The organism is Aphanizomenon flos-aquae FACHB-1287, from assembly GCF_014698755.1.
Taxonomy (GTDB): domain Bacteria; phylum Cyanobacteriota; class Cyanobacteriia; order Cyanobacteriales; family Nostocaceae; genus Dolichospermum; species Dolichospermum flosaquae.
The window spans coordinates 1-57,671 of record NZ_JACJTO010000004.1 but is presented as its reverse complement, the minus strand read 5'-3'; the positions used below and the strand labels follow the sequence as shown (position 1 = coordinate 57,671).

Genomic DNA, 57,671 nt, shown 5'->3' with positions numbered 1-57,671 from the left:
AAGCAAATGAAACTGTATCAGTATGTGTTTTCATAGAAGTTTTCCAAAAAATCAGAAAACCCTATCTAAGTCAAAAATACAAACTGGTACTTTTGATATATTAACAGTGACTGAGACATATTTGCCCATACCCTACATAAAAGTATGAAAAGAAATATAAGACAATTTGTCGAACTCATCACCCCTAAATAAAAAAGTGCTTTTTAGCATATATTCTAATAATTGTCCTGGGAATCAACTATATAACTAAAGACATATTTTTAGGTACATTTTTGCGGATACTTTCAAGCATGATTCGGTGATCATGAATATGATCTTCCCTCTGTGCTGATCCAAAAAAATGAAGGATGAAATGATTATACAACCCTTCACCCTTCCTGATTCAGCCTGACAAAAAGCATCCAGCCTCCAAAAATAGGACAAATAAGCAACAGAGAGACGGAAGTGTATATTTTCCTGGACTCACACCCTAAGCATTAGTACCAACTATCCGTACCCTAGATAAAGTCCATAACCGAAAGCTGAATGCTCTCAACTAACCAAGACGAACTTTTACTGATCTATGTTTCTGAGATTCGGCTTTAGGAATAGTTAAACGGAGAATTCCATCTTTATATTCTGCTGCTACTTTTTCATTGTCAACAACCGCAGGTAAGGCAATTACTCTTTGAAACTTGCCATAACGGAACTCTGAACGAGTTATACCTCCCTCCTCTTTGGTAATTTCTGATTTCCGCTCACCGCTGATAGAAACTGACTCAGGAGTGACTTCGACATTAAGATCCTTCGCTTCTAAACCTGGTAGTTCTATTTTTAACTTCAAATCGGTATCGGTTTCTGCAATCTCAGCGGGAGGAACAAATGTTAAACCCACTGCTTCACTGGCATCAGGTGGTAACAATTGTTCAAACAAACGGTCCATTTGCTGACGGATAATACTCATTTCTGGGAATGGTTCCCAACGTTCCATTTCCCGCAACGGATTCCAACGTACAAGTGTCATAACTATGTCCTCAAAAATTCACTATTGGACTTTTTGATTTGGTAAGACTGAATTTTAAGCTTCTGATTTGGTAAACAATAATACTACTGGTAAGGTTCTTACCTTCTAACTTCCTGAAGCTTAATCTTTAGCTTCCCAATTAAATAATAGCGCTAGAAAATTAATTGATGACAATTCGGTTTTATAGATATAACCGTCGTAATAACCGTACTATTTAGTAAATAAGTAGACTGGAGTCAAAAATTGTATAGCAAGGGAAGAATAAAAGGTAAATAAGGTGCAAGAAAAATGTGATCATAGCATCAAAAATTGTTCAATTTTCCAGACTTGATATTACTTCTAAATCCTCCTGATAGCAAAGCGTGGCGTTAGCCATAATCCTGAACTCCTTTCCAAAAGATTCAGTATATACTAATATGGCTTCTACAGAGGTAGCTAAAATATCTAGATAGTGGGGTCAGACGGTGGGTACAACTAGCACCTTATCAACCCGATTTCCGTCCATATCCATCACTTCAAAGCGCATACCATCCCATTCAAAATGATCCGCTGCTGTGGGAATCCTTCCTAAATGGGTGATCACAAACCCACCTAATGTTTGATAATTTCCTCTCTCTTCATGTCCCAACTTGTCAAGACTAAATAGTTCTAAAAACTCTTCTATTCCTAACATTCCATCTACCAACCAAGAACCATCCTCCCGTTGTACAGCTTGAGGTTCTTCTTGTCCTGGTTCTGCGGGGACATCACCAACTATTTCACTCATTATATCATTCAACGTGACTAATCCCTGAATGACACCGTATTCATCTACGACTAAGGCCATGTGAGTCACAGTTTGCTTGAATAATTCCAAAACCTTTAAACCCCGCGTGCTTTCTGGGACAAACACAGGTTGACGTAATCCCAGAGTCAAGTCTAAGGCCTCATTGCGTAAACTTCTGGCTAATAAATCAGTTACAGGAATAATCCCCAGAACGTTATCTAATCCTTCCTGACAAATAGGATAGCGAGAATAGCTACTTTCGGCCATTTTCTGGCGGTTTTCTTCTGGAGGATCTTCCAAGTCTAACCACACTATATCAGGTCGCGGTGTCATAAAAGAAGTAACTGGGCGATCGCCTAACCGGAAAACTCTCTCAACCATATCCTGTTCAGCTTCCTCGAATGTCCCCGCTTCCGTCCCTTGTTCTATAAGAATTTTAATCTCTTCTTCCGTAACTTGGGGTTCAGCAGAGGGGGTAATTCCTAAAATTCGCAATACCACATCCGTGGAAGCACTTAAAAGATACACTATCGGTGAAGCTATTCTTGCTAAAGCCCGCATAGGAACAGCCACCAAAGCAGCAATTTTTTCAGGGTTATTTAAGGCCAGACGCTTGGGTACAAGTTCACCCACAATCAAGGAAAAATAGGTAATTAGTAATACTACAATCCCAAAAGCGATCGCATTACTATAACTAGCCAAAAATGGAACTAGTTTGATATAATCTTCCAGTCTTTTGGCAATTGTAGCACCACCAAAGACACCATTGAGAATATTAATCAGTGTAATTCCTACCTGAACAATAGACAAAAAATGGTTAGGAGATTCTGCAAGTTTTAATGCAGCTTTAGCGTTAATATCTCCTTGATTAGCTAACTGTTGTAGTCTGACTTTCCGGGACGAAACTACAGCCATTTCCGACATAGAAAACACACCGTTGGCAAAAATTAGCGCCAAAATTGTTAAAATTTCAAACGTTAAGGAAGGCATTTTAAAAATTGCTGTTATAAAGAATAAAGGCTCTTGAGTACATCATAAGCAAAATCTGAACAAAAAAATATCATAAAGTTTGCTACATATAATAAATAAGCCTTATATTTGAACATAATGGCAAAATATTCAATATTTCCCTGTTCTCTTTCAATGATCGATCATTTAGCATAACAAGTAACATTCATTACTAAGCCGCCAAAATCCTCCACTTTTGTTAACTACATCAACTTGATTTAATCATAGATTATTTCAGGGGTTCAGCGCTGCTAAACCCTAAACCAATCAAGTTTTCTAATTTAGCTTAAGACTGAATTGGATTATCTCTAGGATTCACCAATCTCAATAATTTTTGTTTGATTTGTGCATCAAAAACATCCCATTTTATCTTAGCATAAGATGAATTTTCATTACCACCAGACAAGAAACCCATTGGAATTTCAAACCCCCCCGCACCTGTTCTTCCACCACCAAAAAACCGCCCAGCGCTATCTTGTCCAAAGGCTTCTTTAATAAATTCATCAGGATCTAGAGTCAGTTTTGTAGTTCTTAAAGAACCTATTACTACTTCTAGTTCATCATCTTCATCATGAACAATTCCATAAACTACCGCAGTATGTACATTTTCCTCCGTCACCAGAAAATCAGCAGCCTGGGGAATTGCATCTCGGTCATCATACCGCAAATAACCAACACCAGCTATGGAAAAGTTATTTTGAACAATGCGGTTTTTAAGTGACCTCTCGATCACATCCATCACCCGTTTAGAACGATTTGCTTGTAAAATAGCATTTAGTAACTGAGCATCATAAAATTTGCTCAAATACCCAGCAGCCATAAAATCTTCTTCCTGGGCTTGCATTAATCGATTTGTATCCGATCTTAACCCGTGCATTAAAGCTGTAGCACATTTAACGTGCTGGCTAATGCTATTATCTAAACTTAATAACCCCACTTGTAAGTATTGAGTAAAAATTGTGGCTGTAGCTCGTACATAAGGACGAACATCAACAAATTCTGACTTCAGTTCCCCCTGCAAACTATGATGATCTACTAATACAATTAGCGGAACTCCAGCTTGTTGGATTGCTGGTAACAATTGAGATGTAGTTCCCTGGTTGTCAATTAACACAAATCCTTGATAGCATGACAAATCCTTATTTTTTAAGGTTTGCATCGTCCAGCGTTGAGCCGGTAAATTTGTTAACTTCACCAAAGCAATATTTTCTTGGTGGCTTAAAGTTCCCGCATAAACAATATCACACTTGATATCATACTGTTGAGCAATTAACTGATAAGACCAAGCACACGAAAGAGCGTCTGGATCAGGAAAATCCTGGAGAATAACTAACTGACGTTCATGACGATGTGCACGCAGGGTCTTCTGTAACTCTTCTGATTTTTGAGTCGCTAAAGAACTACTACGCTGGACTAAATACATACCTCCATCACCATTTGATGACGGTAAGGAAGTTCGAGGTGGAAGTTCAATTAGCTCTTTCTCTTTCTGTTTCTCTATTTCCTCCGGATTAGGTTCCGTGGTCAATGATAAACTCTCAAGTTGAGAAGGCGGATAATTTACGTACATAAGTAACCGTATTTCTAAGCGTGGAAAGACTGTATTTCTAAGTGTAGCCTGTGGGGTTCCTCATTCAGATATAATCCAACCGATAACTAGCTTCCAAAGCTACATAAGACTTGGCAAAAATCTAAAATTAATCATTTTGGCACTTTTTAGGCTGGCCTATTTTTTCGTCAGTTACACCCGCTATAAGTGCTACAGAAATACTGAAATTAAGTAAGGTTTAGTTCTTCGAGTATAAACAACCTCATTATTTATGGCTTTGTCTAAATACGCAGATTTTCATGAAAAAAATTTGATAATTATCTTGAATATTTACTCGACTTGTGTTATGCTGATTATTCTGTGTGCAAATTGATATTTCAATTTCTTAGTGGCAGGTCGTCTACTCCTAATTGTAACAAATTATGAGTTAACAACAAAAAATATCTATATATAGTAGTTTCCATGCTGGTGAGGTACAAAGTTTTTTTGTGTAAAGGAGCGATGTGTACTTGATTAGATTGGAAAACCATATATCTTTGGTAAGAAAATACCCACTCGGAAAAGTAAGGTTATGAGTCGCTTTGGACATGAAAACATCAGCCTAGTGGAATCCTCCCATAAGCTGTAGTCATCACTACCCAACACAAGCCACAACCCCATTTGCGGCTACTGCTATTGACTTTAATTAGTCAAACAGCCATATCCACAGGTTAACTTTGTCCTGAGTTTTTGTAGTTAATTACTAGTAATATCAAAGACCTATCACATACTTTTGCCACTCCTGATGAAGTCCACTTTTCAAATGTTTTGTTACCTCAAAGTAGAGACTGCTGTAAGGTTGGCGTGGCAAATGACGCAAAGGCATTCGCGCCTCCAAAGGAGTACGACAACCTTTTTTGACATTGCAGCGTACACAAGCAGTAACAATATTCTCCCAAGTATCCTCCCCACCTCGTGATTTTGGCATCACATGATCTAGGGTTAACCCTTCTCCTGTGGCACCACAATATTGACAAGTATGACTATCACGATGCAGAATATTCCTCCGAGTTAGAGGAATTTCCATATAAGGAACGCGGACATAGTGGCGCAACCGGATGACGGTCGGCATCGGAAAATCCGAGTAAAGGAATTTACCGTTGTATTCTAAGCGTTCAGCCTTGCCTTTAATCAACAACACGGTGGCACGTCGCCAACTGGTGATATTGAGCGGTTCGTAAGAGGCGTTCAGGACTAAAACCTTCCTCATGAATCTGCGCTTAAGGTATTAGTTTTACCCATAATAACACAAATCGACTCCGCTGGGGATATGAGAATAATTTATACTTTTTTGGTTTTTGATCCAGACCCGATACTTTTCCCGCAAGTCTGGGTAGTTGAAAATTCACGATAGTCTGGGGGAAGTTCCATATATACAATTATTTCAGTTCTAGGAGTATTGAATCCCGCAACATAATTTGATCTATTTGTTGTAACAGCGATTCTAAACTGGCAGAATTATCTAAGACTACATCAGCACGAGCAATTTTTTCAGTAATAGATAATTGACTATTAATTCTGGCTACTGCTTGTTCTGTGGTGAAATTATTTCTTTCTATTAATCGCTGTTGTTGCTGTTGTGGGGAACAAGATACAACCCAAATTTGATTAACTAGATTTTCTAAATTAGCTTCAAATAATAGAGGAATTACTAAAATTAAAGTATGTGCAGATGATTCATTAATAGCTTGGGAAAACCGATTTCTCACATAAGGATGAATTACACTTTCTACCCATTGACGTTCTTCTGGTTGATTAAAAATGATTTCTCCTAATTTAGCTCTATTTAAATTACCATCACTTAAAATGATTTCTGTGCCATATTTTTCGGTAATTTGTGACAAAACAGGAGAACCTATAAATACGGCATCTCTTGCATAAATATCTGCATCTAAAATCGGTAAATTGTAAGTTTTAGCTAAATAATTTGCAACTGTACTTTTACCGGTTGCAATTCCACCTGTTAAACCAATTAAGTTTTTATTCATTGGTGATTAGAAAATTTAATTATGGCATTTTTTAACCCTTCTAAAGTATATTCTTCTGCTTCAATATCTACTCTTCCAAAGACAGTTTGACAGGTTTTTGAAGTTTGGGGACCAATGGAAGCTATACAAATTCTGGCAAAATTTTCCGGGTTGTATTTAAATATACGCGCTGTTAATTGGGAGAAAAATAGAACCGTTTTAGAACTAGCAAAGGTAATAATATCTACCGTATTATTAACTAAAGCATATTCAGCCGCAGCCGGGATACTTTGAGGACAGCAAGATTCATAAGCAGGAACTTCAATTACTTCTGCACCTTTGGCTGTTAATTCCTTAACTAATACTTCCCTTCCTCCACTTTCAACTCTGGGAAATAATATCTTTTTACCTGTTAGTGATTCGGGAAAGTTTTCCACTAAAGAATCAGCAATAAAGTTAGGAGGAATAAAATCAGCTTGAATATTTTGTTTTTGTAAAATTTGGGCTGTTTTTTCGCCAACAACGGCAATTTTCACACCTGATAAAGCATTTTTATCTTGACCGGATTTTTCTAATCTTTGGAAAAAGTATTCTACACCATTACTAGAAGTAAGAACTAACCAATTAAAGGTTGATAACTGCGAAATTTCCTGATCTAAAGCTGACCAACTGCTAGGAGGTCCAATTTCTAAAGTTGGCATTTCTATAACATTAGCACCTGCGGAGGTTAAGCGATCGCTAAATTGATTTGATTGTCCCACAGAACGGGTAACTAAAATGGTTTTTCCCAGCAGGGGAGAAAGATTATAATTCACGGTTGACCCTCAATTTATATTAACAATTTTTGGTTTTGATGGCTATTTTGTATATTATATATAATCTCGTAGTCGCACAACTTCACCAATAACTATAACTGCGGGAGATAGAGATAAATCAGCGGTTTGTGCGAGGATATTTCCCAATTCTCCTATCCAGACTTCTTGACTAGATGTTCCAGCCCAACGGATAATAGCAATGGGAGTAGAAGGAGATTTTTTATATTTTATCAGTTGATGGATGATTTCTGGTAAATTTTTTCCCCCCATCAAAATTACTAAGGTTTCCAAGCTTGCTAATGCTTGCCAGTTTAAACTTTCTGGTTCATGGGCAGTACAGACCGCAAAACAACGACTAAGAACGTTATCAGTGAGGGGAATTCCTGCTAATAATGGTGCAGCTAATGCCGAAGAAATTCCGGGAATGATTTCAAATTGACAACCTGCTTTTTTTAAAGCTTCAATCTCTAAAATACAACGACCAAATATTAAAGGATCTCCTGATTTTAGTCTAATAACTTGTTTTTTATCTAAACAATATTTGACGAGTAAATTGTTAATTTCATTTTGGGAAGTGCTGATTTTACCACCACGTTTACCAACATCTATTTTTAAACAATCTATAGGGACATAATCTAATAATTGACTATCAACTAAAGCATCATAGACCAGTACCTGGGCAGATGTTAACAGACGATAGGCTTTGACAGTTAAATATTCTACATCTCCTGGCCCTGCACCAACGAGGTAAACTTTACCTATTTCTCCAATCATATTTATTACTTACTATTAATGATTTGTAATTAAGTTTTGCCATATAATTTTATATTTAAATTCTTTAATTGTTGGACTTGATCATGTAAGAATTTAGCCCAGCTTGGCCCTGATAATATTTTATTCAGGAAATTACAAAGTTTTTCCCCGCCCTAGTAGTCAATACCCACAAATTTCGCTATGTTAGATAAATGTACACCTATAGGAATTTTCAATGTCAGCACAACTGTTACTGGTAGATGACGAACCGGGGTTACGGGAAGCCGTGAAAGAATACTTACAAGAAAGCGGTTTTAGGGTTCAAACTGCCAGTAACGCCCGCGAAGGTTGGGACTGGATGCAGCATAGTACACCTGATTTAGTGATTTCTGATATCATGATGCCTCAGGTGGATGGCTATCAGTTCCTCAAACAAATGCGAGATGATCCCCGCTTTCAAGCCTTACCAGTGGTATTCTTAACCGCTAAAGGTATGACTTGCGATCGCATTCAAGGCTATCATGCAGGTGTTGACGCTTATCTTCCTAAGCCCTTCGATCCTGACGAATTAGTTGCCATAGTCGAAAATCTACTAGCGCGTCGCAGTGCCCAAAGCCCCACAACCAAAGAAGACAGCGAAACCCCAAATCTTGCCGATTTGGCTAATCAAATCGCTCAAATTAGAATACTATTGACTCATCGAAGTTCTATATCTCAATCTCCAGCCCCTTTTAAAATAGATTTAACGCCTAGAGAGCAAAGTGTTTTAAACCTGGTAGCAGAAGGATTAATGAACAAAGAAATTGCCCGGCGCTTGGAAACCAGCGTCCGCAATGTCGAAAAATATGTCAGTCGTCTATTTAGTAAAACTGGTACTAATAGTCGTACAGAGTTAGTTCGTTTTGCCCTAGAACATGGTTTAGCCAATTGACACTCCCCACGATCAGTCGACGGGGCTATAAACTCGACTTTTCGTAGCTAACACGATAAAAGCAAACTGTGTCAGGAAATATAAAATCGCCTTTTGCCTTTTCCCTCTTCCCTCTTGCCTTACTATAACGACAATTTTTAACGCCAACCTACTTACATCTACTAGCGATCAAAGTTGCCCGGTAAAAAAATAAAAACTGGTAAAATACACCTGTATGAATTTGCTGCCGAAACAGCACTAAGACGAGAATATTGTAGACGTAATTTTACGTTTACGGGCAGACTCCTTATGAAGTAAAACAAGTAGAAGCAGACTTTTAAGACTTAATCTTGATAACCTTACATGAACTGGAAATTATGAAAATAACACAAATACTATTGAATAGTATCCGCCGAATTGCGTAACCGCATCATTTGGCGACGCATTTGTGGAGAGGCTTTAAACTCGGAAATCTCCTGAGCTTTAACAGATGCCTGTAAAGTTTCTAAAAAATCATCAGATCCTTCAGTTAAAGCCTCTAGTAATACTTGTAACAGTTGCTCACGATCACTCAAAAGACTCTTTTCCTCAATTAGGCGGAATTTAAGGTGAATTTCACACTCATAAACACCTACTTCGGAGTTATTTATTGGACGTGGTAATACTTTAGAGTTCATAGTTTTCAAGATTCTTTTACTTAGTGGTCATGCGGGTGAGGAACTAATATCTCCAGAAAAATTCCTTATATTTTTTTATACTTCTGTGAATACAAAGTTTTTCAAGATCGGAATTTTTTCCCATCTATAAAACTGCATTCTATTCTACCCCCTGATCTTGTTTCAGTTAAATTTTGCTATGTTTTTGATGTTTCTTTACTAGTTATGGCATACCTTAGCCATAAACTATTATTTAGTTTTTGATATCTCATGCCATGAAGTTTCCATAAACAACTAATTAGACCCTGTTAAAGGTTTTTACATCAACTTGTGGAAAACGTCAAGAAATATTATTTTTTACATTTTTTCACGAGAATACTTAAGCATTTGTACTGAAGATGCTCCCTTAATTAATGCAATTTATGACTGTAAAAAATTTACTAATTGGCAGAAAATCCTATTAAGTCACGACAATATGAGTACATTTACATCAGAAAAAATCAGAATCAGCAAGAAAATCAGAAAATCTTTCGCAAATAGCCACCTCAAGTAAAGATCAAGTGAGAGCGCTATAAATGACACAAAATCAACTTAAAGAATTATAACGAATTACGGATAAGTGAAATACAATGTTAAAATTAGAACTAATATACAACTGATATTGTTTTGGCTTCTGACTGGGTAAATTAATCCCGGTATTTTAGACTTTAGATTCATTTCTGCTGTAAGCTCGAACATAGCAGTTAAAATAATTGCAGTGTAATTCAGCCAAATTCTTACACCTAAATTCATGGATAACCTGATGCTGCTCAAGTCCACAACCCGTCATATTCGCATTTTTGCAGCGGAAATGGACAAAGATGAACTGATTCCAAGTAATCATGTCTTAACATTGGATATAGATCCAGATAACGAGTTTAACTGGAATGATGATGCTTTACAACAAGTTTATCGTCAGTTTGATCAACTGGTAGAAGCGTTTAGTGGTGAAGATCTCACAGATTATAACTTGCGCCGTATTGGTTCAGACTTAGAGCATTATTTACGATCGCTTCTACAAAAAGGCGAAATTAGCTATAATCTCTCTAGTCGGGTTACTAACTACAGTATGGGATTACCCCAAGTAGCAGATAGCAACAATCAATAAATGTAGTATTTACCTAGTCCTGGCGAATATAATTCGCCGGCTATGTTAATTTTTAGTGGTAAATCCAGAATTAGTTCTGCTATGGCTACATATTATCACCACAATCAAGGTTATGATAAATTTGTGTCTTACCAAAAATATCGGTGGTGGTAACTACTGCCACCAAATACTGTTAAAGAAAATGCCAATTGCAGAATAGGTGAGGAAACTATGGAAAATGATGTGGTAACGCTGTGCTGCCCCAAAGAATATTGTCAATTTGCTAATCCCCTCACCAATAAATTTTGCGAGAAGTGTTCCACACCCTTACCTAAGCGTTATCTCTGGGCTGTGGATAGTGATTTCAGCCATTGTCAGCCTGGATCTATTTTAGATGATGGCAGCGATCGCTATTTAGTTATTAATAAATCCATACTTTTAGATATCAAACCTGGTTTATTGCCCCAAATGCCTGAATTAGACGATTTAGAGCAAATTAGACCTTACTTAAAACTAATTCCCTATCGTTGTCATGTACCTCAAGTGTATGGAGTCCTCAATGGTCAGTCCAAGCAAGAAATATTACTATTAGAAAAACCACCATTAATAATTGATACAGATATCACTCAAGTAAGTTTATGCAGTAGTTTAGATACAGCTTGGTCTGATGCTTCATCAATCCGTCAAATTCATTGGCTGTGGCAATTAGCTAATTTGTGGCAGCCTCTAACGCTTGCTGGAGTATCATCTACCCTCCTAGATCCTTATGTATTAAGAGTGGAAGGAGTATTAATTCGCTTCTTAGAATTGCGTTTTGATGGAGAAAAACCAGGGAAATTATCCCAATTAGGAGAATTTTGGCGGAAACTACTCAAAGATGCCAAACCAAATATCGCGCCATTTATTCAACAAGTTTGTGAGTTTCTGATTCAGGGGGAAATTAACTCCTCCAGCGAATTAATTCAAGTTTTAGACCAAGGATTGAGGCAATTAGGAAAATTCCAAACTACTACTATTAAAATCTGTACCAAAACAGACCCCGGACCTAGCCGTCCTCGGAATGAAGATGCCTGTTATCCCCCCAGCGATGGTTTAATAACTAAAATGTCGCAAGATAGGGATTTAGCAATTGTTTGTGATGGTATTGGTGGACATGACGGGGGCAGTGTGGCTTCTAATTTGGCAATTAAAACCATGGAACAGGAAGTCGAAGAACTGACTTTAAATGGGCATGACGGGATAATACATCCTTTCATGGTACTTTCTGGTTTAGAACGAGCCGTAGCAACCGCTAATGATGAAATCAGTGAGCGTAACGATAAGGAAAATCGGCAAGGACGACAAAGGATGGGAACAACCATTGTTATGTCCTTATCTATTGATCATGAAATATATATTGCCCATGTTGGTGATAGTCGTGCCTATTGGATTACTGCTTATAGTTGTTATCAAGTTACTTTAGATGATGATGTTGCGTCCCGTGAGGTTCGATTAGGATATTCTCTTTACCGAGAAGCATTACAACACAGGGGATCTGGTTCCTTAGTTCAGGCTTTGGGAATGAGCAAAAGTACGTCACTACATCCCACATCTCAACGCTTTATTATTGATGAAGATGCTGTTTTTTTACTGACATCTGATGGTTTAAGTGATTTTGACCGAGTGGAAGAATCTTGGGATACGGAAATATTACCTCTGTTGTCTGGGAAAACAAGTATAGAAAATGTTGCCCAAAGATTAATAGAAATTGCTAATACTAAAAATGGACATGATAATGTTACTATTGCTTTAATACATTATCATGTTGAATATTCTGAACCAGATATAACAATTGCAGTAGATCTTTCTGGACTTTTACCCAGTACAGAATTAGATATTGGTGACAATAATGATGGTTTTATTAATAATCAAAAAACTAAAGTTATGGTGGAAAATAAAACCACCAAAGTTTACCCAATACCATTACAATTGTTTGTGATTTTGGGATTAAGTTTATTAGCTGGTTTATTAGGATATTGGTTTAAACTCCAACTTAAATCACCAACAATATCCCCTCCAACTAATGTTTCTGGTCCATTTCCACCTGCACCTACGCAGATCAATTTAGATAATCTTTCTCCTAATGCGGTGATTGAAGCGAATAGTTCTATTATTATAAATAACAAAACTTTTTCGCCTAAAAGTCTTTTTGAAGTTCAAGTTATAGAGAGAAAAGCAAGTACTAATGCTGAGGATGATCGAGAAGTAGTTTTGCGCGTTTGTGAAAAATCCAAACCAGCTTCAAAAATAATTAAGGTTAGCTTTTCTGAATTGCGAAATTTGGATGTCTCTGTTATACAGTCAAATCAGGATTCATGTAAAAAATGAATTGGATAGTAAATGTACCTAAAATCACTTGTTAGTTGTCGTTTGTCAGTTACAGCACTTCCCGGTGTTATGAGGTATATATCTAGCGGGCAAGATGCCCGCACCACAAGAGTTTAAGGATTCAATTGTGTACCTCATCAGTGCGGAAAACGCTGTATTTGTTTGTAGCTTCTTCTTGACCCATTATTTATTAACACCTGTAAAAGTAATACCTTGAATCAAGTAGCGGTTAAAGAAAGTATAAATAGCTAAACCGGGGAGAGTAAAGACCATAGAAGCTGCCATAATGTAGTTCCAATAACTGACGTATTGACCTTTAAAGCTATTTAGTCCTAAAGGTAAAGTAAACATTTCTGGGTCAAAAAGAATGACTACAGGAAGCAAAAAATTATTCCAACTACCCATAAATACAAAAATCGCTTGTGCTGCTAATGCTGGTTTAGCCAAAGGTAAGACTATATACCAAAAAACTCCCCAGGTATTTAAACCATCTAGTTGGCCAGCTTCTTCTAATTCTCTGGGAAAATTTACAAAAAATTGCCGCATCATAAAAATGAAAGTAGCATTAACCATGGTAGGAACAATCATCCCTGGGTATGAATTGAGCCAACCGATGGTTTTTAAAATTAAAAATGTAGGAATGAGGGTAATTTGTGCTGGGACTACTAAAACTGCCAAAATCAGGAAAAACCAGAACTGTTTACCCTGAAAATGCAATCTTCCTAGAGCATAACCTGCCATTGAGTTAAATAGCAAATTAAAAATTGTGACACTAATACCAATAATTAGACTATTAAATAACCAGCGCCAAAATAGAGGTTCTTGGATAAATATTTGTTTGTAATTATCGAGAGTGAAATGCTTGGGGATAAAATTAAATTCACCATTAATAATCTCAGATAGGGGTTTAAATGATGCAGAAAATGCCCATAAAAAAGGAATTACGGTAATAATTCCATAAACTATGAGGAAGAGATATAAAAGAACTTTGAACCAGAAAAAGCCCAAGATTTTAGTCAAATTTTATAACCTCCGAAAAATTGCCTCTGAATTAATGTGAGGATAATAATTACAGATGCTAGTAAAAAAGCGATCGCTGCTCCATATCCCATTTGTAAATTACGAAATACGGTTTGATAAATTAGCAAGACTAAAGTGAGAGTAGCATTATTTGGTCCACCAGTTCCTCCAGAAAATATATAAGATTGATCAAATAATTGAAAAGTCCCAATTATCCCCATAGCTATTACAAAGAAAGTTACAGGTTGTAATAAAGGTAAAGTAATATAAATAAACCGTTCCCAACTATTAGCCCCATCAAGTTCTGCTGCTTCATAAAGAGTTTGGGGAATATCCTGTAAAGCCGCTAAATAAATCACCATAAAAAATGGTGCTGTTGACCAAATATTCATGATCATAATTCCTTTGAGGGCAACAGATGGATCTCCCAACCAGTTATAAATAGGCAGTTTTAGAAAAGCCAAAAAATTATTTAGTAGTCCATTAGTATTGTAAATCCACATAAAAATTAGTGTCAATACTGCTGAAGATGTAACTGTTGGTAAAAAGTAAAGAATCCGCCACAAATTTTTACCGTGAATGCCAGAATTGAGAGTTACAGCTAAAGTTAAAGCTAAAATAGTTTGAGTGGGAACGACAAAAACCACATATTCTGCGGTATTTTTTAGAGCAATTTTTACTCTTTCATCTGTTAGCAATCTTTGAAAATTACCCAAACCAAAAAAACGGTAATTAATTCCTCCTAGCATTTGTACTTTGTGTAAGGAAAGAAATACAGCATAGAGAATAGGCAAAATTATAAATGTGCCTAAAATTAAAAGACTGGGAATTATGAATAAATAAGCTGTAAAATTTTCTCTGGTTTGCCTATTTCTCAACATTACATATCAGCCTTAATTTGCTGGTTTGCTGCATTTTGTGCCTTTAACATTGCCTGTTTTAATGATTGTTGTCCTAGCAAAACACTAATAAACTGGTTATCAAAATTGTTGATAATTGCGGTGGGATACTTACCTAATTGCCAGGGTGTAGCATAATCAATTCCTGCTACTAATGGTGATCTTAGAGGGTCTTGATCATAACCTAATTGTTGGGCTACTGATTTACGGGTTGGTAATGCAAATCCTGTTCCTGCCCATTTTTTCATGCCTTCTTTACCTGTCAAATAGGAAATGAGTTCCCAAGCTTGGGCTTTATGGGGTGCTTGTTTATTCATACAGTATGCAACAGTAAAAACCATTGTTGCTTTTTTATGATTAATTTTAGGTATCTCTGCTGTAGAAAATTTTAGTTTGGGAAAAGTTTCTTGTAAATAAGGAATTGCCCAATTACCCTCAATTACCATTGCTACTTTGTTTTGTCCAAACATTTCACTGCCAGAATTTGTGCCTACATCAGATTTTTGAGCGGAGGAACGATCTTTTTGATATTGGTTAATGACTAATTCTAAACCCTGCAAACCTGCGTCATTAGCGAAGGTAGCATAACCATTTTTATCAATAATTTCTCCTCCAAATGCTGTAATTTTGTATGCCTGACGTGCTAATTCAGGAATTTCTCCAAAGCCATATTTATTGAGTTTGCCTGTTAACTGTTGGGAATAGCTGCGTAGTTGTTCCCATGTTTTTGGCGGACTAGTTAAACCAACTTGATTAAATGCTTTTTGATTATAAAATAGGGCTAAAGTCGAATAGTCTTTAGGTAGCCCATAAATATGATTTTGGTATGTAAAATTTTTGAGTAGATTTGGTTCTATGTCTGTAATGTCAAATTTGGGGTTAATGTAATTATCAAGGGGTTCTAGGACATTCTGAGCCATTAAAAAAGGGGCTTCCAGTGCATCGAGATAAAATACATCTGGGGCTGCTTCTCCTATTAAACGGGTTTTAATTACATCCATATATTGATCGGCGATCGCTTCATATTTGACTTTGATCTGTGGATGTTGTTTTTCAAAGTCTTGAATTACCTGTTTTAAAAGTTTTTGTTCCAGGGGATTACCTGTCCAACCACTGAGTTTAACGGTTATGAATGGGGGTGGTTTTGGTAATAGCAAATTGTGAAAGCTAATAATAGCGATCGCTATTATTATTACCAATCCTAAAAAGTTAAATAATCTTTTTTTGATAGGGAATTGTAACTTAGTAATCACAGTTTAAGTCAGATTAATTTAAAATTGATTTTTCTACTAACTTAGTTGAAAAGTTGGTATAGATCATCTCTCTAAAGGCTAGGCTTTAGATATTGGCTGAAAAAAATTTTATTTTAACGATTTTAGCGATTTTAGCCAAGATACCCTCAAAGTCGAGTTTCCTGATATCATGATTTAAAAACAATGCGGAATATAGATTTTTAGGAATAATTGACAAGTTATCATCTGTTAACTCCAGGGTATTTGACTAAAATATTTGTATCTGTGTTTTGAAAATTTAGTTTCCCCCTAGCCATGTCCAGTCTAAAATTGGCAGTGCCTTCAGCGAGCATAGCGATCGCCCGTCTAGTAAATACCGGCACAGACAACTTCGCTATTTGGGTTCTCAAAGCCCCCTATCCCAGTGGCTACGTTCTCCGTGATTGTGTTTTCTCCGCTGAACTTAATCAAGTTTGGCAAGAATGGCAGCAAATGTTTACCAGTCATAGTCCTTTAGACATTACTTCCCGTTTACCTTCTACAGCAGTTAATACCTTAACCTTAGTAGAGACGCTCCCTGAAGCATCTATAAATTCACCGACGGAAAATCCAAGTAAAAGTCCTTACAGTAGTCGCCTGATGCAATCCTTGGGTGTCAATTTATGGGGATGGGTATTTGATGGGCTAATTTTGAGTTGTTGGGAACGTAGTCGGGGTATGGCTATGGGTCAACGGACTCAATTACGCTTTCGTTTGGAAATTCGTGATCCTGATCTAATTGCCCTACCTTGGGAAATTATGCAGCCACAACCTGGACAATCAGCCATATCACTTTCCCCAGATATTTTATTTAGTCGTACTATCAGTGAAGTTGAACCCTTGCCAGAATTGCGAACGGACCAAGCTATAAATATTCTCTTGGTCTTAGGAGATGATCATAAATTACAACTTGATCAGGAGGCATCTTTACTGAAAAAGATTTTATTAGAAGGTCGTCCTCTGGGCAAAACTGTCACCGAATATGCACCTTGTACAGTAAAAACTCTGGTTAAACCCACTAAAACAGAATTAATTCAGGAGTTAGAAACTAAAGCTTATAATGTGTTCTTTTATGCTGGACATGGACTACCAGATCCAGATGGAGGCTCATTATTTTTAACAAATGAACTGAAAATTAATGGCATAGAATTAGCTCAAGTCTTAACTCGGACAGGTATAAAACTGGGAGTTTTTAACGCTTGCTGGGGAGCCAGACCAGCCGCAATTCATCATCAGGCAATACCTGCTAGTAGTTTAGCTGAGGTGCTAATTCGTCATGGTGTCCCCGCTGTATTGGGAATGCGTGATGAAATTGCTGATGCCGAGTCGCAAAGTTTTATTCAAACTTTTGCCGCCAGCTTACGATCATGCAAATTAATTGATCAAGCCGTAGCAGCAGCTAGACAAGAACTGTTAACACTGTACAAATTTAATCAAGCAGCCTGGACATTACCAGTCCTGTACCTGCATCCTGATTTTGATGGAGAACTGATTAAAAGTCTAGATCAAGGAATTACAAAACTACCAGATATGACCAGTTCGGGCATTCCTACCTCTGTAAATACTGCTTATTTGCGGTCTTTAGAGCAGCCATCATCTCCACCGAGTGGTAAAATTTGGTTATTACGTCCTGGAGTGACCCGAATCGGTCGCACGAAAGATAATGATATTGTCATGCCCGAAATTTACATTTCTAAACGCCACGCGGAAATTTTATGCCGGAATACTCTGCATGGAACTACACTAATGACTAATTATTACCTACAAGACTTATCTACCTACGGAACTACCTGGTATTTAAGCCCCAATGGTTGGCAACAAATCCTGCGGGAAGAAGTGCCTTTAACATCGGGAATGCAGTTAATGTTTGGGAGTTCTCAAATTGGAATTTGGGAGTTTATTCGAGAAGAACACAGTTAACACAGACGTTGGCACGTCCCTACTGTATAAAAATACTGGAGTCAATTATTTTATGGAAATCCAACTTTTCAACTTGTAGCTGTCAACAAGAGTAATAAATTAAGGGATAAAAAAATGAACCCCCACATTAATGAATTCAATGCTTTGAATCATATCTCATCGAATTTAGATTGGGAATTTATGGAAACACTACTAGAACCGGAAGATGCTACCTATCCTTGGAATGTAGCTGATGAATCTTCAGTAGCTTATTTCCAACATCTAGAATTACAGTTTGATTTGTTAGATTTCCCAGAAGCAGAAATGATTACCAGTGCTAATAATTTCTATCAAAATCTAGATATGATTTGGGATCAAGTTGCTGTTATTCAAGAAAACAACAGCAGTAAAAATACCATTAATTATTTGCAGGTAATTTTGCAAAATGCTTTTTCGACTATCCCCGGAGTTATACTTACTGCTATTGCCGAAAAAGCTGCCGAAGTTTTCATTTTTGAAGAATCAGTTAGTGAAAAACTGGTAAAATGTGTACAAGCTTTACTACCCAGTTGGGAAACAGATGATCTGTTAGTTTTAGCTCGTCCTTTTGCTTACTCAATGCGAAGTAGTGAACCACAGACTTTAGCATCTATAATTAGGGATTTTGAACATCGAGATTGGGCAAATTTATCAGAAATAGAACAGGCAAAAATTACTTTAGTTATTGCTAATTATGCTCTTGGGCATCTCTCACAATCTGATTCTCAAATCTAGTTTTTACGCCTTTCCCTGTTCTTTGCTATATTCTATTTTGGGTCAAGAAAACGGGTAGCAAAATTGTCTGATCTTGTTGGTGATAATACTCGTGCTTTGAGAATGGCCGCCATTAGAAAGGCATAAGATAAAACACCAACTACCACTAAGAAAAAAGCATTGATAGAACCCGTTGCATTCCATAAAGCGTGAAGCGCGGAAGCACTGAAATAACCGACAGCGAGGATTTGCTTGCCTTTGAGGGGTTTTAACACAGCCAAACCCACAAAATAGCCCAAATAACCACTGTAAGCCATGTGTCCAGCCACAGAACCTAAAATCCGGGGAATAAGTAGCTGTAAACCCACTGATTGACCAGAATTTTGAGAAATTAAGGGTACATATTGACCGAGGGTTTCCAGCAAAGTAAAACCTACAGCCGAGGCTGTACCTAGAAGAATACCATCTAAAGGCTCCCAAACCCCAATTCGTTCTCGCCAGGGTGATGGGAGAAAATTCCCTAGCCAATATGCCCCTAAGACTGGTAATATTTTTAGTAGCTCCTCCATTAACCCTGCACCAAAAAACATCCGCACTAATAATTCAGTGAAGGTAATCCCATTTTGAGATGCAGTATCCAATGTTCCAGGTAGAATATTACGGAATATTTTAATGAACAAATCTAACAGGGGACTTAGGAGAATTAATATTGTAGTCAGTGCCGCTGCCATGAGTACCCACCAAGGCTTAGACTTACCACATAATTGATAAACAAAGTAGTAAGCAGCAAAAGCGATATAAGATCCGACAATTACTTGATTAGCTTGTATATGACCTACTGTAGTAAACATTAACACTACAAAAATTACTGTCAAGATTCCAGGGATTAGGTAAGCCTTGCGGGTAAGATCCTTACCAGTAGAGATAATTGGAAATAATTGTGTAAAGCTAACGGAGTCTGGTTTTGATGATAGATGTTGGTAATTGACAGATGATAATACTGTCGCATTATTAACATTTATCATTGTCCTTTGGGTAATTACCTCATACTCAAAAATAAATTGTGGTCCATCAGCACCTAGGGAAATGCGATCGCCTATATGTAATTCTTGACACCCTTTTAAGTGTTCTCCGTTTAAAAAAGTGCCATTGGCGCTATTCAAATCACAAATTACCCAACTATAACCGTTGTTGGTTGCTAAAGAAAGGGGACGAACTACCGCATGACGACGAGATACCATCCGGTATATCATGGCATCCAAGACAATTTGGCAGGTGGGGTCACGTCCAATTATCATTTCTTTTTCAGGAAGCAATAAGTAGCGAGATGCTAACTCAGAAACTTCGACCTTGCTGGACACCAACCGCAGGAATGCATTCTGTCTTGCGTTTTTGCCTGTCATCGAGTTATTAAGTATATCTAAACAAATTCTATGGCTAACGCCACGCTATCAAATTTTGTGGTAGTAGACTTAATTTTAGCCATGGTCACGGCTGCACCATCTCTAAGTATACTATAGCTTTACCTGCTGTTGCCTCCATTCAAAATACAAAATTCCTGAAGAAATATTGACACTCTCAGTGGCTAAAGCGGCTGAGATTATGCTGACAGAATTGGACTAGGGAGTACCCAAGTCTAATTCTAACTGCGTTCTTGCGATCCAAAAGATTCAATGAAAACTCTTGCCTTTTCAGCATAATCTACAGGTAAATTATCCATAACTACAATTGCGCCAATCCACAACTAAGGTAGTAAGATTTGTTCAATAAAAACTAAAAAACTAGTAGTCTTTAAACTACCAGGAAAGATCATAGTGGCAATTAACCCTTCATCACTGATAGCTCCAATTATGGACGATCATCATAGATATTTTCACCTTCAACACCTCTACCCTAGTTTCGTATCATAGCCAGGTTTACACCTGTTTCATAAATAAATACAAGGTTTTTGACATCTATTCCATCTAGCCAACGTCGAACTGCTGTATTATTTACCTTTGATAAATGCCATTTTCAACCCCAACTCTCAATTTTCTTTCCTTCTTCCTTCGCTTCCTTTCTTCCCTTCGTGGTTCATTAACTCTGCGTCCTCCGCGCCTCTGCGGTTCGTTAAAAAAACAATCCAGGGGCGGACAAACCGCCCCCATTAAAATCAGGTAACACCGAAAACAATCACCAAGCCCAAAACAGCCCCAAAAACAATTAAGGCATAAAATTGAACCCGACCAGTTTCCAAATATTTCAAACCTTCACCACTGACAAGAGTAAAGAAACCCGTGAGATTAACAGCGCCGTCAACAACGCGGAAATCAACCTCCATAACTTGTCTAGCCACACGACGCAAACCCAGAACAAAGACACGATGATAAATATCATCAAAGTACCATTTATTCAAAGATAAATCATAGAGTGGTTGAATTTTAGAAGCGATCGCACTAGGATCAATTTTGCGAGCCAAATACATCAACACCGCCAAAGTAATCCCCACCACAGAAACCGCCACAGAACTACCCGCCATAACATAAAACTCATGGGGGTCAAATTCCGCAGCCTTTTCCATAACCTCCGCTAAAGTTTCGCTAGGAGGAAAGATAAACTGCTCAAAATAATTGGCGTAGGGAGTCCCCACCAAACCAATCAACATCGAAGGAACAGCCAACACCACCAGTGGTAAACTCATCGTCCAAGGAGACTCATGCGGCTCATGGCTGTGGGAGTCATGGGAGTGACTTGACAATTCTCCCTTTTTCATCGCCCCAGGACCGAAATTAGGAGTTAATTCGGCTGTATCTGACCTTTGTGCCAAAGCAGCAGCGGCATTTTTGAGTTTTACCTTGATTTTCTCATCATTACCCCGGAATTTACCTTCAAATGTTGAGAAATACATTCTAAACATATAAAAAGCTGTAATTCCTGCTGTCAGCCAACCAATAAACCACAGGAAGGGGTTAGCAGCAAAGGCCGCGCCCAAAATTTCATCTTTTGACCAGAAACCGGCAAAGGGAGGAATCCCGGCAATAGCCAAGCAACCAATCAAAAATGTGAAACCGGTCACGGGCATATATTTCCGCAGTCCACCCATTAAGCGCATATCTTGCGCTAGTACAGGGTCATGACCAACAACTGCTTCCATACCATGAATTACCGAACCAGAACCCAAGAATAGCATCGCTTTAAAATAAGCGTGGGTCATGAGGTGGAATAAACCGGCGCTGTAAGCACCCACACCCATAGCCATGACCATGTAACCGAGTTGGGAAATGGTGGAATAAGCCAAACCCTTTTTAATGTCATTTTGGGTAATGGCGATAGTTGCTCCCAAAAACGCTGTAAATGCGCCAGTATAAGCAATTACGTTCATTGCGGCTGGCACATTTTCAAATACTGGGTACATCCGGGCAATTAGGAATACACCCGCTGCTACCATTGTGGCTGCGTGGATGAGGGCGGAAATAGGTGTAGGACCTTCCATGGCATCTGGTAGCCAGACATGGAGGGGGAATTGGGCAGATTTAGCGACAGGTCCAAGGAAGACTAAAATCGCCAAGACAATGGCGAGGAAATTGCTAATAGAGCCAGTTTCTACTAGGTTTGATAGGCGATCGCCCATCACCATAAAATCAAAGCTTCCTGTCGCCCAGAACAGCCCCAAAATGCCTAATAATAAGCCAAAGTCACCGACTCTATTGGTGACAAATGCTTTTTGGCAAGCATCCGCTGCGGCTTTGCGATCATACCAAAAGCCTACAAGGAGGTAGGAACACATTCCCACCAGTTCCCAGAATATGTAAACTTGTACTAAATTAGGGCTGACCACCAAGCCTAACATAGAAGAACCAAATAAGCTAAGATAGGCATAAAACCGCACATAACCAGGGTCATGAGCCATGTAACCATCGGTGTAAATCATCACCAAAACGGCTACTGTGGTGACAATCACCAGCATTAAGGCGGTGAGGTGGTCAATAGTGTAGCCCATAGTCAGGTGAAAATTACCTGCTGCTGCCCATTCCAGGGTCTGGAGGTAAGGTGCGTGGCCTTGAATTTGACTCCATAGCAAGGCCGACGACAAGACCATAGAAGCTCCCATGAGGGAGATAATGACTACAGCATTTAATTGTCGCAGACGGTTTGTTACCTGATTGATCGAGATTAGCCCTAGACCGACTAGCATTGCTCCTAAGAGAGGTAATACTGGAATCAGCCAGGCATACTGATAGATTACTTCCATCACTAACGCCTACTTTTAGAATTCTGTACAAACAAATGGGAAGATGAAAAAATGAAAATTCAATCGGGTGCGGTTTTCTGTTTAGGGATTATAGACTAGGAAGTAGAAATTATTGACTAACCTCTGCTACTCCTGATAGCCCAGTACCTTCAAGTTAGCCTGAATTTTCCCAGTTCAAACTTCAGTTAACTGAAAATTTTCAGAACTGCTCATAATTGTGACACATACCCTTGAGGATAAAATACCCCACCCGATACCCTTTGAGTGGGGTGTTAAGCATGGTTTTATATTTGGTCTGTTGTCAGTTGTTTGTTGTCAGTTCTCCGTTGTCAGTTGTCAGTTGTCCGTTGTTTGTTGTCTCTTACCTCATGACTCCTGACTCCTGACTCTTGACTTCCTCTGCTATATCTATTTTCTGGTGACTGGTGTAGGTGAGTTTAATTTCCTCTAAAGCTGAACGTAAATCGTCCCTGCTGCGAAAACCTTCTAGCTTTTGTTTTACTATACCTTTTTCTATCAACAGTAATGTTGGTAATGATTTTAGTCTGTAGGTATTAGACAACTTGAAATTTTGATCAGCATTAACTCCCACCAGCTTCAGTTCATTACCACATTGAGTCTGAAATTGTGATAGCAGCGGGTGAATGATGCGGCATAGTCCACACCAGGGGGCTTCAAAATTAACCAAAACGGGAACTGAAGATTCTAAAACTTCTTTAGTAAATGTAGTTTCATTAACTAACAACACCATGATGCCTCTTGTGATTATAAGGTTTTGATATTAAAAGTTGGTGAACAAAAGCCATTTGATTCTGGTGGATAAATTTTTTTCCCATCTCAGTAGTCAAGAGTCTAAGGATATATGTTCGAGTTCATCTTACAGTGTTTTGGTAGCAACTGATCAGCACAAAGTTTTGTTAAATTTATATGTTTAGTTGATATTGGGGATCACACTCAACTACCATATTATCCCACTTGTTGCCACCAATAACAAGGGGTGTGACCACCATAACAACCCTGTAAAAATGACAACTCCTAAATAAGCAGGACGGAAAAATTCTTCCCAATTTAAGGATTGACGACCATCAATAATTGCTTGAAAAGGAATAATAGAAGTTCGCTGTTTAAGAAGTGTAAAGGCTTCTCCATAGCGTTGACTTAAACGGTGATCGCCATGCCATACTCCAAAGAGATGATGTAGTACCAAACCGATAGAGGTAACCAGGGTAAAGCTTGTACCTAACCACAAAGTATGGGCTACACACCAAATAACCTGTCCCACCATTTGGGGGTGTCGTGTAATACGGATAATCCCCGTTTCATAGAGATTAACTTGGGGCTTTTGAATAGCCGCAATTTCTAGTAGATTAAAAGTAGCAGGATATAAAAATAAAAAGGATATGGCCGATAGTACCCAAACTAATGCTTCCACTCCTGGTATGCCTTGTACCTGCCAGAGTTGCCAACCATCGTAACGGTGATTAAAGAAGTAAACAATTAAGATCACAGCCAAAGGGAGGCTGATTAATGCAAAGATAATGCGATAAAGCCTCGGTCCAATGTATTTTTCTGCCCAAGGACGCAAGGCTGCCCCCCCGCTATGGGCGATCGCAAAAACTAATTGCAACACTAGTATGACAAAATGACTGGAGGTAAACCAAGGATGGGAGATCATATATATACAAATCAATTGAAAATTCAAATTCCAAGGAACTACTACTGGTAAACATCTTAACTGGTGTAAGCTATTAGCGACCAGCAGTCAGCCAAAAGCAGTTCTTTAAATGTTAACAATGCCATAAATCATGGTGAGTCATCAAACTATTCATCTGGATTTATTTTGAAAGTTACTCCTTTCCTATTTGTGGGTTAAGCCTTATGTCTGACCTTCCTTTTACTTTAGATCAGTTACGGATTCTCAAAGCGATCGCCCAAGAAGGGAGTTTCAAGCGGGCGGCTGACAGCCTTTACGTCTCCCAACCCGCTGTGAGTTTGCAAGTTCAAAACCTGGAACGGCAATTGGATGTTCCCCTATTTGACAGAGGTGGTCGTCGCGCTCAATTAACTGAAGCTGGACATTTACTCCTTAGTTACGGGGAAAAAATCCTCAGTTTGTGTCAGGAAACCTGTCGGGCTATTGAAGATCTACAAAATCTCCAAGGAGGAACATTAATTGTTGGTGCTTCCCAAACCACTGGCACTTATCTGTTACCGAAAATGATCGGTTTATTTCGACAAAAATATCCAGAGGTGGCTGTGCAATTGCACGTCCATTCTACCAGACGCACGGCTTGGAGTGTGTCTAATGGCCAGGTTGATTTGGCGATTATTGGTGGGGAAATTCCTACGGAATTGGGGGAATCTTTAGAAACTGTTCCCTATGCTGAGGATGAATTGGCGCTCATTTTACCTACGTCCCATCCCTTGGCTAAATTAGAAACCATTCAAAAGGAAGACCTATATAAACTTCAGTTCATTGCTCTTGACTCCCAATCAACTATCCGCAAAGTTATTGATCAGGTTCTTGCCCGTTGTGATATTGATACTAGACGGTTTAAATTTGAAATGGAACTAAATTCCATAGAAGCTATTAAAAACGCTGTCCAGTCGGGTTTAGGTGCTGCCTTTGTTTCTACCTCGGCGATCGCTAAAGAATTACAAATGGGTGTCCTCCACCATGCCCCCATTGAAGGAGTCGTAGTTAAACGGACACTTTGGCTCATATTTAACCCCAACCGCTATAGATCCAAAGCCGCTGAAGCTTTTAGCCGAGAAATCTTACCTCAGTTTGCTAACCCTAACTGGAATCAAGATATGTTAAAATTGTCACAAATCAACTTAGTGTTAAATAATGTGACAATACCTAATGGTTCTGATGTTGGTTAAACATCTTGTCACCAGTTAAAAGTCATTAGTTAACCATCAGTTGCTAATGACCAGTAACTTGTCTGACCACTGACTCACAAATAATATGGAAGTCTTCTGCACCCGTCCCCACTGTCAACATCCTCAAAATCACTTTCCTGATTTAGACGACATTAAAACACTAAAAACAGTACCGCAAAAATTTTGTACTAACTGCGGTATGCCCCTGATTTTACGTGACCGATATTTGCCAATTAAACTTTTGGCTACTGGAGGATTTGGTGCTGCTTTTTTGGCAATTGATCGTGATACTCCGAGAATGCGTCAATGTGTAGTTAAGCAATTTCAACCAAGTGGCAATTTAACGGAAGAGGCCTTAGAAAAGTCCAGAATTTTATTTACACAAGAAGCAGGAGTTTTAGAAGAAATAGGTAATGAACATCAGCAAATACCTAAATTATTTGCTTTTTTTACGATTACAGTTCCTAACCTAAAAATAAATAAGTCAGAGCAGTTTTTTTATTTAGTTCAAGAATATATCTCTGGACAAACTCTAGAAGAAGAATTGGCTAAACAGGGCAATTTTTCTGAGCTAAAAATCCTAAAAATACTCAGGGAAATTCTCCCAGTTCTCCAGTTCATCCATGATAAAGGTATTATCCATAGAGATATTAAACCTTCTAATATCATCCGCCATTATGATGGTAGACTATTTTTGCTAGATTTTGGCGCAGTTAAATTAATTGCTAATACCTCTTCTAGTTCTACAGGAATTTATTCCCTAGGATTTGCACCCCCAGAACAAATGCAAGGTAATCAAGTATTTCCATCTACAGATTTATATGCCCTGGCTGTAACCCTGATTACATTACTTACTGGCAAGGAGGCGAATAAGCTATTTGATGCCTATACTAATCAATGGCAATGGCGTTCTCAAATTAGCGTTAACCCCCGACTAGCTGCTATTTTGGATAAAATGCTCCTATCGGCTGCTAATCAGCGCTTCCAGTCAGCCCAGGAAGTCTTAGAAGCTCTTTTTCCTGCCCCATCTGCACAGACGGTATTACCACCAACACAGCCACCTAATTTACAACCACCACAACCAATAAAATCAGTTCAACCAGCTTTTACTATTTGGGAATTATTAGCTGGGGCTGCTTTTAGCGGATTTGAAGCGGCATTAATAGCCATTGCTCTTTTTAGTTTAGTGAAAAACCCGATCATTACTTTAACTGTTGCTGCTGTAATTTTGAATGGTCTAATTTTTGCTCAAACTAAACGCTGGTTAGAAAAATTTGACTTGCTAATTATTCCCGCAGTCAGTTTTGCAATTATATTTTTTATTCCGTTTTTACGAAGCAATATTGCCATTGAGCAAGTAATTATTTTAGCAATTGTGGCTGCCTTAATCTCAATTTCCGTAACCGCTTTATTTCGACTTGTTTATAAATTAATGTCTTCAATTCTTTAGAAACAATAGCACTCAGGAAACTACCCATGTCTCAAAAAAAAGAAACTCTGTCACTGCTATTATCTCTTGTTCTTACCTCTGGATTAAGCTTTGGTGCTTTCTGGTTTTTAATGGAACATTGGGCGCGAATTAACAACAATCGAATTAACAACAATTCTAGTACCACTAACTCTACTAATCAGAACCCCAGTAACAACATTATTAACCCTAATTCGCCACCAGTCAGTGATTGTAAAATCCCCAATTTACCACAAGGTATATTTAGTTATGGTGGTAGTACAACATGGGCTCCTATCCGTCGGGATGTGGATTCAGTCCTCAAAAATAGCTGTCCTCAGTTTGATTTACGTTATACCCAACCCATTAACGAAAAACCAGGTTCAGGAACTGGGATTAAAATGTTGATAGCAAATCAACTAGCTTTTTCTCAATCTTCTCGTCCCGTTAAACCAGAAGAAAACGAAACTGCTAAAACTAAAGGATTTAGCTTAAAAGAAATTACTGTAGCCATTGATGGAATTGCGATCGCAGTTAATCATAACCTAAATATTCCAGGATTAACAGTTTCTCAACTTAAAGATATTTACACTGGCAAAATTACTAACTGGCAACAAGTAGGAGGTGAAAATTTACCAATTATTCCCCTATCTCGGAGCAAGGAATCAGGTGGTAGCGTAGATTTTTTTGTAGAAAATGTTCTGAATAAAGAGGACTTTAAAAACGTTAATTATATTGGTACAACCACAGAAGCCATCAGAAAAGTAGCCATTACTCCTGGTGCAATTTATTATGCTTCCGCACCAGAAATTGTTCCCCAATGTATAATTAAATCCCTGGCAATCGGGCAAACAACGGATAAATTCGTGACACCCTATAAATTACCAGCAATACCTAGATCCCAGTGTCTCAATCAACGTAACCAATTGAATACAGAAGATATTCGCAATGGAAATTATCCAATTACCCGGAATTTATTTGTGATTGTCAAACAAAATGGTCAAACAGACCAACAAGCAGGAGAAGCCTATGCCAATTGGTTAACAACACCTCAAAATCAAGAATTAATTGAAAAAGCTGGGTTTGTGAGAATTAAATAAGGTTTGCTGATAATCTAAGGTGAACTAAGCGATAAAAGTTTTGTAGGGGGGAGCGGAAATTGGCTATTTAAACCCAATTACACAGCCAAGACAATAATTAGAACCAGGTTGCAGGACCTGTCGTTCTAGGGTGATGAGTGCCGTATTCATAATCAAGGCACTCTAGAACTTTTTTCCAAAACATCTTATTTCATACCCGATTACCCAAAATCTGTTTGTGGTGGTCAAACAGATTGGTGAAAATGAGGAGTAGGTTCAGGAACTAATTATCTAACTGGAACTAGTTAGAATCCGCTGATACCTGCCATTGGTGTGTCCGAGAGTGGCAAGCTCTCAGTCAACATCATTAACCTACTGCTCATTAGAGATTTGAACTAAGTCCTAGCTGGCTCTATTGATAGATTCAGCGGGTAGACAAATTAGATTATCCCCCTGGGTGAGAATTAAGCCACGTTGACGTAATTTACCCATTAAACGAGTGACAGTCACACGGGTTGAACCAATGGCGCTGCCAATTTGGGCATGGGTTAGGGGGAAGGGTAAGCAATAACCACGAATGACATCAGGATCAGTTTCGCTCATTGAGGGCTCTCCATATTCCTCAATCAGTAAGGTGAGAAATCCTAGGAGTCGGTCAATTGTGCGACGTTGTCCTAAAGCACTTAACCAAAGTAACTTGCGCTGATGCTGATATCTAAAAGCATCCATAACTTCGCGGCGGAAGTGAGGCCAGTTGTCTAGGTCATGCCAGTACATCCACAAAACGGCTGTTTGGTCAACGTGGGCGTAAGACTGGAGCGTGAATGGAGATTGAGCAACAATTTCAAAGGGTTGTCCTGCTCCCACAAAACCCAAGAAAGCTTCTTCTGGAGTTCTGTTAATGCGTCTAGATGTTAATTGACTGGCAGTGGCGCTAACTTGGGCAGTTCCTACCATGCGGATAGCACCTCTTTGGACTAAGTAAAGCAAACCAGGTCTAGCTGGAATGCGCTCGTCTTTACTGAAGGTGCGGCAGCGGTAGTGTTCTTGGGCCCAGTCAAGGATACGCTGCCAAGTTAAGAAAGGACGTGAAGCTTCGGAAAAGGAGGATTGAGATTGCATAGGTAACAAAGAGTGTTTGGCTGAAAACAAAGACGTGATAAGAAAAGTGCAAGGAGTGTCTTTGTGTTAACGGGGTAGGCCTAACGCCTAACAGCGTCAGCCCTCCAATGGGATAGAAAGCTAATTTGCTCTCTATTTTTTCTTATACTTCCTACTTTACAACAAGGGTAGTAAAGATTACCCATTTTTTATACATTATTCATCAAATATAATCCTACTCTGATTTTTCCTGACATCAGTAAACTTCTATCTCAAGGTAGATGGAACAGGATAAAATGATGCACACCTAAAATTTTTGACAAAGGGATACGTGTTGTATAAACTACATTTGATGGGGTGTACATCAATTAAACGGTTAGTAAATGGTTATCTAGCGTCTTCTCTCGGTGTTTCTACTAATAATGAAGAAGTTACAGGCATAAAAGGGAGAAATATCCCTCTCTACCAGGGAGGATACAATCAGAAAATTTTATATATCTCTGGTGTAGCTATGAGAATATCAAAATCTCAAAATTCACCAGCGATGAAAATTGCTGAGGCGATTGCTGGGCATTTATCCCAAAATAGCAATAGTTTATTTAATGTCCAAGTAGTTTCCCCCGGTTGGATTTATGTAGAACTTATGGATTCTACTTTAGCAGATTGGTTACATTGTTTCACTGTCAACAGAAATGAGAACTGGAACCTGGAACAATTTCCACTTAAGGAAAAAATAACTTGTGATCCCCATTACCAATTAACTAATTCATTAACAATTTTTAACATTCAATACGCTTACTCACGCTGTTTTTCTCTATTGCGTCTAGCACACCAAGAAAGATTAATTGAACTTGATATTACAGATGTTAAAATATTTCTATCTGCAAAAGCTATACCTTGGCTCAATAGTGATCAAAAACTTAGGCTTAATCACCCTGATGAGAGTTTTCTTATTCATCAATTAGTTAAAGTGGTGGATAATTTAGTTTGTACTGATAGCGGCAGTTCTATTAACTGGGAAAAAGCAGGTATAAATTTGAGTCAAGCTTTTGAGAGGTTCTGGTCTAGTTGTCGGATTTGGGGGGAAGTGAAAATTCATTCTCCAGAATTAGCTCAGGGGAGATTGGGATTGCTGATCTTGACTCAGTTGGTCTTAAGGTCTGTATTAGAAGATAAGTTGGGGATTGTCGCACCCGTAGAACTTTAATGGATATTCACGACAACTTTACAAAAACTTTGAAAATATCTATTGACAAAATAAACAACCTCATCTATAATTACAGGTGTGTGTGAGGAGAGAAATTTAGAGAAGACACCGAGACGAAACACGGCCAGTCGTCGGTGTCTTTTCTTATGTGTAGATGTTTAATTAAAGTAAGAATTTTTTAATTGCTACTGCTGCACCATCTAATTCTACACTAGGCGCTACCCAATCTGCGATCGCTTGAACTTCTGTTGGTGCGTTGCCCATGGCCACGCTAATACCAGCATAGTCTAGCATTTCTACGTCGTTGAAATTATCACCAATAGTCATGACATTATGACTTTCTAAACCTAGCATTTCTTCAGCTAGATACCGGACTGCATTGCCTTTATTAACATGAGTATTAGCTGCTTCTAAGAAGCTAGGCACAGATGTTGTCATATATAATTCTGTGGGCTTATATTTAGAGCGTAAATTAGCTAAAAGTTGTTGAATTAAATTTGCATCATCACACAAAGCTAAAACTTTAGTGGGTTGATGATCTAATAATTGACGTAAATCACCGACGGGAATAGCATTCACACCACAGCGTTGTTGATAACTTTCCGTTTCCTTGGTGATTTCTCGGACATAAAGCTGATCATTGATGTAAAAATGGACTGAGAGGAGCGATCGCAAATTTGGCTGTTCAAAGTATTCTAGTAGTTGGTAGGCAATTTCGCTAGATACAGGCAAATGACGGTGAATTTTGTCAGTATTGGGATCTTGAATCCAAGCACCCTGATAAGCTACTAAAGGCAGTGTAGAGCCAATTTCCTGATGAAATCGCAAAGCGGAACAATACATTCTTCCTGTGGCTATAGCTACTTTAATTCCCTTGTCCCGCACTGCAGCAATAACTTGTTTGACAGTGTTACTAATAGTATTAGAATGTCCAGTAATTGTCCCATCTATATCTAAAACCAACAGTTTAATATCTTGTTGATTTTGATTCTGATTTGATGTCAAATAATTATTAGGCATTGTATTCATAAACTCTCTGATTTTTAGTGTTGTTGAATATTATACGGATATAAATATGACAATTTTTCCTATAAACTTTAAATATTTAAATAAAAGATAAGATAATAGTCTGTAGTTAATTTCCCATGCAGAAGAAAACATGACTAAAAATGACAAAATCAACTTTTCTACTCCTAGTGGATTTCCCGAATTTCTGCCTAGTGAAAAGCGTCTAGAATTACATTTACTAGATATTATTCGCAAAGTTTTTGAAAGTTATGGTTTTACACCCATTGAAACCCCAGCAGTGGAAAGGTTAGAAGTTCTACAAGCTAAAGGAAATCAAGGTGATAATATTATCTATAGTATTGAGCCAATTTTACCACCAAATCGCCAAGCAGAAAAGGATAAATCGGGAGAAACTGGTTCAGAAGCTAGAGCTTTAAAATTTGATCAAACTGTTCCTTTTGCTGCTTATATTGCGCGTCATTTGAATGAACTAACTTTTCCTTTTGCTCGTTATCAAATGGATATGGTATTCCGGGGAGAACGGGCAAAAGATGGACGTTTTCGGCAGTTTCGACAATGTGATATTGATGTGGTTGCCCGTGGTAAACTCAGTTTACTTTATGATGCCCAAATGCCGGCAATTATCACCGAAATATTTGAAAAAATTAATATTGGTGATTTTGTTATTCGCATTAATAACCGTAAAATACTGACAGGTTTTTTTCAGTCTGTAGGAATTGCTGAAAACCAAATTAAAACCTGTATTAGTATTATTGATAATTTGGAAAAAATTGGCGAAGCTAAAGTTAAACAAGAGTTAGAAAAAGAAGGTATTTCTTCAGAACAAACGGAGAAAATTATTGATTTTGTAAAAATTGATGGCAGCATTGATGATGTTTTAAATAAACTCAAATACCTAACAGAGAATTTGCCAGAAACAGGACAATTTAATTTAGGAGTAACGGAATTAGAAACTGTAATTAATGGAGTGAGAAATTTAGGAGTTGCTGATAAACGTTTCTGTATTGATTTATCTATTGCTCGTGGTTTAAATTATTATACTGGCACAGTTTATGAAACTACCTTATTAGGTCATGAAGCTTTGGGAAGTATTTGTTCTGGGGGGAGATATGAAGAATTAGTAGGAATATTTATCGGTGAAAAAATGCCTGGTGTGGGTATTTCTATCGGTTTAACTCGCTTAATTAGTCGCTTGTTAAAAGCGGGTATTTTGAATACTTTATCTGCCACACCGGCTCAAGTTGTAGTAGTGAATATCCAAGAGGATTTAATGCCTATTTATTTACAAATATCACAACAATTACGACAGGGGGGAATTAATGTTGTGACTAACTTTGAAAAACGCCCTTTAGGAAAACAATTTCAAGCCGCAGATAAACAAGGAATTAGGTTTTGTGTAATTATTGGTGCGGAGGAAGCAGCAGCGCTAAAATCATCATTAAAAGATCTACAAAGTGGTGAACAAATAGAAGTAAATTGGGCAGATTTGGGAGAGGAAATTAAAAGGAGGATTTTAAATCCTGAAACAATTTGAAAAGATATAATAATCATCTGATTTAATACTATTGAGGGCAGAAAGCCGCGCCCCAATAGTTTTACTACTGATTGTAATAGATAGATTAATTTCTATTTAATAATCAGTCTTCCTTCGATTTGACTATCAAGAAGTTGATGTGAACCAAAATATTCTTCAAGCACATTTTGGGCAGATGTAGTTACCACTTTAGGCTCACCTAATTCCACCAATTCTTCCTTAGTTAAATTGAGGCTGGCAAATGAATTTTTGTAGTGATACTCTTGCAAACAGAGCATATAATGAGTTTCAGGTTGTACAGGTTCTCCATTAATTGTTAATGATTCTAGCTTTTTCTCAGCTTCATGGTAAACAACTTGAATACCTTTATTCACTTGAAAATAATTACTGTCACCAGGAATTCGGTTTTCTGCTCTCATAATATAATTAAACATTTTGAGCAGTTTCTCCCCTGTCACCTTAATTTTATAAAGAGGACCATCATAGGGATAAACTTTTTTCAAGTCACCCAGGGTTACTAAAGGACCTAATTCTGTGCCTCGGATTGAACTACTACTAATTAAAACCACATTTATTGTTGCTTCTAATTGGGCAAAAATATCGGTAATTAAGTTACCTAAATCTGTTTCTTGTTCCCGTTTAGGATGGGTAAGTTTACGATTTAAACGACCAATTAGACGATTATATTTTCGATCTACCTCCTCTTTAAAGGAGTTAATAAAATTGGTGAGTTCTGGATCTGGTTCAGCGAGATTATTATCTACAGGAATCAGTTGCCATTTCCATTCTACAATACTGTTTGTATCATCATCAACTACAATATCAAAACGTCCAATCTGATCTGTACCTACACCTGCTTGGGTAATGAGAATATCATTAACTTTAGCGGGTTGTTCCAAAAAAGTGTGAGAATGTCCACCAATGATCATATCTACACCCCAGACTGGATCAAGCATTGCTGCTAGTTTTTTATCTTCTTCAAAGCCAATATGGGTAAGCAGAATTGTTAAGTCAATATCCTCTGTTTTGTAAGCATTACAAATTTTACCAACTTCGGCTGCAGCATCTTCTAGATTGATAAAAGTACCAATACTAGAATCCAGTTTTAAGGATTTTAGTACCTCATCGGTAACAATGCCAATGAACATAATATCAAATCCGTCTACATTGAGGATTAGATAAGGATTCATCAAGCGTTTGTTATATTTTTTGATATAAAGATTGGCATTGACAATGGGGAAATTTGCCATCTTTTCTAGGAAAAGTAAATGAGGCAATCCATAGTCTAATTCATGATTTCCTAAAGTGACGACACTAGGGGCAAGATAGTTCATGATTTCTATGGTTGAAACCCCTTTATATTCAGTATCAATCATTGATCCCTGAACCATATCGCCGGAAATCACAAATAGTGTGTTTTTCTCTTCAGAACGTACTTTATTGAGATATCCAGAAATCAGAGCTAACCCACCAATAAGATTACCTTCTGCTCCTTTGGACTCAGCCAAAAAGTCACCGTGCATATCATTGGAATGTAAGATCGTGAACTTTTTGAAGCGTTCCTGTAATTCTTGAGGCTGTTCTGTCATTTCAATCATTGTTTTTCCTGGTAGATTTAAAATACCATCAGTAGAAGCAGTTTTGAAGATATTTCGCTCCAATCTGCATATTTTTAGGTATCAGAGTAATTACTCACAGAAGATTGTATTTAAATAACATAGACTGAGGAAAGTAAAAGTAACAAAAATTTACATAAATCTAGGGTGGAAATTGGCCACCCTATGGGATTATCCATGAAAAATCAGGTTGGTTAAACTGGGACTACAAACTTTTCACTACCAGCTAAATCAAAAGCTGAGTGAATGACTTGTAAAGCTTTCACACCTTCATCAATAGCTACAACACAACTAATTTTAATTTCTGAAGTGGCAATCATTTGAATGTTGATGTGATTTTTAGCTAAGGCTGTAAACATTTTAGCGGCTATGCCCGGTTGTCCTACCATCCCAGAACCAACGATACTAACTTTAGCGATCGAACTATCTAATATAACTTCACCCCAATCAAACTCCGTAGCAACTTGTTGTAACTTACATTGGGCGTTTTCTGCGTCCATTCTAGCAACAGTAAAAGCAATATCCCGACGTGCTACACCATTTAATATCCGACCACGTTGGGATTGAATAATCATATCCACGCTGATATTGTATTCTGCCAAAAATCCGAACAATTTAGCAGCTATACCGGGACGGTCTGGTAATTGACGAATAGCAATTCTCGCTTGATTCATGTCTAAAGCAACACCACGTACAGCGGGGGATTTAGCGACAGGAGAAGCTAAGGAAGTAGAGGAGGAATTGATGTTAAAAGTGTGACACAGAGCGGATATAGCGCGATCGCAATCCACCACATCCACAACACAACTCACCTTGATTTCACTGGTAGAGATCATTTGAATATTTACACCGGCTGCAGCCAAGGTTTTAAACATCTGTGCTGCTACCCCAGGACGACCAATCATCCCCGCGCCCACAATACTAACCTTTGCTGTATTTTTTTCTACCATCACTTCCGCTTCATCTGAAGTGGGCTGATTTCTTAATACTGGGGCTATAGCTAATGATACAGCTTCTGCACGTTTTAATATTGATGTATTTACTGTAAAAGTAATGTCGTTAGTATTACCTTCATTAATAGACTGAATAATTAAGTCTACATCAATATCTTGTTGAGAAATTTCCGCAAATAACTGTGCCGCTACCCCTGGTTTATCAGGAACACGCAATAAAGACACCTTTGCCTGTTGAATATCAAATTCTACAGTATCTACAGGATGAGCTAATTCTAAGTTGACCAACTCCCGATCTGGTCTTGGGGGCGTTTTTACCCAAGTTCCGGGTTGATCTGTCCAACTTGAACGCACAACCAAGGGAACGCCATAATTACGGGCAATTTCCACAGATCGAGGATGTAATACTTTTGCTCCTAAACTAGCTAATTCTAGCATTTCATTACTAGTAATTTCTATCAATAACTGAGCTTCAGGAACAAGACGGGGATCTGTAGTTAAAATCCCTGGTACGTCTGTATAAATTTCACAAAAATCCGCGCCTATGGCTGCTGCTAAAGCGACAGCAGAAGTGTCAGAACCACCACGACCTAAAGTAGTAATTTCTAATTTTTTTGTGTTGCTAATCCCTTGAAAACCCGCAACAACAACAACTTTACCTGCATTAATTTGTTCTATTAAGCGTCCGGTTTCAATATGTAAAATCCGAGCGCGGCTGTGTTCATCTTCGGTAACAATCCCTACCTGAGCACCAGTCATGGAAATCGCTGGTTGTCCAATTTCCTGTAATGCCATACTGAGTAAGGCAATGGTAACTTGCTCTCCCGTAGACAGTAGCATATCCATTTCTCGACGACTGGGAGTTTTCGAGATCTCATTGGCTAATTTAACCAATCCATCAGTAGTTTTACCCATAGCGGAAACCACTACTACTACAGAATTTCCAGCTTTTACAGTTTTTTGAACCCTCTGAGCAACAGCTTGAATGCGTTCAACTGAACCAACAGACGTACCACCGTATTTTTGAACTATGAGCGCCATAAAATTCTCTTTAATTGCTTATTTACCAAAGTCAAGACGCTATCAAAATCAAGAACCCTGGAAGTTCTAAAATTTATTGGTATTCACGGACGTTGACTTTAATCACAGGTTAACCATTTATATCAGTTATCTTAACCAATTTATACACCTTTTTTGTTTATTATTTTTGGAGACCGGAAAAGTATTTTTAGTTAAATAAATTAATACTATTCCGTTTAAACATGGCAAATAATATTATTTATTCCTAGCAGTATCATTCCCATGGACTGTCTGCTAGGATATTTTATAACATGATACTGAAAATGAAGGGTCTTTGGTACTTGTTATGTGAGGAAACGGGGGAATATTGAATATTATGCTATAATTTCAAATATAAGGCTTATTTTTTATAGGCAGGAAGCTTTATGAGCTTTTTTGTTCGGATTTAGCTTCTATGGTTTCCCAGTCTAATGAAGTACACACCAATTTATCAAGAGCATAGGAACTGATATAACTAAATTGGAAAATTAAATATTAATAATATCTTCATATATTTCCGTCATTTCTAGAATCAACCCAACGGAATCTAAATGTAATTTATCATTATAATTAATCAAAGTTTGTATAGTCCAATTTCCCTTTTCATCTTGACGATAAACCTCTACCTTAAATTCATCCTGAGAAATCAAAATATATTCCTTTAAACTTCGTAAACCTCGGTAATTAACAAGTTTTTCCCGTCTATCTATAGTTTCTGTAATTGGTGATAGCACCTCAATAATTAAACAAGGATAATTCAAAAAATAACGATCTTGATCTTCAGTATCGCAACTGACTACTACATCAGGATAGTAAAATATAGTTTTATTGTCATTAGCTAAATTTATTCTCACTTTTATATCAGACATAAAAACATTACAGGAACTACCCCGTAACCGAGAACGTAAAAGCGAATAAATATTTCCAGAGATTATATTGTGTTCTTTACTACCTCCAGCCATAGCAAAAACTTCACCGGCAAAATATTCATGACGAATATCGCTAGTTTGTTCTAATTCTAAATATTCTTCAACAGTGAAAAAGTAAAGAGGGGACTGCATAATTTTTCCTTTGCTGGCAATTATAAAATTATGATCAAATCTTTCACCAATTTAACACCAATTGAATGATATAGCGCCAGGTATTTTTGGCTGAATATTGGGTATAAACCAGAAAAAACTTATTTTCCAATTTACCCCAGATTACAGTTATTACCTGGACACTGGTTGTTAGACGTTCTTTTTCTGGGTATCACGCCAAACTTCGGTCATCCTTCCCCAATTAGTGCTAAATTCAGCTAAACCTAGAATAGTTCCCGGTCTTTCCTCGTCCCAAGAAGCGGAAAGAACACCATAGGTAATTCCCACTACTCCTAAACCAAATAACCCCATATTAACCAATAAAACGGCGATAGGGGGAAGTTGGATATCAGCCAAGGTAACTAGTAAATAGCTAACTATCAAACTAGAAACCCCTAAAAATGTGGGAACACCGCAAAAAGCAGCCACTCGGCGAATCATACGCTGACTGACTACTTCAGGAATCGCCATTTCTTGTTTAGAATAACGACGTTGCTGTTGCGGTTTGTTCTCGGTTTCTGGAGTTTTAAGGACGGGTTGCTTTATAGCCTTAGCGGGTTTTTGACGCTTTTTGTTTGGCTCAAAAGGTAAGGGACTACGTTCCGATTCTTCAGCAGCCATAAAAATTATTTCCTAACCGCGAATACCGAGACGAGTAATTAAAGCTTGATATTTTTCCCGGCTACCTGCTTGAATATAGGCTAGAAGACGCTTTCTTTGGCCAATCATCTTCAATAATCCTCTGCGGGAGGAATGGTCTTTCTTATTAGCTTGTAGATGTTTACTGAGTTGGTTAATACGGTCAGTTAACATTGCTACCTGAACATCAGCCGAACCAGTGTCGGTTTCATGAACTTGGTAGCCAGAAATGATTTCTTGTTTGCGCTGTTGCGTCAGGGCCATGATAAATTAGATCTTTATTGTTTGTAAATTTGTGTAGCAGTTTCCTATAATATCACATTCATCCATTGGTTTCCATTAGTCTGGCAAATTCCTCTACGACTGATTAGGAGTCGGAAGGACTATTGACACTTTCAGTTTGAAAACACGGAGATTCTTTAATCGTCGTTTTTACCTGTATCTTTAACATCCATCTATAGCGGAAAACAGCTATACCTATTGAATTGTGCGGTCAGAATCCAGTCATCTATTGCTGTCAACTGAACTGATTTCCCATAAACCTTAAACTCAAAAACTAGTATCCTTTTCACTTCCAATATACTATCGTGGCGTAAGATTGTCAAGATATTTAGCAGTACATGACTGAATGCCGTTAAAACCACACGAGTTGCGTAAAGAAGTTTTTAGCACGTTTACCGTTTTTTACATAAGTTGGTTTTATCATGTTAACTCATTTAATTCTAAATTGAGCTTCTCAAAAGTCAATTTTTCTCAATAAGGGTTATTTTTTAGTAAAAACATCTTAAATGTAAGACTGTAAAGATTGAATCACAAGATTAAGTAAAGTATTTTTAGCGGTATTAATAAAAAAGTGATCTCCGTCTATTTTATGTAATAAAAAATTGGCAGTAGTTTGTTTTTCCCACGCAGAAAGAGCATTATAGCTAACTCTTGAGTCTTGTAACCCACCAAAGGCTGTAATAGGACAATTGAGAGGTGATTGATGACTATAAACATAAGTGTCTAAAACTGTAAAATCAGCCCGAATTACAGGCAAAAAAAACTTAATTAATTCTGGATTTTCTTGCACTACTTTAGGAGTTCCATTCAGTTGATATATTTCGTCTAAAAAATCATTATCTGTTAATTGATACATTAATGAAGTTTCAGAAGGAAGTTGTGGAGCGTGATAAGCAGCAATAAAAAGATGTAAAGGATGAGAGTTATAGTCAGAACGCAGTAGTCTAGTTAACTCAAAACTAATTAATGCTCCCATACTATAACCGAAAAAAGCATAAGGTTTATCTAAATAAGGGATAATATTTGTAGCTGTTGCTTGAATTAAAGGTTCAATTTTTGTATATGGTGATAATTTAATTTGTCTACCTCTACCAGGAATTTCTATAGGACATAATTCAATACTATCGGGAAAATCATTAACCCAAGTGCGAAAAATTGTCGCACTACCACCACTATAAGGAAAGCAAAATAAGCGTATTTTAGCTTTAGGGTTAGGTTTGGGACAAGTTATCCAAGATGTAAAAGTAGTATTGCTGATCATAACACAGTTTTGGTTTGGTTTATTTTTAAATTTAGAAAAAATTATAATGACTTGTTTATTTTTTTAGGCTAATTTAAAAACTTTAATTTATATTAAAATATATTATCATTTTTGTAATGATTTAATATTATTAAGATAATAATATATTATAATATTTTTTTAATCAAATACTTTTATTAATTAAATTTTTTTTAAATAAATATTGTTTTTATGCCAGTAATTATAAAATACATAGTTAAATATACAGTGTTAACAACAATCTAAGTTGGTAAATAAATTATAAGAGTGTATCCTTAAAAATGTCAAAAGTTAAAAATAATAATTTTTATTTATTTTAAATAACTTAAATTTATACCTGCTTACTTTATAAGCGCGTACAACAATAATAAAAGATTGCTTGCAAATAAAACAAGATTAAAATACATTAACTAAAGATGCAAAACACATAAAACAAGATTGCATTACATTAATTAAAGATTAATAACGAGAAAGATAAAATATAGCTACATTAATTTAAGATTAAAAGCATAAATAAATTGAGAGTATTTTGATAAGTAAATAAATAGGAAAGAAGGAAAAGATAGCAAAAAAGAAGTAATAGATAACAAAAAACAAAAAATAGTAAAAATAAATGTGATAAAAGTAACTGTTTCAATATAACTTTTCTCACAAGCATTTAAAAATAAATTAATTAAATTAGATATATTTAAACTAAAATTAAACAAGACAGGTCAACAGAAAGATTTATAAAAAAATTTATATCTATTTTATTAGGAAGTTTATTAACAGTAACTTCAATTGCAGCTTTTTCTTAAAATGCTAATGCTGCTGACTTTCAACGTCAACATAATAATATTAATCGTAATCTTCTTGCTTTTGATCATACTAAATCATTTAGTGAAAGACAAATTCGTGAACAACGCACTCGTGAATTGAGTGAAAGACAAATTCATGAACAACGCGCTCGTGAATTACGTGAAAGACAAATTTATGAACAACGTGCTCGTGAATTGCGTCAACGTAAAGCAAATGAACGTCAATCTCGTAAATATAATAATCGTGAACGACAACAACATAATAATCATTAAAGCTTAAACTTTTACATTTAGCTAAATTAGGAGAGTATGAAAACTCTCCTTTTTGCGTTTGAAAGTAAAAAAAAGATAGTTAAAAATAAATTTCTTGGGAAGATAAACACACACTTTTATTAAAAGCTATTTAACCAGAGGATAAACTTAAGGAAATCATTTACACTCTATCGGAATATTGGTTAACAGCATTTAATAATCTATAGACGTTCCCTTTTTAGTGATATACAAAATTACCTCTCTCCTTATCAAGGGGAGGGTCTGCGACAGTGGGGGTAGGGTATATTTCTTGAACTTGGGAATTGTCTGCTTTCTCCCGAATTTCCCCAGAAAAATGCTTATTTATCAAAACTGGAACTTGTTCAGCTTTAATTTTACTATAACGAGTTTTATCCGGCATAACTAAATTAGGACCAGCTTTACAGTTTTTCATACAACCGGTACCTTTAATAGCGACTGAATTTTCTAACCCGTTATTTTTTAACTCGAACTCCAAAGCTTGACACAAAGCTTTACTACCACGTTGCATACAATCAGATTTTTGACAAATTAGAATTGTTTGCACTTTAGATTTTTTCGTCTTAGCTAGACTTTGCTCTACAACTATTCCTGTATTAGAATTTGCAGCCATAACTTGTTCTGCTACTAATGTTATCTGATCTTTTTTGGCGTTGTATTGTTTCGTCCCGACAACTTGTAACCAAGTCCCTTGAGGTAAACGCAAATCAAAAGCACTCCGTAAATGCTTGGCTAATTTTATATAACATTCACCCTCAGAAGTTCCTAATAACAAGCCTTTTAGCTTATATCCATCCTTGATTACAAAATCTAAAAATCTGCCTTCTAAACAAAATTCTGTTACTTCTAAATTAGTATATGTACTCATTTTTTCCTCTTTCACTTAACGGATACGCCAACAATTTTCAATACTACGAATCAAATCTTGACGAGAAGCAGTAAATTGTTTAATGACACTCCAAATCTGAATAGCTTCGGTAGTGTTATTTACTTCTACTATTAAAGGCTGATTACTCTCACAAGCACAACTCATACCCAATTCTTGCAAACGTTGATAAACTTGCCAACGGTCTGTCCAACCTATATCAATAACGTGCTTTGTATCTGTTTCTGAGCCAGGAAATTTCAAGCGAGTAGCCCCCAAAATGCTATAAAGTTGCAGTAAAACTAGAAACTCACAGACTAAATTTGCGAGTTAGTTGGAGTTTAGCCTCTTTCTTTAGAATACACTAACTGAAAAATATTATCATTAATTTTGAGAAAAAATCCTATCTTTTTAAATTGGGTTTGATTAACGTAGTCCAGAGTGCTATAGGCAACATTATTAGTATTTCTACTGCTACTAAGTTCACTGATTTGACATTATCTCAAGTTAGTTATGATACTTTGATTAAGGCAATACTCACAGAGTTAGTTTTATTACTAGAAATTACACTTAACCCTGACTGATTGGTTAACCGTTATAGTTTGTATTAAAGCTAGTTACAGCTTACAACTATAGACATTGATGAAGCTGTACTGTTTTTTTAGATATAGACCTCCTAGTATTTAAAGATTTGATAATTATTTCAAAACTATTTCATAATCTTTTCCGTATAAACTGAAAAAATCTTGTTCAAAACTGAGTTAGTTTCACTACTAGGAATTACATCTAGTACCCTCACTGCTAAAAATTAAGAGCAGTTTTTGTACAGTTGTCAAATCCGTGATACTGAGGCAAAATACAACAAAAGCAGGAGTAACTTATGTAGCTTGCTCCTAGCAGGGGTATGACCCCTACTCAATAATCAGGTTTTAAGCATGGTAAATACTTATGCTTAAAAAATACCAATACATCCTAGAATTTATTAGTCAGTAGTTAATCGGGGAAAAGTTATGATTATTAATGGGACTTCTGGTCAAGATAACTTAGAAGCTAAAAAGAATGACCAATTATTTGGTTTTGAAGGAGATGATATTTTAGATGCTTCTAATGGTCAAGGAAGTAATTTACTTGATGGTGGTAGTGGCAATGATAAACTTGTTGGTAACAATCAGGATACATTGAAAGGTGGTGCTGGAACAGATAGCTTATATGCTTTAGGTAGTTCTGGTTTTAACACTCTTGAAGGGGGAGAAGACAATGATCAGTTATTTGTAGTAGAAGGTGGTAATAATATCCTTAGTGGTGAATCTGGAAACGATACACTAACTGTTTCTGGAGGTAGTGGTAGTAATACCCTTAATGGTGGAATTGGTAATGATAAGTTAGATGTATCTAATCTAACCGGAAATAATATCTTAAATGGTAATGAAGGTGATGATATTCTGGTTGGGGGATTAGGGAGTGACCAGCTATTTGGTGGGTCTGGTGATGATTTACTGTTTGGAGGGGTAAAGGGTAGTAAACTAACCGGAGGTACTGGAGTAGATAAATTTTATCTTGCTAGTGCAGCAATTCCCGAAGTAGCCATTGAAGTTTTAGATTTTACCCAAGGTGAAGATAAGATCATTATTGAGGGTATCCCAGAAATTGCAAACTTTGCTAATCTGATCTTGACACAAACGGGTTCTGATACAACCGTTAAAGCCAATATAGGTAGTAGTGTTAAAAGCTTGGGGATATTAAAGAATATCCAGGCTAATATTCTGAGAGCAAATGACTTCAATTTTAATGATGATTCTGCACCTAACAAAAAACCAACTCTGCAAAACTTCACTCAAAATGGACAAGAAGATCAAATCATAAGTTTTGGTATTGGAGACTTCAAAGACAAGGGTAAATACCAGGACGAAGACAATAATGATTTAATTGCAATTAAGGTAATAAGTTTACCAACCACTGGAAGCTTAACTTTTGTTAATGGCCAACAAGTAACCGTAAATCAAGAGATATCGGTTAATGATCTGGCTAATGTGCGATATAATCCCGTTGCTAATGCTAATGGTAATGTTGCCACATTTACAATAGCAGCCATTGATAATGGTACTCCAAAAGCAGAATCTGATCCTGCTACAATCACAATCAATCTGACCCCGGTAAATGATCCTCCCATTGCACAAAATGATCAATTATCTGTCAGTCAAGGAAGTTTGGGGACTATCAACCCTTTAAACAATGATAGTGACCCTGATGGAGATAATCTGAAAATAGCTGGCAAAACCGACGGTAAATATGGCAAAGTTGATATTAATGGCAATAATTTGACCTATACGCTGTTAGATGCCAATTATTTAGGTAATGATGTCTTTAGTTACACTGTTTCTGATGGTAGTCTTTCCGCCAGCGCTAATGTTAGGGTAACGGTTACAGCTAAAGCTGCAAGTGGGACTGTAGCACCAACTCAGTTAATCTCAATTGCTCCAGGTGATAAACTGATTCCCCAAGAGGCAGGGGCATTAACTGGTATTGTGGATAAATTGGCCTACAGATTTTCTGACTACAACCCATCCCTTGTGAAAAACTCCCTACAAAATGCCCTAAATCAGACCAGCGCGGCTTTTAATAATCTGTTTGGTCTTTATGAGGTAGATGATGAAACGGGGGCTGTAAATGGCATTAAACCTGGGGAAAGCGGTTATGCAAAAGCCGCTTTGAGTAAAGTAGTAGATAACTTTATTGTCAGAGTAGGGGGTTTAAGTAGTGGTGCTGCAAGTGATGTCGTTGTCACTCGTGGTAAAATCTATTCTCCCTTCGCAATTGCTAATGGTGGTAACTTCTCTGGTAATATTCAACAAGCAATTAATGCCTTCTTGGCTGCAAATCCGAATAATAGCCCAGCTAATGCCCAAAATTACACAACTTTACCTGTGGCCTATTTTAGCTTTGGGGTAGCTAACCCCGACGGTGCGGCTCATTTGAAAAGTTTTGGGAATAATACCTTTGGTTTTGAAGATTTACCTGCGGGTGTGGGGGTTAGTGACTACGACTTTAATGATACGATGTTCTCCTTTGGAGGGATAGCGTGAGCACTGCTACGGGCATTTGTATATTATTTTAGATCATGTTGTGATCACCGTCTCTGTACTTAGCTACTAAGTTCAATTGTCAAAGCTAGTTGATAGAGATAGCGACGAGATAAACCCGTATCCTTTGCTATCTCACGACTGGCTTGAGAACGAGAAATACCTTGTTTAATCATTGATAATAGTTCGTTTTTTAATTCGGTTTCTGTGAGTTGAGGTTTACTAGGTGGATTTCCAGCTACTAAAAGAGTATATTCTCCTTGAGGTTCTTTGTCTTGGTAATGGGTAATCCCCTCGGCAATTGTTCCCCGCCAAAATTCCTCATATAATTTCGTCAGTTCTCGTGCTATAACTAAAGAGCGATCGCTTCCTAAAATTTCTCCCAAATCTGCTAAAGTATCTCGTAATCTGTGGGGTGATTCATAAAAAACTAAAGTTCGAGATTCCCCTTGTAAAGATGTTAAATATTCCTGGCGTTTTTGACTTTTCCCTGGTAAAAAACCGTCAAAAATAAATCTATCAGTTGGTAATCCAGCCGCACTCAAAGCCGTAATTACAGCACTTGCACCGGGAATAGGAACAACTGTTATATTATTATCAATACAAGCCTTAATTAACTCATATCCAGGGTCAGAAATTCCCGGCATTCCTGCGTCACTTACTAATGCAATCGTTTTTCCATATTCTAAATGTTCTAATAATTCAGGAATACGACTATTACTATTATGTTCATAGTAACTAACTTGGGGTGTTTTTACCTGAAAATGTTGTAGTAATCTACCTGTATGGCGTGTGTCTTCTGCTGCAATCATATCCACCGCTTGCAAAATTCGTACCGCTCTAAAAGTCATATCTTCTAAGTTACCAATGGGTGTAGCGACAATATAAAGTGTTCCTGGTCTTGGTTCAGTTTGCATATCAATTACTATTTCATTTCTGAATTTACTTAACACTATTTTACTAGGATTTGCATCATTATCCTCAGCTAACTTGATTAGGCAAAAATTCAGATATAAAAATGTCTGTCATGCTATAAGGACAAATTTGGGGAAATGAAGACAATCCGGTTTCTCGTTCTGCACTAATAATAACCAGTTGGTAGATTTTTTCTAAAGAATCAGCTAAAAAAGATTTAAGACTAGGATTTTCTGCCAAAAGTTTTTCTAAACGTAAACGTTGTTCTTTAATTATTAGTTGCCAACTTCGAGAACGTAAGTTAGGCTGAAATTGCCATTTAAGTAGGTGCATAAGTAGTAATTCTAATCGGCTTTCTAATTCTCGTTTTTCAGAACGTCCCATATCTTCAATTTCTTCAGCAATATAATGAAAATCAATTTGGTTAAATTTTCCAGTTCTCAAAAGTTGTGCTTGTTCTTGAGTCCAAGCATAAAAATCATCATCATGGGTAGTTAAATTCATAAACTTTCCTATAATTTACTTAATACTTCGAGAAACTTATCAATTAGCAATGATCAAATCTGCCCTATTTGTCGGTTTAATTACCTTAGATTTCATTTATCTCGCGGACTCTCCCCCCCAAAACAATCAAAAACTAGTTGCCACTGACTATACTGTAGCAGCAGGAGGACCCGCAACCAATGCCGCAGTTACCTTCAGTCACTTAGGAAACAAAGCCACAATTCTAGGTGTATTGGGTTCTCACCCCATGAAACAGCTAATTTGTACAGATTTAGAAAATTGCCAAGTTGCTATTATTGACTTAGATCCTCATCAGATTACACCACCACCGGTTTCTTCTATCATTGTCACTCAAGGAACAGGAGAAAGAGCCGTAATTTCTATTAATGCCGTCAAAACCCAGGCAAATATTACCTCTATCCCCCCAAATATTTTAGAAAATATTGATATTATCTTAATTGATGGGCATCAAATGGCTATTAGTTTTCATCTTGCCCAAACTGCCAAAACCCATAATATCCCCATTGTCATTGATGGTGGTAGTTGGAAACCAGGTTTTGCAGAAATATTACCTTTCGTAAATTATGCCCTATGTTCAGCTAATTTTTATCCCCCTAACTGCAAAAATCAGCAAGATGTTTTTAACTACTTGCAAGATTTTAACATTCCTCATATTGCCATTACTCAAGGAGAAAATCCCATTCAATACCTAACTTGCGGTCAGTCTGGTGTAGTCAATGTACCCAAAATACAGACCGTTGATACACTAGGAGCAGGAGATATTTTTCACGGTGCTTTCTGTAATTATATTTTACAAACAAGTTTTATTGATGCCCTAGCTTTAGCTGGTAATATTGCTACTAATGCTTGCAAATATTTCGGTACACGCCATTGGATGAATTTATGAAAGACCTAACAAAAATATTAACAATTGCGAGAGAAGTAGGTTGGGGTGCAGCCAGTCTTCTAAGTTCTTATTATCACGGTAATGATGAAAAAACAAATTTAGATATTAAGTATAAAAATAACGAACCTGTCACCATTGCGGATTTAGCAGTAAGTGAATATATCTTATCACAACTACAAGCCGCTTTAGGTAATCAAGACTTTGGATATATCAGCGAAGAAACTTATAAATCACAACAGGGGAAAAATCCCTCCGAGTGGGTATGGATTATTGACCCATTAGATGGGACAAGAGACTTTATCAACAAAACTGGGGAATATGCAATTCATATTGCCTTAGTTCAAGGAACACAGACAATGTTAGCCGTAGTAGCAGTTCCAGAGACAAAAAAGCTGTACTATGCCACCAGAGGTAATGGAACTTTTATGGAAACCTCTACCGGGGCTGTACCCGTGCGAGTTAACTCCCATAAAAATATTGAAGATCTAATTTTAGTTGTTAGTCGTTCACATCGTAACGATAGGTTAGAATATCTTTTACGGCATCTACCCTGTCAAAATCAAAAAGCAATTGGTAGCGTCGGTTGCAAAATTGCCGCAATAGTTGAACAGCAAGCAGATGTTTATATTTCCCTTTCTGGTAAATCCGCACCTAAAGACTGGGATATGGCTGCTCCTGAATTAATTCTCACAGAAGCAGGTGGCAAATTTACTCATTTTGATTGTACACCATTAAAATACAACACTGAGGACATTCATCAATGGGGAGAGTTACTAGCAAGTAGTTATCAGAATCATGAGTTACTGTGTCAAGCAGCACAAAGCATTCTTGCACGGTTTACTTCCCACTAAAGCAGTATTGATAATGGCTGGTCGCCTGACAATGCTGTAATTTTTGTTGGGAAATTTTGCTGATTATGTGTTAATATTCTCATGTAGTGCTATACTGGGGGATATCAAGGATTATTTTCGGTTGAGTAAGTCGTTTTAAGATTTTTTTAAATGCGTCTCTCCGGATCTAACTCTCTACACTCTCTGATTTGGGAGACCGTTCTCTATGTCGATTTATGTTGGAAATTTGTCCTATCAGGTAACAGAGGATGACCTGAAACGGGCTTTTGCGGAGTATGGAACAGTTAATCGTGTCCAGCTACCTACAGACCGGGAAACTGGTCGTCCACGGGGTTTTGCCTTTGTGGAAATGGCAGCAGAGGCCGAGGAAACCGCAGCTATTGAAGCTCTTGACGGGGCTGAATGGATGGGGCGCGAGTTGAAAGTTAACAAAGCTAAACCCAAGGAAGAAAGACCTCGTGGTGGTGGCGGCAATTGGGGTAATCGCGGTGGAGAACGCGGCGGCGGTGGTGGTGATCGTGATCGCAATCGCTATTAAGTCCGTTTAAAAAAAATTAAAATCTATAGTATCCAGCAGATGCAGCCCCTGGCTAAGTGCTGCTGGAATATTTTATAGTGTTACTCAGTAAGGGTGAAGCTCGAACAGTTTAGGACTGAGATATCAGCGATAGTCAGACCCTAGGGAAGAGTTCAGCGACGGTTCAGTATTAGTATGTTAGCTGGTTGTTTAAAAAATTTCTGTGTCTTTTGACTCTGAGATTACTCATTTAAGTCTGGCTCTCTAGCTGTTAATATTGTTTCAAATTGTTTCAAAATACGGAGGAATAGGAATGACACAAGTGGTTTTAGGTGAGAATGAAGGTATTGAGTCAGCGTTAAGAAGATTTAAACGGGAAGTTTCTAAAGCGGGAATTTTCCAAGATATGCGGAAAAAGCGTCACTTTGAGACACCTTTGGAGAAAGAAAAGCGCAAAGCCATAGCGAGACATAAGCAACGCCGTCAACAACGTTCTCGCTTCAAGCGATAGATTTTAGCGGAGAAAGTAGAAGCCTCTCACCTCCCCGACGAGGTGATGAGATGAGTCTGTATATAGTAGTTTCCATGCTTGTGGGTACAAAGTTCTTTAGTTTGAGGGAACAGGGAACAGTCAATAAATTGCTGTGTACTTCATGACGATACAAGTAAAAGGGAAGAGGGAAGAGTAAAGAAATTTTCAGGGTTTTTACATTTAAAAAGGGAAACCAAAACACCTTCTAGTAGTTCACAAAAGCTGCAAAAATATAAATAAAGTCGGGATAGGGCATTTATTCTAGTTAATATTTTGGGGGTGTGATGGTCAACTTATCCACAAATAGTTCCGCTGATCTTCAACTTTTAGATCTGCAACTGACACCAATGAAGATAGCAGAAACTGCGTTAGAGCCAATTACTAACAGTTCACAAATTGGCCAATCTTTCTCAATGACTGCGGCTTTAAGCAACTTAGAAAATAAAACCAGTAAGGATCTAGTTATCTATCCAGGAGAAGCTAGTGAAATGCTAATCCAACTAGAAAATCGTAGCCAACAAAAATATATCTACTTTGAAATTCAAATTGAGACAAATTTCCCCAATCATTGGTATGTTTTTCGGATTGAAAATAACCAAATTGCTCCTCAAAAAAAAATAGAAGCGGGGCTTTGCTGTCAAATTCCCGAAGATTTTTTTGAATCTCAAAAATCTTTCCAATCAGATCGATATATTAACCTAGATTATTTTGGGCGAATTCATATTCGTTATACTTTCCAGGATCACCCAGGATTAACTGCAGAAAATTTAACCAATCTACCAGCAGAACTGTATGTTAAATCGGCAGATTTTCATCTTTATCTGCGTCCCCGTAGTCTTTACCTCAATTTTTTACCTGATCTCTATCGAGAAGTAGATTTTATTGGTCGGTTACTAAATATTTTTGAACAAACCTTTGAACCGGTTGTTGATGCTTTAGATGTTCTTCATGCTTATTTAGACCCTCGCACCGCACCAGAAGCCATGCTGCCTTTTTTGGCTTATTGGGTAGGCTGGCGGTTTATCCCCAATATCACCCTAGAGCGCCAACGCTATCTAATTCATCAGGCGATGGAAATTTATAGATGGAGAGGGACAAAGAAGGGATTACGATTTTTTCTCCATCTGTACACAGGTTTACCCTTAGATGAAGAATATATTGACATTCAGGATATTTTTGAACAAGGTTTTAAAATAGATGATAAAACTAAATTGGGAATAAATTCGATTATTGGTGGTAGTAAGCCTTACCATTTTATTGTCCGCCTCCGTCATCCAGAGACAGATCAGATAGATGAACAGTTAGTTCGCCAAATTATTGAACAAGAAAAACCAGCTTTCTGTACCTATGAACTTAATATTGATATTATTAATCTTGAACCCACTAACCTCAATACCTAAATTCCGTCAGTAACTTAACCCAAAAGGGATTATACAGCGTTTTCCGATCTGATGAGGTACAAAGTTGAATCATGAAACTCTTGTGGTGCGGGCATCTTGCCCGCTAGATATGTAACTCATAACACCGTGAAGTGCTGTAGTTATAAAGCCATTGGTAGCATTGTTACAAGCCTAATAAACTGTAGGTATTTAACTAACATTACTCCAGAGATAGGAGGCTTTTTGAGCCAAACATACAGAGTGGGAAAATTTGTATCAGTAATTGTCCCGTTAAAAGTAGATTACAAAAGCACCCCGAATTTGCCAACTTCAAGGCATAATGAAAAAATATCAAATGCGGTTTTAACCGCAGGAGTCTTTTCCCACTCAGGTCTGAAGAGACTAATTTTCCCACTTACTGTGAGGTCTTATGACAAAACCTTGGTCTGAACCAGAAAAACAGCCCTTAAAGCGTCTTGAAGTGACAGATGGCTTACTCATCAATAGTAAAAAATGGCATATAGCCCATAATTATCATCATCAACGCCAGAATCTTCATTATCAATCTCTCAATCAAGCTGGGATTGTTTGTGGTTTAGGTGTACGTCTTTTAAAAAAAACTGCTACTAGAACCGAATATGAATTTGTTTTAAAGTTTCAACCGGGTATTGCTATTGATAGATATGGTAACTGTATTATTCTTGAACAAGAGCGGGAGAAAGTAATTGCTGCTCAGGTAATACCTGGAGAATCTTTACTTGTCTATTTTGTGATTAGTTATAAAGAGCCTAGCCAATTAAAAAATCTTGATGGAGAGGTAACTGAAGAGTATGAAATTAAAGAAAGAACTGATTCTCCTCAAGAAAATGAGGTGGAACTATGCAGAGTTAATCTAACTGCTCCCAAAAATATCAAAGTTGCTGATAATGTATTTGATCCTCAAGATAATGAATTAGATTTTCGCTATCGTTATCCAGCAAAATGGAGACCATTATCAATTATTCGCACTGCTATCTATACAAATTTAGGGGAATGGCAAGAAGTATTCTCTGATGATATTCAACCATCAAATTTTTCTTATTTACTACAATCTCTAGATCAACTTTATCCTGCTTTAGGCACTTTAAAAATAAGTGACAAATCAAGTCTTAATTCACTTTTAGAATATGATTTAATTTCTTTAACTGATCAACAATTTCAGGACTTTCAGCAACAGCAAATTGATGATATAAAGAAATATTTAGAAACTGGAGGTGTGATCTTAATAGAACATTCTAAACAATCTCAAGAAATTGGACAATTTATGCAAATTAAACAAGAATTACAACAAGATATCATTGATACAGAAAAAGAGGTAGAATTAAATGATGATCGAGAAATTTTATTGGATGAATTAAGACAGATTACAAATAGATTAGAATCCATAACTAGAAATATAGCTGAATTTTACAATCAAAAATTCAAAACTAATTTAGAATCTATCGAACTGATAGAAAATCATCCTTTACGAAAAACACCATTTCTTTTTAATCAACTTCCTAGTGTTAATAAACAACCTATTTTGGTTTTGAATCGTGAAGGAATTATTGTTGTAATTGGTAATTTATCATCTGCTTGGGGATTAAATGGAAATCTTTCTCTTTCTCGTGAAACTATTCGTAGTGCTCAAGAAATGGGAATGAATATTCTACATTTTGCTTGGCGCAGAAGAGAACTTACCCAATTAGTAAAGTAGTTATAGCAATCTAAACTCTCAAGAAAATTACCTTTAGTCATCATTTATTTAGTTAGTTATCAGGTACAACATGAAAACCAATCAAATTGAGATTGAAGTTGAGTCAAAACAAGTTGACTTAACCCCAGGAGAACAACCTGCTAAATACGAAGTTACCGTTAGTAATAATACTAATGACTATGCGGATATTCAATTACAATTACAAGCAAGTTATGGAAAAAAGCAGCCAAAAGATTATTGGTATCGTGTCAGTCCAGAAGTTAGTAAGTTGATTCCTCAAGGAGATTTGACAAAATTTTCTCTAGAAATCTTTGATACCCCAGAACCTGGTTTTGTGGGAAATTTGCCCATTACGGTGGAAGTTTTTTCAAGCACCACACCAAATCAACCCACTAGAAAACTTATTAAAGATTTAAACATTAAACCAGCAACTTCTTTAAAACCGGTAAAAATTGAATTATCTCCAGATTACTTGGAAAAATTTCCTGATACTCAGGAGTTTAATATATCAGTTTATATCTATAATCCTAATCAACAGGAAATAAAGGCGAAAATCAAGTTATTAAATTTAGATTACAGTTGGATAAAGGATGGAATTTCCGAATATGATTTAAAATTAGCTCCTGATGAAAAAGGGAAGCAAATCTTTTATCTGAAACTACCCAATAATTATCAAATTATTAGTAAGCTTTATCCTTTTCAGGTTGAAGTAACTCATAAAAATAGTCCTAAAGATTGCATAGAAGGAAAAATAAAAATCCTTCCACAAGGGAGTTTGAATTTTGTTTACAAACCTGAAAAAATTCAAGAAATTACGGCTAAACCAGCTTGGAAATTTTGGCGTTCTGATTCTGTTACCTATGATCTAATTTTTGAAAATAATAGTAATGTCTATCAAGATGAAGTAGGTATAAACATTGTTGATCAAGATCAACCACCCTGTACTTTTCTAGTCACTCCAAAAACATCCCCTTTACCACCAAAAGACACTAAACAATTAAATCTAGAAGTAAGTTGTCCTCGACATTGGTTCGGTCAAGCCAAATACATAACACCGACAATTGAAGCTACCTGGTCTCAAGAAGAAAATCTAGATTTACCCAATGAAGTTGAACAAATCCCATTGTTAATTAAACCCATTATTCCCTATTGGTGCCAAACTGGTAGCGTGATTTTATTATTATGTCTATTCTGGTGGTTATTATTTAAACCACCCACTAGACATAATGATGCTGTTAACTCTGTCCAATTTAATGGTGTAGGTGAAAATATCATTAGTGCATCAGATGACCAAACTATGATTAATTGGAGAGTTAGTGGTTTTAATATTTTCAAGTTTTGGGCTAATCCTAAAATTCGCCAAATCGGTAATACTGGTAAAGCAGTACGATTGATTCGTTTACGACCTGTGGATAATAACTTTTTAGCCGCTGGGTTAGAAAATGGGGAAATCCAAATCTGGGATTTATTGAGTGACAATAAAAAACCAAAATATTGTTTTTCTCCGGGAAAAGATGATCGGGTATTAGCGTTAGAGTTTAGTAATGATTCACATTATCTATTTAGTGGTCATGGTAGTGGCTTGGTTAGGGGTTGGGATTTACAAAATGCTCCTAATTGTGGTTCAGGAAATTCCACCCTTTACAAGTTAAAACCTCTTACCAAACAACTAAATTTTGCTATATCTTCTATTAAATCTATTGGTAAAGATAAGAAAATTCTAGCTATTGCTGGGCGCTATAACCAGCTAATTCTTTGGAATTGGGCAGAAAATAAAACTAATCAAATATCATATCCATATCCAGGAGGCAAAGACGACTATATTACCACTTTAGCCACAGCAGAATCTGATCCTAATTTATTAGCAACAGCCAATACTCAAGGAAACATTACAATTTTCAATGTCAAAGATTGTTTAGAAACTAACAGCAAAATTTGTGGTCAAGTTGTTGATAAGTGGAATAGTGGACAAAATGAACAACCTGTACGAAGTATATCTTTAACTGCCAATGCTTGTTATTTAGTTAGTGGTGGTGATGATGCTAAGATTAGACTCTGGCCTTTGACAAAAGGAGGTATGCGTTCTCTATTATTGAAAAATGGAAATGGTAAGGAAATTGGCAACCTATCTAACGGAAAAACAATTTATAGCTTGGATATTAAAATTGTCCAGAATGATATAGTGATTGGCAGTGGAAGTAAAGATCATTTAGTCCAAATTAGTCGAGAGAAAAGGTTGCCAGAGATGGGATGTGATCGAGATTAGTCTGATTTTTGTGAATTATAAAGATTGCAAAGTCTCATTTGTAAAAATTTCTGGTTTGATATTTTTCATTTTTTGTCTACTTGAATTTTTTGGATAGTAGCTGAACCTCTTATTGGTTTATCAGAAATTTCTTCAAGCTTTACTGATTTTAATAGAGTTTCCCAATCTAATTTAATATCTAAATCTTCTGGATTTTTATTGCGTAATTGGGCTAGACTACTAACAGCAGAATACCAGATACCATTGTTTGTGTACACGCTGGGATAATCTTTTGTTTCTGTCTGATTTAATTGCTCGGAAATTACGTCAGAATCTTTTGAGTCTTGATTATTGATATAGCTAGAGCCCAATTGATTCTTTAAGGAAGTGTTAAGATCAATCCTTTTAATCCAACCACTAATTTCTGGAGATTTCTTATCAATGTCCTCAATCTTATTTTCACAGATAAATTTTAGCTTCCAGGAATAATTTTTGCCAGTCGTTAATTCTGGTAAATTATTAGCTTTAGCAATATCAGAAAAGTTTAAAGTCACTATACCATTTTGCTTATTATCTGTAGGCATTTGAACATCTGCTAAGTAAACAAATCGTTTATTTTCTTCCTGTAAATAAAAACGTGCTTGAGTAGGAGAGTTTTGAGGAAGATAAAATAATACTATTGGATATGGGTCAGCAGTTAAATGAGTAATATCATTAACTTGCTGTTTACCGGACTTATTTAAGTCTGTCGCTTTTTGATCAGCAGGTAGTAAAGCAATAATATCATCTTGTTGCTTGCAAGATTCACTCCGCAATCCACCGAAACGTGAACTAAGATTAGAAGGAGCTACAACATTGAGGTTAGAAAACATTAAAACTTTTCTTCTAGGTTTTTTGGCTTTCTTTGTTAATGCAACTGCTCGGCTGGATTCCCGTTTAGTTAAAATGTCTTTAGAAACACTAGATCCTATGACTGGTAAACTGGTGCTGCTAACCAAAGCTACTAATAAAGTTGAAGACAGCAAAGCTAAATACTTAGGATAATTCATACATTTATCTCCGTTTGTAAATTGTTATCTATTCTACTTAATAAGGTAGTATGATTATGTATTTTATTCTAAATTTTAATGGAAGTCAAACGAGGGTTTGTAAAAATATGTGAAGAGGATATATCGTTTCCCATTCTAATGAAGTACAAATTAATTTCTTCCCTGTTCTCTGTTTCTTAAATCAACTAAAAAACTTTGTACATCACTAGCATGGAAAGTGCTATATATTAAAATATTGATTTATTCCTGCTGGATATTATAATTGTCTAAAGTGTAGAAGTAGTAAGTTCATTACAATATTCTCATGCCTTCTTCTTTGGAAACAAACCAATCTTGCTTTGAGCCTGGAATAGAGTTATTATTTGAGCCAGTAGGAGACTTGACCGCTATCGCTGGATATGCAGCCTCTTGGCAAATTCTTACCAGCGAAACTGAAGATAATAATAAGTTGTTACCATTAGTGACTAAAATTCTTAATAATCGCCAAATGCAAATAGAGTTGGGAACTAGAGTTTACCAACTTATGCAGGAAGACTTATATCGACAAAAAGAGCGTAGAGTAGGATAATTAATATGACAAGGGGGTTCTAATGAATAATCCAATGAACTATGTTACAGCCAATCGGTTTTATGTGGAAGTTAATAGCATTATTTGTGCGGCGTTTAGTGAATGTTCGGGACTAGGGGTAACCATAGACAAGGAAATTTACTTAGAAGGTGGCTTAAATGATCAACAACACGTTTTACTCAAACAGGCAAAATTTAATGATGTTAATCTGAAAAGAGGAATTACAAATGATATCAGTTTTTGGAAATGGGTGAGTAAGGTTTTAAGTGGTGCACAAAAACAACGCTTAGATGTTAATATTATCTTATTTAATCAGGCGGGTGATCGTATGCAAACCTGGACATTAGTAAGAGCTATTCCTGTTGGTTGGAAAGCGCCTTCGTTACAAGCTAGTGCGAACAGTGTTGCTATAGAGGAATTGAATCTAGCTTACGAAGGATTGAAAATAACCAAGGGAATGTAAGAATACTTTAGAAAATTAAAGTCTACTAATTTTTCCAACAATCAAATATGAATCCTGTATAAAAATTTTAATTAATATACACAGGTTATGCTCAGGATAAGGAAGTAACTCATGGAGAATAGTCAATTTCAAAATATAGATAATCATGATATTGATTCCCAGCACGTAAACAACTTAACACCATTGGGAATACAAAATCCTTTATTTTCATCTCCTCCTCTTGGACAAAGTTTTTTGTCTACCAAATTTATATCACCATTAGGAAGACAGTCTCTAAGTAATATTAATACTTTAGGTTTATTAAGGCAGGAAAATTCAGATTATAATTTACCAAATCAATCTATTCAAACTTTTACAAATTCAGAAGCAGCTACAGAAGAAAATTCTCCCATTCAAACTTTTACAAATTCAGAAGCAGCTACAGAAGAAAATTCTCCCATTCAAACTTTTACAAATTCAGAAGCAGCTACAGAAGAAAATTCTCCCATTCAAACTTTTACAAATTCAGAAGCAGCTACAGAAGAAAATTCTCCCATTCAAACTTTTACAAATTCAGAAGCAGCTACAGAAGAAAATTCTCCCATTCAAACTTTTACAAATTCAGAAGCAGCTACAGAAGAAAATTCTCCCATTCAAACTTTTACAAATTCAGAAGCAGCTACAGAAGAAAATTCTCCCATTCAAACTTTTACAAATTCAGAAGCAGCTACAGAAGAAAATTCTCCCATTCAAACTTTTACAAATTCAGAAG

50 protein-coding genes are annotated in these 57,671 nt (G+C 36.8%); 22 read left to right on the top strand and 28 right to left on the bottom strand.

The window, feature by feature from the left end:
• Nucleotides 1–535 precede the first annotated feature (535 nt).
• The 7 genes from H6G44_RS03185 to cobA form a co-directional block, all read right to left on the bottom strand.
• A complete protein-coding gene (locus H6G44_RS03185; protein WP_190384940.1) occupies nt 536–1,003 on the bottom strand; it encodes an Hsp20/alpha crystallin family protein in 468 nt (155 codons plus the stop codon).
• A 457-nt stretch (nt 1,004–1,460) separates the two neighbouring features.
• Nucleotides 1,461–2,759 (bottom strand): hemolysin family protein, encoded by a 1,299-nt coding sequence (locus tag H6G44_RS03180; protein WP_190384941.1) that lies wholly within the window; start codon nt 2,757–2,759, stop codon nt 1,461–1,463.
• Between the two features lie 304 nt (nt 2,760–3,063).
• Nucleotides 3,064–4,347, bottom strand: coding sequence for a DHH family phosphoesterase (locus H6G44_RS03175; protein ID WP_190384942.1), 1,284 nt, complete (start codon nt 4,345–4,347; stop codon nt 3,064–3,066).
• A gap of 730 nt (nt 4,348–5,077) precedes the next feature.
• Nucleotides 5,078–5,575: an HNH endonuclease gene (locus H6G44_RS03170; protein ID WP_190384943.1), complete on the bottom strand. Its 498-nt coding sequence runs from the start codon at nt 5,573–5,575 to the stop codon at nt 5,078–5,080.
• 169 nt (nt 5,576–5,744) lie between these two features.
• A complete protein-coding gene (gene coaE / locus H6G44_RS03165; protein ID WP_190384944.1) occupies nt 5,745–6,353 on the bottom strand; it encodes a dephospho-CoA kinase in 609 nt (202 codons plus the stop codon).
• A complete protein-coding gene (locus H6G44_RS03160; protein WP_190588913.1) occupies nt 6,350–7,147 on the bottom strand; it encodes a uroporphyrinogen-III synthase in 798 nt (265 codons plus the stop codon). Before H6G44_RS03160 ends, coaE begins: the two co-directional genes overlap by 4 nt.
• A 54-nt stretch (nt 7,148–7,201) precedes the next feature.
• Nucleotides 7,202–7,921 (bottom strand): uroporphyrinogen-III C-methyltransferase, encoded by a 720-nt coding sequence (cobA, locus tag H6G44_RS03155; protein WP_190588912.1) that lies wholly within the window; start codon nt 7,919–7,921, stop codon nt 7,202–7,204.
• 214 nt (nt 7,922–8,135) lie between these two features.
• On the opposite strand from cobA, the gene H6G44_RS03150 reads away from it, so the two are divergent.
• Entirely contained in the window at nt 8,136–8,831 is a 696-nt protein-coding gene (locus H6G44_RS03150) for a response regulator transcription factor (RefSeq protein ID WP_190384945.1), read from the top strand.
• A gap of 374 nt (nt 8,832–9,205) precedes the next feature.
• Here the strand turns inward: H6G44_RS03150 and H6G44_RS03145 are convergent, their stop codons facing one another.
• A complete protein-coding gene (locus H6G44_RS03145) occupies nt 9,206–9,487 on the bottom strand; it encodes an Npun_R1517 family heterocyst differentiation transcriptional regulator (protein ID WP_190384946.1) in 282 nt (93 codons plus the stop codon).
• Nucleotides 9,488–10,256: 769 nt separating this feature from the next.
• Between H6G44_RS03145 and ndhM the strand changes: the two genes are divergently transcribed.
• Nucleotides 10,257–10,613 carry an NAD(P)H-quinone oxidoreductase subunit M gene (gene ndhM, locus H6G44_RS03140; protein ID WP_190384947.1) on the top strand — a complete coding sequence of 119 codons (357 nt, stop codon included), beginning with the start codon at nt 10,257–10,259 and terminating at the stop codon, nt 10,611–10,613.
• A 210-nt stretch (nt 10,614–10,823) separates the two neighbouring features.
• Nucleotides 10,824–12,959, top strand: coding sequence for a protein phosphatase 2C domain-containing protein (locus H6G44_RS03135; RefSeq protein WP_190384948.1), 2,136 nt, complete (start codon nt 10,824–10,826; stop codon nt 12,957–12,959).
• A 183-nt stretch (nt 12,960–13,142) separates the two neighbouring features.
• Here H6G44_RS03135 and H6G44_RS03130 read toward each other — a convergent pair whose 3' ends face one another.
• The 3 genes from H6G44_RS03130 to H6G44_RS03120 are packed head-to-tail and all read right to left on the bottom strand — an operon-like array spanning nt 13,143 to nt 16,131.
• Nucleotides 13,143–13,979, bottom strand: coding sequence for a carbohydrate ABC transporter permease (locus H6G44_RS03130; protein WP_190384949.1), 837 nt, complete (start codon nt 13,977–13,979; stop codon nt 13,143–13,145).
• Complete coding sequence (locus H6G44_RS03125; protein ID WP_190384950.1) at nt 13,976–14,860, bottom strand: carbohydrate ABC transporter permease; 885 nt, start codon at nt 14,858–14,860, stop codon at nt 13,976–13,978. The genes H6G44_RS03130 and H6G44_RS03125 overlap by 4 nt, the downstream gene beginning before the upstream one ends.
• Nucleotides 14,860–16,131, bottom strand: coding sequence for an ABC transporter substrate-binding protein (locus H6G44_RS03120; protein ID WP_313885295.1), 1,272 nt, complete (start codon nt 16,129–16,131; stop codon nt 14,860–14,862). The genes H6G44_RS03125 and H6G44_RS03120 overlap by 1 nt, the downstream gene beginning before the upstream one ends.
• 315 nt (nt 16,132–16,446) lie before the next feature.
• On the opposite strand from H6G44_RS03120, the gene H6G44_RS03115 reads away from it, so the two are divergent.
• The gene (locus tag H6G44_RS03115) at nt 16,447–18,069 is read left to right on the top strand and encodes a CHAT domain-containing protein (protein ID WP_190384951.1); all 1,623 of its coding nucleotides are present in this window, start codon (nt 16,447–16,449) and stop codon (nt 18,067–18,069) included.
• Nucleotides 18,070–18,183: 114 nt separating this feature from the next.
• On the top strand, nt 18,184–18,822 hold the full coding sequence (locus H6G44_RS03110; protein WP_190384952.1) for a hypothetical protein: 639 nt from the start codon (nt 18,184–18,186) through the stop codon (nt 18,820–18,822).
• Between the two features lie 32 nt (nt 18,823–18,854).
• Here the strand turns inward: H6G44_RS03110 and H6G44_RS03105 are convergent, their stop codons facing one another.
• From H6G44_RS03105 to H6G44_RS03090, 4 genes are all read right to left on the bottom strand, one after another.
• On the bottom strand, nt 18,855–20,204 hold the full coding sequence (locus tag H6G44_RS03105; protein WP_190384953.1) for a PrsW family glutamic-type intramembrane protease: 1,350 nt from the start codon (nt 20,202–20,204) through the stop codon (nt 18,855–18,857).
• A 749-nt stretch (nt 20,205–20,953) separates the two neighbouring features.
• On the bottom strand, nt 20,954–23,032 hold the full coding sequence (locus H6G44_RS03100) for an NAD(P)H-quinone oxidoreductase subunit 5 (protein WP_190384954.1): 2,079 nt from the start codon (nt 23,030–23,032) through the stop codon (nt 20,954–20,956).
• A 361-nt stretch (nt 23,033–23,393) separates the two neighbouring features.
• Nucleotides 23,394–23,783, bottom strand: a complete 390-nt coding sequence (locus H6G44_RS03095) for a thioredoxin family protein (protein ID WP_190384955.1) — start codon at nt 23,781–23,783, stop codon at nt 23,394–23,396.
• A 207-nt stretch (nt 23,784–23,990) separates the two neighbouring features.
• A complete protein-coding gene (locus H6G44_RS03090; RefSeq protein ID WP_190384956.1) occupies nt 23,991–24,707 on the bottom strand; it encodes an NnrU family protein in 717 nt (238 codons plus the stop codon).
• A gap of 203 nt (nt 24,708–24,910) precedes the next feature.
• Between H6G44_RS03090 and H6G44_RS03085 the strand changes: the two genes are divergently transcribed.
• From H6G44_RS03085 to H6G44_RS03075, 3 genes are all read left to right on the top strand, one after another.
• Nucleotides 24,911–25,918 (top strand): LysR family transcriptional regulator, encoded by a 1,008-nt coding sequence (locus tag H6G44_RS03085; protein ID WP_190384957.1) that lies wholly within the window; start codon nt 24,911–24,913, stop codon nt 25,916–25,918.
• Nucleotides 25,919–26,003: 85 nt separating this feature from the next.
• Nucleotides 26,004–27,368 (top strand): serine/threonine-protein kinase, encoded by a 1,365-nt coding sequence (locus H6G44_RS03080; protein WP_190384958.1) that lies wholly within the window; start codon nt 26,004–26,006, stop codon nt 27,366–27,368.
• Nucleotides 27,369–27,394: 26 nt separating this feature from the next.
• Nucleotides 27,395–28,465 carry a PstS family phosphate ABC transporter substrate-binding protein gene (locus H6G44_RS03075; protein WP_190384959.1) on the top strand — a complete coding sequence of 357 codons (1,071 nt, stop codon included), beginning with the start codon at nt 27,395–27,397 and terminating at the stop codon, nt 28,463–28,465.
• Nucleotides 28,466–28,846: 381 nt separating this feature from the next.
• Here H6G44_RS03075 and H6G44_RS03070 read toward each other — a convergent pair whose 3' ends face one another.
• Nucleotides 28,847–29,605: a Crp/Fnr family transcriptional regulator gene (locus H6G44_RS03070; protein ID WP_168493212.1), complete on the bottom strand. Its 759-nt coding sequence runs from the start codon at nt 29,603–29,605 to the stop codon at nt 28,847–28,849.
• 292 nt (nt 29,606–29,897) lie between these two features.
• Here H6G44_RS03070 and H6G44_RS03065 point away from each other — a divergent pair, with 292 nt between their 5' ends.
• Nucleotides 29,898–30,752 (top strand): DALR anticodon-binding domain-containing protein, encoded by an 855-nt coding sequence (locus H6G44_RS03065; protein ID WP_190384960.1) that lies wholly within the window; start codon nt 29,898–29,900, stop codon nt 30,750–30,752.
• 162 nt (nt 30,753–30,914) lie between these two features.
• On the opposite strand, the gene H6G44_RS03060 is transcribed toward H6G44_RS03065, so the two are convergent.
• Entirely contained in the window at nt 30,915–31,781 is an 867-nt protein-coding gene (locus tag H6G44_RS03060; protein ID WP_190384961.1) for a Cof-type HAD-IIB family hydrolase, read from the bottom strand.
• A 130-nt stretch (nt 31,782–31,911) separates the two neighbouring features.
• Here H6G44_RS03060 and hisS point away from each other — a divergent pair, with 130 nt between their 5' ends.
• The gene (hisS, locus tag H6G44_RS03055) at nt 31,912–33,315 is read left to right on the top strand and encodes a histidine--tRNA ligase (protein WP_190384962.1); all 1,404 of its coding nucleotides are present in this window, start codon (nt 31,912–31,914) and stop codon (nt 33,313–33,315) included.
• Between the two features lie 92 nt (nt 33,316–33,407).
• On the opposite strand, the gene H6G44_RS03050 is transcribed toward hisS, so the two are convergent.
• The 6 genes from H6G44_RS03050 to H6G44_RS03025 form a co-directional block, all read right to left on the bottom strand.
• Nucleotides 33,408–34,913, bottom strand: coding sequence for a bifunctional metallophosphatase/5'-nucleotidase (locus H6G44_RS03050; RefSeq protein WP_242031622.1), 1,506 nt, complete (start codon nt 34,911–34,913; stop codon nt 33,408–33,410).
• 212 nt (nt 34,914–35,125) lie between these two features.
• The gene (locus H6G44_RS03045; RefSeq protein WP_190384963.1) at nt 35,126–36,925 is read right to left on the bottom strand and encodes an aspartate kinase; all 1,800 of its coding nucleotides are present in this window, start codon (nt 36,923–36,925) and stop codon (nt 35,126–35,128) included.
• Between the two features lie 506 nt (nt 36,926–37,431).
• Nucleotides 37,432–38,004, bottom strand: coding sequence for a Uma2 family endonuclease (locus tag H6G44_RS03040; RefSeq protein ID WP_190384964.1), 573 nt, complete (start codon nt 38,002–38,004; stop codon nt 37,432–37,434).
• A 168-nt stretch (nt 38,005–38,172) separates the two neighbouring features.
• Nucleotides 38,173–38,643, bottom strand: a complete 471-nt coding sequence (locus H6G44_RS03035) for a PAM68 family protein (protein WP_190384965.1) — start codon at nt 38,641–38,643, stop codon at nt 38,173–38,175.
• 12 nt (nt 38,644–38,655) lie between these two features.
• Complete coding sequence (gene rpsO, locus H6G44_RS03030) at nt 38,656–38,925, bottom strand: 30S ribosomal protein S15 (RefSeq protein WP_190384966.1); 270 nt, start codon at nt 38,923–38,925, stop codon at nt 38,656–38,658.
• Between the two features lie 520 nt (nt 38,926–39,445).
• Entirely contained in the window at nt 39,446–40,204 is a 759-nt protein-coding gene (locus tag H6G44_RS03025; RefSeq protein ID WP_190384967.1) for a thioesterase II family protein, read from the bottom strand.
• A gap of 932 nt (nt 40,205–41,136) precedes the next feature.
• On the opposite strand from H6G44_RS03025, the gene H6G44_RS03020 reads away from it, so the two are divergent.
• A complete protein-coding gene (locus tag H6G44_RS03020) occupies nt 41,137–41,292 on the top strand; it encodes a hypothetical protein (protein ID WP_190384968.1) in 156 nt (51 codons plus the stop codon).
• Between the two features lie 217 nt (nt 41,293–41,509).
• Here the strand turns inward: H6G44_RS03020 and H6G44_RS03015 are convergent, their stop codons facing one another.
• The gene (locus H6G44_RS03015; protein ID WP_190384969.1) at nt 41,510–42,178 is read right to left on the bottom strand and encodes a (2Fe-2S) ferredoxin domain-containing protein; all 669 of its coding nucleotides are present in this window, start codon (nt 42,176–42,178) and stop codon (nt 41,510–41,512) included.
• A gap of 15 nt (nt 42,179–42,193) precedes the next feature.
• Nucleotides 42,194–42,439 carry an Asr1405/Asl0597 family protein gene (locus tag H6G44_RS03010; protein ID WP_190384970.1) on the bottom strand — a complete coding sequence of 82 codons (246 nt, stop codon included), beginning with the start codon at nt 42,437–42,439 and terminating at the stop codon, nt 42,194–42,196.
• A 746-nt stretch (nt 42,440–43,185) separates the two neighbouring features.
• Between H6G44_RS03010 and H6G44_RS03005 the strand changes: the two genes are divergently transcribed.
• Complete coding sequence (locus H6G44_RS03005; protein ID WP_190384971.1) at nt 43,186–45,258, top strand: Ig-like domain-containing protein; 2,073 nt, start codon at nt 43,186–43,188, stop codon at nt 45,256–45,258.
• A gap of 59 nt (nt 45,259–45,317) precedes the next feature.
• Here the strand turns inward: H6G44_RS03005 and rsmI are convergent, their stop codons facing one another.
• Entirely contained in the window at nt 45,318–46,172 is an 855-nt protein-coding gene (gene rsmI, locus H6G44_RS03000; RefSeq protein WP_190384972.1) for a 16S rRNA (cytidine(1402)-2'-O)-methyltransferase, read from the bottom strand.
• Between the two features lie 64 nt (nt 46,173–46,236).
• Nucleotides 46,237–46,674, bottom strand: a complete 438-nt coding sequence (locus H6G44_RS02995; protein WP_190384973.1) for a DUF29 domain-containing protein — start codon at nt 46,672–46,674, stop codon at nt 46,237–46,239.
• Between the two features lie 49 nt (nt 46,675–46,723).
• Here H6G44_RS02995 and H6G44_RS02990 point away from each other — a divergent pair, with 49 nt between their 5' ends.
• The 7 genes from H6G44_RS02990 (at nt 46,724) to H6G44_RS02960 (ending at nt 54,861) form a co-directional block, all read left to right on the top strand.
• Nucleotides 46,724–47,581 carry a sugar kinase gene (locus H6G44_RS02990; protein WP_190384974.1) on the top strand — a complete coding sequence of 286 codons (858 nt, stop codon included), beginning with the start codon at nt 46,724–46,726 and terminating at the stop codon, nt 47,579–47,581.
• Entirely contained in the window at nt 47,578–48,432 is an 855-nt protein-coding gene (locus tag H6G44_RS02985; RefSeq protein WP_190384975.1) for a 3'(2'),5'-bisphosphate nucleotidase CysQ family protein, read from the top strand. Before H6G44_RS02990 ends, H6G44_RS02985 begins: the two co-directional genes overlap by 4 nt.
• Nucleotides 48,433–48,637: 205 nt before the next feature.
• Complete coding sequence (locus H6G44_RS02980; RefSeq protein ID WP_190384976.1) at nt 48,638–48,970, top strand: RNA recognition motif domain-containing protein; 333 nt, start codon at nt 48,638–48,640, stop codon at nt 48,968–48,970.
• 292 nt (nt 48,971–49,262) lie between these two features.
• A complete protein-coding gene (rpsU, locus tag H6G44_RS02975) occupies nt 49,263–49,460 on the top strand; it encodes a 30S ribosomal protein S21 (RefSeq protein ID WP_015078697.1) in 198 nt (65 codons plus the stop codon).
• 305 nt (nt 49,461–49,765) lie between these two features.
• Nucleotides 49,766–50,881, top strand: a complete 1,116-nt coding sequence (locus H6G44_RS02970; RefSeq protein WP_199291689.1) for a phage tail protein — start codon at nt 49,766–49,768, stop codon at nt 50,879–50,881.
• A 409-nt stretch (nt 50,882–51,290) separates the two neighbouring features.
• Nucleotides 51,291–52,595 carry a DUF4159 domain-containing protein gene (locus H6G44_RS02965; protein WP_190384977.1) on the top strand — a complete coding sequence of 435 codons (1,305 nt, stop codon included), beginning with the start codon at nt 51,291–51,293 and terminating at the stop codon, nt 52,593–52,595.
• A 70-nt stretch (nt 52,596–52,665) separates the two neighbouring features.
• Nucleotides 52,666–54,861 carry a hypothetical protein gene (locus tag H6G44_RS02960; RefSeq protein ID WP_190384978.1) on the top strand — a complete coding sequence of 732 codons (2,196 nt, stop codon included), beginning with the start codon at nt 52,666–52,668 and terminating at the stop codon, nt 54,859–54,861.
• Nucleotides 54,862–54,926: 65 nt separating this feature from the next.
• Here the strand turns inward: H6G44_RS02960 and H6G44_RS02955 are convergent, their stop codons facing one another.
• On the bottom strand, nt 54,927–55,889 hold the full coding sequence (locus H6G44_RS02955) for a DUF928 domain-containing protein (protein ID WP_190384979.1): 963 nt from the start codon (nt 55,887–55,889) through the stop codon (nt 54,927–54,929).
• A gap of 304 nt (nt 55,890–56,193) precedes the next feature.
• Between H6G44_RS02955 and H6G44_RS02950 the strand changes: the two genes are divergently transcribed.
• From H6G44_RS02950 to H6G44_RS02940, 3 genes are all read left to right on the top strand, one after another.
• Nucleotides 56,194–56,457, top strand: a complete 264-nt coding sequence (locus H6G44_RS02950) for a hypothetical protein (protein ID WP_190384980.1) — start codon at nt 56,194–56,196, stop codon at nt 56,455–56,457.
• Nucleotides 56,458–56,479: 22 nt separating this feature from the next.
• Nucleotides 56,480–56,920, top strand: coding sequence for a phage tail protein (locus tag H6G44_RS02945; protein ID WP_190384981.1), 441 nt, complete (start codon nt 56,480–56,482; stop codon nt 56,918–56,920).
• 111 nt (nt 56,921–57,031) lie between these two features.
• A partial coding sequence (locus H6G44_RS02940) for a hypothetical protein (RefSeq protein ID WP_390802641.1) occupies nt 57,032–57,671 on the top strand: 640 nt, incomplete at its 3' end.

What these genes read in the sequence shown, in the direction of transcription:
- H6G44_RS03185 (WP_190384940.1), bottom strand. Translation starts at nt 1,003, where the DNA reads ATGACACTTGTACGTTGGAATCCGTTGCGGGAAATGGAACGTTGGGAA.
- H6G44_RS03180 (WP_190384941.1), bottom strand. Translation starts at nt 2,759, where the DNA reads ATGCCTTCCTTAACGTTTGAAATTTTAACAATTTTGGCGCTAATTTTT.
- H6G44_RS03175 (WP_190384942.1), bottom strand. Translation starts at nt 4,347, where the DNA reads ATGTACGTAAATTATCCGCCTTCTCAACTTGAGAGTTTATCATTGACC.
- H6G44_RS03170 (WP_190384943.1), bottom strand. Translation starts at nt 5,575, where the DNA reads ATGAGGAAGGTTTTAGTCCTGAACGCCTCTTACGAACCGCTCAATATC.
- coaE (WP_190384944.1), bottom strand. Translation starts at nt 6,353, where the DNA reads ATGAATAAAAACTTAATTGGTTTAACAGGTGGAATTGCAACCGGTAAA.
- cobA (WP_190588912.1), bottom strand. Translation starts at nt 7,921, where the DNA reads ATGATTGGAGAAATAGGTAAAGTTTACCTCGTTGGTGCAGGGCCAGGA.
- H6G44_RS03150 (WP_190384945.1), top strand. Translation starts at nt 8,136, where the DNA reads ATGTCAGCACAACTGTTACTGGTAGATGACGAACCGGGGTTACGGGAA.
- H6G44_RS03145 (WP_190384946.1), bottom strand. Translation starts at nt 9,487, where the DNA reads ATGAACTCTAAAGTATTACCACGTCCAATAAATAACTCCGAAGTAGGT.
- ndhM (WP_190384947.1), top strand. Translation starts at nt 10,257, where the DNA reads ATGGATAACCTGATGCTGCTCAAGTCCACAACCCGTCATATTCGCATT.
- H6G44_RS03135 (WP_190384948.1), top strand. Translation starts at nt 10,824, where the DNA reads ATGGAAAATGATGTGGTAACGCTGTGCTGCCCCAAAGAATATTGTCAA.
- H6G44_RS03125 (WP_190384950.1), bottom strand. Translation starts at nt 14,860, where the DNA reads ATGTTGAGAAATAGGCAAACCAGAGAAAATTTTACAGCTTATTTATTC.
- H6G44_RS03110 (WP_190384952.1), top strand. Translation starts at nt 18,184, where the DNA reads ATGAACCCCCACATTAATGAATTCAATGCTTTGAATCATATCTCATCG.
- H6G44_RS03105 (WP_190384953.1), bottom strand. Translation starts at nt 20,204, where the DNA reads ATGACAGGCAAAAACGCAAGACAGAATGCATTCCTGCGGTTGGTGTCC.
- H6G44_RS03100 (WP_190384954.1), bottom strand. Translation starts at nt 23,032, where the DNA reads ATGGAAGTAATCTATCAGTATGCCTGGCTGATTCCAGTATTACCTCTC.
- H6G44_RS03095 (WP_190384955.1), bottom strand. Translation starts at nt 23,783, where the DNA reads ATGGTGTTGTTAGTTAATGAAACTACATTTACTAAAGAAGTTTTAGAA.
- H6G44_RS03090 (WP_190384956.1), bottom strand. Translation starts at nt 24,707, where the DNA reads ATGATCTCCCATCCTTGGTTTACCTCCAGTCATTTTGTCATACTAGTG.
- H6G44_RS03085 (WP_190384957.1), top strand. Translation starts at nt 24,911, where the DNA reads ATGTCTGACCTTCCTTTTACTTTAGATCAGTTACGGATTCTCAAAGCG.
- H6G44_RS03080 (WP_190384958.1), top strand. Translation starts at nt 26,004, where the DNA reads ATGGAAGTCTTCTGCACCCGTCCCCACTGTCAACATCCTCAAAATCAC.
- H6G44_RS03075 (WP_190384959.1), top strand. Translation starts at nt 27,395, where the DNA reads ATGTCTCAAAAAAAAGAAACTCTGTCACTGCTATTATCTCTTGTTCTT.
- H6G44_RS03065 (WP_190384960.1), top strand. Translation starts at nt 29,898, where the DNA reads ATGGGGTGTACATCAATTAAACGGTTAGTAAATGGTTATCTAGCGTCT.
- H6G44_RS03060 (WP_190384961.1), bottom strand. Translation starts at nt 31,781, where the DNA reads ATGAATACAATGCCTAATAATTATTTGACATCAAATCAGAATCAAAAT.
- hisS (WP_190384962.1), top strand. Translation starts at nt 31,912, where the DNA reads ATGACTAAAAATGACAAAATCAACTTTTCTACTCCTAGTGGATTTCCC.
- H6G44_RS03050 (WP_242031622.1), bottom strand. Translation starts at nt 34,913, where the DNA reads ATGATTGAAATGACAGAACAGCCTCAAGAATTACAGGAACGCTTCAAA.
- H6G44_RS03045 (WP_190384963.1), bottom strand. Translation starts at nt 36,925, where the DNA reads ATGGCGCTCATAGTTCAAAAATACGGTGGTACGTCTGTTGGTTCAGTT.
- H6G44_RS03040 (WP_190384964.1), bottom strand. Translation starts at nt 38,004, where the DNA reads ATGCAGTCCCCTCTTTACTTTTTCACTGTTGAAGAATATTTAGAATTA.
- H6G44_RS03035 (WP_190384965.1), bottom strand. Translation starts at nt 38,643, where the DNA reads ATGGCTGCTGAAGAATCGGAACGTAGTCCCTTACCTTTTGAGCCAAAC.
- rpsO (WP_190384966.1), bottom strand. Translation starts at nt 38,925, where the DNA reads ATGGCCCTGACGCAACAGCGCAAACAAGAAATCATTTCTGGCTACCAA.
- H6G44_RS03025 (WP_190384967.1), bottom strand. Translation starts at nt 40,204, where the DNA reads ATGATCAGCAATACTACTTTTACATCTTGGATAACTTGTCCCAAACCT.
- H6G44_RS03015 (WP_190384969.1), bottom strand. Translation starts at nt 42,178, where the DNA reads ATGAGTACATATACTAATTTAGAAGTAACAGAATTTTGTTTAGAAGGC.
- H6G44_RS03005 (WP_190384971.1), top strand. Translation starts at nt 43,186, where the DNA reads ATGATTATTAATGGGACTTCTGGTCAAGATAACTTAGAAGCTAAAAAG.
- rsmI (WP_190384972.1), bottom strand. Translation starts at nt 46,172, where the DNA reads ATGCAAACTGAACCAAGACCAGGAACACTTTATATTGTCGCTACACCC.
- H6G44_RS02995 (WP_190384973.1), bottom strand. Translation starts at nt 46,674, where the DNA reads ATGAATTTAACTACCCATGATGATGATTTTTATGCTTGGACTCAAGAA.
- H6G44_RS02990 (WP_190384974.1), top strand. Translation starts at nt 46,724, where the DNA reads ATGATCAAATCTGCCCTATTTGTCGGTTTAATTACCTTAGATTTCATT.
- H6G44_RS02985 (WP_190384975.1), top strand. Translation starts at nt 47,578, where the DNA reads ATGAAAGACCTAACAAAAATATTAACAATTGCGAGAGAAGTAGGTTGG.
- H6G44_RS02980 (WP_190384976.1), top strand. Translation starts at nt 48,638, where the DNA reads ATGTCGATTTATGTTGGAAATTTGTCCTATCAGGTAACAGAGGATGAC.
- rpsU (WP_015078697.1), top strand. Translation starts at nt 49,263, where the DNA reads ATGACACAAGTGGTTTTAGGTGAGAATGAAGGTATTGAGTCAGCGTTA.
- H6G44_RS02970 (WP_199291689.1), top strand. Translation starts at nt 49,766, where the DNA reads ATGGTCAACTTATCCACAAATAGTTCCGCTGATCTTCAACTTTTAGAT.
- H6G44_RS02965 (WP_190384977.1), top strand. Translation starts at nt 51,291, where the DNA reads ATGACAAAACCTTGGTCTGAACCAGAAAAACAGCCCTTAAAGCGTCTT.
- H6G44_RS02960 (WP_190384978.1), top strand. Translation starts at nt 52,666, where the DNA reads ATGAAAACCAATCAAATTGAGATTGAAGTTGAGTCAAAACAAGTTGAC.
- H6G44_RS02955 (WP_190384979.1), bottom strand. Translation starts at nt 55,889, where the DNA reads ATGAATTATCCTAAGTATTTAGCTTTGCTGTCTTCAACTTTATTAGTA.
- H6G44_RS02950 (WP_190384980.1), top strand. Translation starts at nt 56,194, where the DNA reads ATGCCTTCTTCTTTGGAAACAAACCAATCTTGCTTTGAGCCTGGAATA.
- H6G44_RS02945 (WP_190384981.1), top strand. Translation starts at nt 56,480, where the DNA reads ATGAATAATCCAATGAACTATGTTACAGCCAATCGGTTTTATGTGGAA.